The sequence below is a fragment of the Pseudomonas chlororaphis subsp. aurantiaca genome (assembly GCF_013466605.1).
Lineage (GTDB): Bacteria > Pseudomonadota > Gammaproteobacteria > Pseudomonadales > Pseudomonadaceae > Aquipseudomonas > Aquipseudomonas chlororaphis_I.
In genome coordinates, this window is record NZ_CP059162.1 from 6,096,353 (window position 1) to 6,152,283 (window position 55,931).

A 55,931-nucleotide genomic window follows, 5' to 3' on the forward strand; every position below is an offset into this window, starting at 1 on the left:
GATTGATCCCTTTCGCAGGAACCGGCGTGCCCGCGGATGGTTTTATCGCGAGCAAGTCCGCTTCTACAGTTAAACCACCGAATAACCGGAGTTGAAAACCTATGGGCCAGTGGCTCGACGGAATAACCGGCTGGCTGACGATGAATCCCCAATGGCTGGCGGCAGCCGTGTTCATCGTCGCCTGCGTCGAATGCCTGGCGATTGCCGGCCTGATCGTACCTGGCACCGTGCTGCTGTTCGCCATCGCCGTAATGGCCGGCAGCGGCGCCCTGTCCCTGGGTGAAACCCTGGCGCTGGGGTTCTTCGGCGGCTTGCTCGGGGATGTGGTGTCCTACCTGCTGGGCCGGCGTTTTCACCAGAACATTCGTCGCCTGCCGGGCCTGCGCCATCACCCGGAATGGATCAACGGCGCCGAAGCCTATTTCCAGCGTTATGGCATCGCCAGCCTGTTGGTCGGACGCTTTATCGGTCCCTTGCGCCCCATGCTGCCGATGGTCGCCGGCATGTTCGACATGTCGTTCCCGCGTTTTTTCTCTGTCAGCCTGCTGGCCGCGGCCGGCTGGACCGTCGCCTACCTGCTGCCGGGCTGGGCCACGGGCGCGGCGATCCGCCTGCCCTTGCCTGAAGGCTTCTGGCCGCAGGCGGGAATAGTCGCCGCCAGCATCGCCATACTGCTGGGCCTGAGCATCAACAGCACCGTGCGCCGGCATCGCAAGGCCAGCCCGCTGGTGGCAGGCCTCAGCCTGGCGATCCTGGCAGGGTTGTTCATCGGTTATCCCTACCTGAACCATTTCGATCAGGGCCTGATAGCACTGGTCCAGGAACACCGTAGCCCACCATTGGACGAGGTGATGGTGGTGCTCACCCAGTTCGGCGAGTTCCGCACCATGCTGTTTGCCAGCGCCCTGGTCACCCTGCTGTTGCTGGTTGCCCGGCAATGGCGGCAAGCGATTTTCGCGGGCGCCACGCTGCTGTGCACCGCGCTGGCCAACACCGGCACCAAACTCTTTTTCGCCCGCGTGCGCCCGGAAGTCCTGGCCGACCCACTGACCAGCTACAGCATGCCCAGCGGCCACAGCTCCGGTTCGTTCGCCCTGTTCCTGACCCTGGCGGTGCTCGCCGGTCGCGGCCAGCCGCCACGCATGCGCCTGACCTGGCTGCTGCTGGGCTGTCTGCCGGCGGCCGTAATTGCCGTGTCGCGGATTTACCTGGGCGCGCATTGGCCTTCCGACATCCTTGCTGGCGCCATGCTTGCCGCCTGCGTGTGCGCCGCCAGCCTGTGGGTCGCCCAGCGCCAGACCCCGCTGGAACCCATGCCGGCCAAGATCTGGTGGCTGGTATTGCCGGCGCTGATCGCGTTGTTCGGTTTCGAAGCAGTCAGGCATCTGCCGCACGCCATGCTGCGTTATGCGTATTGAGGTTTTGTAGCCACGAGGATCAGGCGAACAGTTCGCCCTGCAATTCGTCCAGCAGGGCCTGGATCGCATCCAGGCGTTGTTGCGGATCGTCCAGTTGCAGCAGGTCGATCTTGTCCAGTTCGGAGAATGGCAACAGATAAGCCAACTGGTTGGCCAGCGACTGCTGGCCGCTGGCTTCGGTGCCCATGTTCAGGGCTTCGACCATCGGGTGCTCGGCCAGCGCCTTGAGCAAGGCGATCAGGTCCCCGTCTTCCTCCTGCAGCGGCCGCTCCGGCGCCTCGCCCAGCCACTCGACTTCAGCCACCCGCAACTGATCGCGCTGCACTTCGCTGCTCAGCACCCGAAAACGCCGCCCGCCCTTGACCCGAATCCCCAGCAGACCGTTGTCCTGCTGATGGAAGTCGGTGATCAGCGCTTCGCAGCCCACCCGTGCGAAACCTTCAGGGGCGATGCCCACCTCTTCGCCTTCAAGGATGCACACCACGCCGAAGCCACAGCCCTGTTTCATGCAGCGACCGATCATGTCCAGATAGCGCGCCTCGAAAATCTGCAAATCGAGAATGCAGTCGGGGAACAGCACCGTGTTCAGCGGGAAAAGCGCCAGGCTCATACAGGTTTCCTTAAACCACCAATGACACCGCCAACGGCAGGAAGACCGCCGTGGCCACACCCATCAGACTCATCGCCAGCGCCGCGAAAGCACCGCACTCGTCACTTTCCTGCAAGGCCACCGAAGTGCCCACCGCGTGAGCCGTCATGCCCAGCGCCATGCCTCGGGCTTCCGGGCTATGCACCTGCAGGCGGTTGAGGATGGCCGGGCCGAAAATCGCCCCGATCACCCCGGTGATCAATACGAATACCGCAGCCAGCGCTGCGACCCCGCCAATCTGTTCGGCCACCAGCATGGCGATCGGCGAGGTCACCGATTTCGGCGCCATGGTCATCAGGATCATGTTCTCGGCACCGAACCACCACCCCAGCAGTACGCCCAGGCCGGTGGCGACCACCCCTCCAATCACCAGCGTAGTAAATATCGGCCAGAACAACTGCCGAATCCGCCGCAGGTTGAGGTACAGCGGTACGGCCAGCGCCACCGTGGCCGGGCCCAGGAGAATGCTGAGGATCTCCGTGCTCTTGCGGTACTCGGCATAGCTCAGGCCACAGCCCAGCAGCACACCGATCACCAGCACCATGGAGACCAGCACCGGCTGCAGAAAGATCCAGCGGGTTTTCTCGAAGGCCGCGAGCACTAGTTGATAGGCGCCCAGGGTAATGCCGATGCCGAACAAGGGATGGTGGATCACCGACGCCCAGGCGCCCTGCCAGTCGAACATCATTGGCCGCCCTCCCGATGTCCGTGGCGCTTGACCAGCCGCTGCATCAGCACGCCGACGAAGGCCATGGAGATCACCAGCGACAACACCAGGGCGCCGACTATCGCCCAGAAATCCGCGGCGATATCCACCGCGTACACCATCACCCCCACCGCGGGCGGCACCAGCAACAGGGGCAGGTAACGCAGGAGACTGGAGGCGGCCAGGTTCAGCGGCTCGCCCACCTCGCCACGCGCCACCAGGAAGATCAGCAGCAACAGCAGACCGACAATGGGCCCCGGCAGGATCGGCAGCAACAGATGATTGATCGCCGTGCCGAGCAATTGAAACAGCACCAGCCATGTCAGACCGCGTAACAACATCTCTCATCCCCCCGAAAAAACGCCGGGCATTATAAGCACGCGAACGCTATGAACCGGCATTCGCCAAAAGCATGGAAGGTTGACCGGAGCAAACCCCCATGATGATCTACAGTGGGTTGTCAGGGGGTACGCCCCCGCCCCTTTAGAACGATAAAACCGATGAACCCAAGGAGAGTCTCAATGCCGTATGTTCCTGTTGCAGAGCTCAAAGATTATGTCGGAAAGGAACTAGGACGTTCCGAATGGCTCACCATCGATCAGCAGCGTATCAACCTGTTCGCCGAAGCCACGGGTGACTTCCAGTTCATCCACGTAGACCCGATAAAAGCCGCCCAGACGCCGTTCGGCGGCACCATCGCCCACGGTTTCCTGTCGCTGTCGCTGATCCCGAAACTGATGGAAGACATCCTGATCCTGCCCGAGGGCCTGAAGATGGCGGTCAACTACGGCCTGGACAGCGTGCGCTTCATCCAGCCGGTCAAGGTCGATTCCAGGGTCCGCCTCAAGGTCGACCTGGTGGACGTCACCGAGAAGAAACCCGGCCAATGGCTGCTCAAGGCCACCGCCACACTTGAAATCGAAGGCCAGGAAAAACCAGCCTACATCGCCGAGCCATTGTCCCTCTGCTTTGTCTGAAACCTTCCTGATGCGAAACAGCTCACGCTGTTTCGCGCAGCCTCTCTATATATAAGCCTCGTTGCTGCGGCATACTCGGTCCCCTAATTATCCGGATCCCGCTATGCGCCCACTTGTACCCCTGGCTCTGACCCTGTTGCTCACCGCATGTGGAGACGGCGAATCGCTGCTGCCTCCCGATGCCCGTCTGCCGGACGGTGGTCGCTACCGCGGCGATGTGGTCAACGGGTTGCTGCAGGGCCAGGGCCGCATCGACTACCCCAACGGCAGCTGGTATGCCGGCCAGTTCGACAGCGGCCAGTGGCATGGCCAGGGCGAATGGCACGGCAGCGACGGCGAGGTCTACCGCGGACAGTTCCAGCAGGGCATGTTCCACGGCCAGGGCAGCCTGACCACCAAGGACAGCAGCTACACCGGTGGTTTCAAACTGGGCCGGCGCGACGGTGAAGGCACCCTCAAGGAACGCGGCATGACCTACCGCGGCGAATTCAAGTCCGACCTGTATTCCGGGCTCGGCCGCCTCGAGCTGGAAGACGGCAGCCAGTACCAGGGCCAGTTCTCCCGCGGCAAACCCAACGGCCAAGGCCAGCGCAGCGATGCCAGCGGTAACCAGTTCAGCGGCCAGTTCGTCGACGGCCAGTTGGAAGGCAACGGCACTTTCAGCAGCGCCGAGGGCGATCTCTACGTCGGCGGCTTCAAACAGAACCAGCTCAGCGGCAAGGGCCGCTACGAAAACGCCGACGGCGATGTCTGGATCGGCCAGTTCAAGGAAGGCGCCCTCAGTGGCAAGGGTGAACTGATCGGCGTCGACGGCAGCCATTACATCGGCCGTTTCAGCGACTGGCGCTTCAGCGGCCAGGGCCGCCTGAACCTCAGCGACGGCAGCTTCTATATCGGTGGCTTCGAAGGCGACAACTACCAGGGTCACGGCGTGCTGGTGCTGCGCGATGGCACCGTGCAAAGCGGCGACTGGATCAACGGCCTGCGGGTTCGCGATGCCGACGGCCGACTGTTGCCCGACCCGCTGGAGACCGGCCTGCTGGCCCAGGGCCGCCTGCTCGACGACGCCCTCGGCGCGGTGCCGGCATCGACGCCCGCCATCGAACTCTACAGCCTGACGCTGGCCGGCGACGGCCAGCAAAGCGTGTTTCTGCGCGAGGCCGACTATGTCAGCAACATGCTCGTCACCCGCTTCGGCGCCTACGGGCAGATCCGCCTGGTCAACCACCGCGACCGCCTCGACAGCCGCCCCATGGCCACCCGGGAAAACCTGCGGCGCGCGGTACAGGTCCTGGCCGAACGCAGTGGTCCGGAAGACCTGCTGTTCATCTACCTGACCAGCCACGGCACCAGCGAACATGAACTGGTGCTCGACCAGCCGCGCCTGGAGCTGGCCGACCTGCCGGCCGACGAGTTGGCCGCGGTGCTGGCGCCCCTGAAAAACCGCGACAAGATCATCGTGATCTCGGCCTGTTATTCCGGCGGGTTCATTCCCGCGCTCAAGGATGAGCGGACCCTGGTCATGACCGCTTCGCAAGCCGATCGCGTATCGTTCGGCTGCTCGGAAGAAGCCGACTTCACCTACTTCGGCGACGCCCTGTTCGCCCAGGCGCTGAACCAGACCGACGACCTGGAACAGGCCTTCAAGCTGGCCCGGGCGACCGTGGCCGAACGCGAACTGGCGGACAACTTCGAAGCCTCCGAACCGCAGATCTGGGCGCCCAAGGGGGTCTTGGCGCACTGGCAGCATCTGCGCAAGCAACAAGCACGAAAGGCGCTGCAAAGCGCCGCCAACGACAGCAAGGAAGCAAAGAGCAACTAAGCTGAAACAGTATCAAGGGGGAAACACTATGTACTTGACGCCTCAGCATATCTTGCTCGCCGGCGCGACCGGCCTGACTGGCGAGCACTTGCTCGACCGCCTGCTCAACGAACCCACGGTAACCCGCGTACTGGCGCCCAGCCGGCGCCCCTTGAGCGAACACCCCCGCCTGGAAAACCCGGTCGGCGACCCGGCGATACTCCTGCCGCAGCTCAGCGGTCGGGTGGACCTGGCGTTCTGCTGCCTGGGCACCACCCTCAAGAAAGCTGGCTCCGAACAGGCGTTCCGTGCCGTCGACCTGGACCTGGTGGTGGCCTTCGGCAAGCGCGCGCGGGAGATGGGTGCGCGGCACCTGGTCGTGATCAGCGCCCTGGGCGCGGACGCGAAATCCTCGATCTTCTACAACCGGGTCAAAGGCGAAATGGAACAGGCGCTAAAGGCCCAGGACTGGCCGCAACTGACCATTTGCCGGCCGTCGCTGCTGCTGGGCGAACGCCTCGAGCCGCGCCTTGCCGAACAGCTGGCCGGGCCGCTGTCCAAGCTGATTCCCGGCAAATACCACGGCATCGAAGCCTGCCATCTGGCCCGGGCCATGTGGCGCCTGGCACTGGAAGAGCAGGATGGCGTGCGGATCGTCGAGTCCGACGAGCTGCGCAAGCTGGGTAAATAACGAACATCAGAAAGCAACGCGGGCAAGCTCCGCGCCTGCAGAAGCATGTGCTTTTCTGTAGGAGCGAGTGGGCGGCGATCCGACTTGCCCGCGAAGGAATTACAACCCGCCTGTAGCCTGAAACCCAACCCCCAATACCGTCAGCACCGACAGCGGCAACAGCAGCGTGTCGAGCAAGGCGCTGGCCGGCAGATCGACACCCGGATAGCTCGGCGCTTCAGCCCCGAAGCGGTCCATCGGGCAACAGCCGCCCTGCATCACATACAGATCCAGGCGCGTCCCGGAATACACCACCGGCGCCCCCGGCTTGGCCGCGTTCAGCGTACGTGCCGTGGCGCAACCGCCCAGCTGCAGGGCGACCAGCAGGATCAGCAGCGACTTACTCATCGCTGCTCAGATGATGCTCGCCCCACCGCGGCAACATGTCCTGCGGGATGTTCAACAAGTTGAGAATCCGCGCCACGACAAAATCCACCAGGTCGTCGATGGTCTGCGGCTGGTGATAGAACCCCGGAGAGGCCGGCAGAATGGTCACGCCCATGTTCGACAGCTTGAGCATGTTCTCCAGATGGATGCTCGAGTAAGGCGCCTCGCGCGGCACCAGGATCAACTGGCGGCGCTCCTTCAGGGTGACGTCCGCCGCGCGCTCGATCAGGTTGTTGCAAGCGCCCGTGGCGATGGCCGACAAGGTGCCGGTGGAGCAAGGCACCACCACCATCGCCGCCGGCGAGCCGGAGCCCGAGGCCACCGGCGACATCCAGTCTTCCTTGCCATACACGCGGATCTGCCCGGCAGCCGCACCGGTGTACTCGGTGAGGAAGGCCTGCATGGTCTGCGGCTTGGACGGCAGGGTCACGTCGGTCTCGGTCGCCATCACCAGCTGCGCGGCCTTGGAGATCAGGAAGTGCACTTCACGGTCTTCGCGCACCAGGCAATCGAGCAGGCGCAGGCCGTACTGGGCGCCCGAGGCGCCGGTCATCGCCAGGGTGATGCGTTCCGGGCCGTTGTTCATCGCAGTGCCTCGGCCAGCTTGCCGTGCAGGCCGCCAAAGCCGCCGTTGCTCATGATCACCACGTGAGTACCCGACTTGGCCTGGCTCTTCACTCGCTCGATGATGCCTTCCAGGGAATCGCTGACAATCGATGGCACGGTGCACAGCGCGGCGGTGGCGCCCAGGTCCCAGCCAAGGTTGGCCGGCGAATACCAGACCACCTGATCGGCCTGGTTGACGCTTTCCGGCAGCCCGTCACGGTGAGCGCCGAGCTTCATGGAGTTGGAGCGCGGTTCGATGATCGCAATCAACGGCGCATCGCCGATGTGCTTGCGCAGGCCGTCCAGGGTAGTGGCGATGGCGGTCGGGTGGTGAGCGAAGTCGTCGTAGATGGTGATGCCGTGGACTTCAGCGACCTTCTCCATCCGCCGCTTGACGCTCTTGAACGCGCTCAGCGCAGCAATGCCCACCGCCGGCACTACGCCGACATGGCGCGCCGCGGCCAGGGTGGCCAGAGCGTTGGCGACGTTGTGCTGGCCGGTCAGGTCCCACTCGACCACGCCTTGAGCCTCGCCCTCGAACATTACTTCGAACTTCGAGCCGTCCTCACTGAGCAGCTTGACCTGCCATTGGCCGCCCGCGCCGGTGGTTTGCACCGGGGTCCAGCAGCCCATGTCGATCACTCGCAACAAGGCCGGCTCGGTGGTCGGGTGGATGACCAGGCCTTCGCTCGGGATGGTCCGCACCAGGTGGTGGAACTGCCGTTCGATAGCCGGCAGATCGGGGAAGATGTCTGCGTGATCGAACTCGAGATTGTTCAGGATCGCCGTGCGCGGACGGTAGTGCACGAACTTCGAGCGCTTGTCGAAGAAGGCGCTGTCGTATTCATCGGCTTCAATCACGAAGAACGGCGTGCCGCCCAGGCGGGCCGACACCGAGAAATTCTGCGGCACGCCACCGATCAGGAAGCCCGGGCTCATGCCCGCATGCTCCAGCACCCAGGCCAGCATGCTGCTGGTGGTGGTCTTGCCGTGGGTGCCGGCGACCGCCAGTACCCAGCGGCCTTGCAACACATGGTCGGCCAGCCATTGCGGGCCGGAAACATAGGGCAGGCCCTTGTTCAGCACATATTCCACCGCCGGGTTGCCGCGGGACATGGCATTGCCGATCACCACCAGGTCCGGCGCCGGGTCAAGCTGGGCCGGGTCGTAGCCCTGGGTCAACTCGATGCCCTGGGCTTCGAGTTGGGTGCTCATCGGCGGGTAGACGTTGGCATCGGAGCCGGTGACATGATGGCCCAGCTCTTTGGCCAGAACCGCCATCGAGCCCATGAAGGTGCCGCAAATACCGAGAATATGAATGTGCATAGTCGACCTCGTAAAACATCGAGGCAGGTTAGCGTAGAGGGCTGCAAATCGCACTCTTTAGCTGATGGGGGAACACACGGTTGTCACTGCCGGAGGCTATGACAAGTTCTGTGGGGCTTTTGCCGGGGAATCGCCCGAACGCGGCTGGAGCCTTGGGCCGCGATTACCAGTGTATCGGCGGCTGCGCCGCCTATCGCGAGCAAGCTTCGCTCCTACAGATACAGTGCGCACTCCTGTAGGAGCAGCCGGTCGACGCTCGATTGCTCGCGATGAACGCTGACGCGGTCTCATGTCCTAGCGAGCGATTCCATGCTTGCGCAGCTTTCTATAGAGGGTGTTGCGGCTCACCCCCAACTGCTCGGCGGTGTGGGTCATGTGCCAGCGCTGCTGTTCCAGGGCGTTGAGCAAGGCCAGGCGTTCGGCATCGTCCAGCGGGTATTCGCCCGCCTCCTCGGCAGCCGCCGGCACTGGTGCCGGGCGGCCCTGGCGAATCATCGCAGGTATATCCTCCAGGCCGATTCGCCCGTGGTCGCAGAGCGCCGCCAGGGTGCGCAACACGTTGCGCAGTTGCCGCACGTTGCCTGGCCAATGGAAGTCCAGCAGGGCCTGGCGTGCCGGGCCATCGAGCGACACCTGCTGGTCGCCGGCCTCTTGCGCCAGGAGAAAATCCAGCAGCTGGGATTTGTCGCTGCGCTCGCGCAGCGCCGGCAAACTGATTTCCAGGCCATTGAGCCGGTAATACAAATCCTCGCGGAAGCTGTCATCCCGTACCCGCTCCAGCAGGTCCCGGTGGGTGGCGCTGATGATGCGCACGTTGACCGCCTGCGGCTCGCCGCCGATAGGCACCACCATGCGGTCCTCCAGCACCCGCAGCAGGCGGGTCTGCAAGGCCAGCGGCATATCGCCGATTTCATCGAGGAACAGCGTGCCGCCATCGGCCTGCTGCAACTTGCCGCGCATGCCTTCCTTGCGCGCCCCGGTGAAACTGCCGCCGCGATAACCGAACAGCTCGCTTTCGATCAGGCTTTCGGGAATGGCCGCGCAGTTCAAGGCAACGAAGGCTTTCTCCGCCCGCTGGCTGGCCTGGTGCACCGCCTTGGCGAACGCCTCCTTGCCGGAGCCGGTCTCGCCGTTGATCAGCAGCGGCACATCGCGCTCGAACACCCGCAAGGATTTGCGGAAGTCTTCTTGCAGGGCCGCATCGCCCAGGCAGATCCCGGACAGGCGCGGACGCTCCACCGCCAGCACCCTCGGCGGCAGCGGTTTCGGCACGCTGCGCGGCTGGCCGCGCAACACCGCGAACAGATGCCGACCATCGCGGGTACGCAACGGCCAGCTGGCGCTGGCATTGATGCTGGCGCGGCCCAGCAGCTCGTCCAGCGAGCAATCGAAAAAGGCTTCCACCGGTTTGCCCAGCAAGCCACCGCGAATATGCCCCAGCAGGTTCAGGGCGCTCTGGTTCACCGCGCTGATCCGCCCTTCCCCGTCGAACGCCAGCAGGCCTTCGCTGAACAGGCCGACGGACTCGGCCTGCAGGTGAAAACGCAGCAACCATTGATTGTCGAAATAGCGCAGGAAATAGCAGCTCTCGATCATCTTCGCCGAGAGGTTGACCAGGGCCATGGTGTGGAACTGGCTCTGCCGCGACACATCCGGGCGCGCCGAGGAAACGTCGAGCACCGCCAGCAGTTCGCCGTGGGGGTCGAACACCGGGCTGGCCGAGCAGGTCAGGCCGGTGTGACGGCCACGGAAATGCTCGTCCTGGTGGATGGTCAGGGACTGGCGCTCCACCAGGCAGGTGCCGATGCCGTTGGTGCCCTCGCAGGCCTCGCTCCAGTCGGCGCCGAGCCAGAGCCCGGCGCGTTCGAAAATCTTGCGCTCGGTGGGCGCGGTGACGCAGTTGAGGATCACCCCGCGGGCGTCGGTCAGCAGCACCGCATGACCAGCGCCGGACAACTGCTGGTGCAGGCTGGTCATCTCGTTGCCGGCGATCTGCAGCACCTGCTGCAGGCGTTCGCGGCTTTCCAGCAGGCGGCCATGCTCGAGCACGGTGGGCGCCATGCTCAGGGCCGGGTCGAGGTGATAGTCCTCCAGGCAACGCAGCCAGGAACGGGCGATGGAAGGATCGCTGCCAGGCCCCTGCAGACGGGCCTTGCCTTGGGTCACGGTCAGCACTTGCTGGGCGTGCCGGGTGAGGTGATTGCTGTGCATTTCTTATTGTTCTCCTGCTGCGCTGATGGCTGCGACGGCTGCATCAAGCGATTCAGATCAACGCGAAGCCCAGCATCCTCCAGCCATGGATGCATTGCAATGCCGCTTCGACCAATGAGTCACCGGCTGTGCCACAAGCGGTACAAAGTGTCACCCGGGCTGCGCCACAACTGCCACAGGCGCCCGGAACTCAGCCGCTGGAACATTCGCAAACCCTTGATTTAGCTGGCATGCAACGCAGTGGCCCGGGCTTTGCTCTACGCTTTTACAAGCGCAACAGCGCGTCCTCCCCTATAAGCACAAAAGCCAGGAGATACCCACCATGCGTTATGCACACCCCGGTACTGAAGGCGCTATCGTTTCGTTCAAGAGCAAATACGGTAACTACATCGGCGGCGAATTCGTCGCGCCTGTCAAAGGTCAGTACTTCACCAATACCTCGCCAGTAAACGGCCAACCGATCGCCGAATTCCCGCGTTCCACCGCCGAAGACATCGAGAAAGCCCTGGACGCCGCCCATGCCGCCGCCGATGCCTGGGGTGCCACCTCGGCACAGGCCCGCTCGCTGATCCTGCTGAAAATCGCCGACCGTATCGAGCAGAACCTCGAACTGCTGGCCATCACCGAAACCTGGGACAACGGCAAGGCCGTGCGGGAAACCCTCAACGCCGACATCCCCCTGGCCGCCGACCACTTCCGTTACTTCGCTGGCTGCCTGCGGGCCCAGGAAGGCAGCGCCGCGGAAATCGACGGCAACACCGTGGCCTATCACATTCACGAACCGCTGGGCGTGGTCGGGCAGATCATCCCGTGGAACTTCCCGCTGCTGATGGCCGCCTGGAAACTCGCACCCGCCCTGGCCGCCGGCAACTGCGTGGTACTCAAGCCGGCCGAGCAGACCCCGCTGGGCATCTGCGTGCTGATGGAACTGATCGGCGACCTGCTGCCGCCGGGCGTGCTCAACGTAGTGCAAGGTTTCGGCAAGGAAGCGGGCGAGGCCCTGGCCACCAGCAAGCGCATCGCCAAGATCGCCTTCACCGGCTCGACCCCGGTGGGCTCGCATATCATGAAGTGCGCCGCCGAGAACATCATCCCGTCCACCGTGGAACTGGGCGGCAAGTCGCCGAACATCTTCTTCGCCGACATCATGCAGGCCGAACCGAGCTTCATCGAAAAAGCCGCCGAAGGCCTGGTGCTGGCGTTCTTCAACCAGGGCGAAGTCTGCACCTGCCCGTCCCGCGCCCTGGTGGAAGAGTCGATCTACGACGAGTTCATGCAAGTGGTGATGAAAAAGGTCGAGCAGATCAAGCGCGGCGACCCGCTGGACACCGACACCATGGTCGGCGCCCAGGCGTCCGAGCAGCAGTTCGACAAGATCCTGTCCTACCTGGACATCGCCAAGGGCGAAGGCGCGCAGCTGCTGACCGGCGGCAAGGTGGAAAAACTCGAGGGCAACCTGGCCAGCGGTTACTACATCCAGCCGACCCTGCTCAAGGGTAACAACAAGATGCGCGTATTCCAGGAAGAAATCTTCGGCCCGGTGGTGAGTATCACCACCTTCAAGGACGAAGCCGAAGCCCTGGCCATCGCCAACGACACCGAGTTCGGCCTCGGCGCCGGCCTCTGGACCCGCGACATCAACCGCGCCTACCGCATGGGCCGGGCGATCAAGGCCGGTCGTGTGTGGACCAACTGCTACCACCTGTACCCCGCCCACGCGGCGTTCGGCGGTTACAAGAAGTCCGGCGTCGGCCGTGAAACCCACAAGATGATGCTCGACCACTACCAGCAGACCAAAAACCTGCTGGTGAGCTACGACATCAATCCGCTGGGCTTCTTCTAAAGCCAATCAAGCCAGGGACAAGGGTGGAGTCGCCAATGCGGCTTCACCCTTGGGGGCCGGTCGCGAACAAGCTCGCGATGACGTCCTCGAGGCAAAACACACCATCGCCTTGCAACACCGATCCGGTCTGCCGACCGGGCACAACAATAAGAACAGGTGAACCCTTATGCCTAGCGAACATACCGGCGTGCAGTCGGCTGGCTCCTCCGTCGACTTTGAAAAAGTCGGCTCCGACTACTTTCAACAACGCGAACTGAAAAAAGGCGCGGCAGGCTGGGTCCTGCTGGTGGGCCTGGGCGTGGCCTACGTCATTTCCGGCGACTACGCCGGCTGGAACTTCGGCCTGGCCCAGGGCGGCTGGGGCGGCATGTTCCTCGCCACCCTGCTGATGGCCACCATGTACCTGTGCATGTGCTTTTCCCTGGCCGAGCTGTCCTCGATGATCCCCACCGCCGGCGGCGGCTACGGTTTTGCCCGCAGCGCCTTCGGCCCCTGGGGCGGCTTTCTCACCGGGACCGCGATCCTCATCGAATACGCGATCGCCCCGGCGGCGATCGCGGTGTTTATCGGCGCCTATTGCCAGTCGCTGTTCGGCATCGGCGGCTGGATGATCTACCTGGCGTTCTACATCGTGTTCATCGCCATCCACATCTTCGGGGTCGGCGAGGCGCTGAAGCTGATGTTCATCATCACCGCCGTGGCCGCCCTGGCCCTGGGCGTGTTCCTGGTGGCGATGGTGCCGCACTTCTCCGTGGCCAACCTGCTGGACATCCCGGTCACCGAGGCCGTGGGCGCCAGCAGCTTCCTGCCGTTCGGTTATGTCGGCGTGTGGGCGGCGATCCCCTACGCCATCTGGTTCTTCCTGGCGGTCGAAGGCGTGCCGCTGGCCGCGGAAGAAACCAAGAACCCCAAACGCGACCTGCCCCGCGGCCTGATCGGCGCCATGCTGGTGCTGCTGAGCTTCGCCCTGCTGATCCTGGTGATCGGCCCGGGCGGCGCGGGGGCCAATGCCCTGCTGACCTCGGGCAACCCGCTGGTGGAAGCCCTGGCCAAGGCCTACAGCGGTTCGACCTGGATGGGCAGCTTCGTCAACCTGGTGGGCCTGGCTGGCTTGATCGCCAGCTTCTTCTCGATCATCTACGCCTACTCGCGGCAGATTTTCGCCCTGTCCCGCGCCGGCTACCTGCCGCGCAAGCTGTCGGAGACCAATAAGAACAAGGCGCCGGTCCTGGCCCTGGTAATCCCCGGCATCATCGGTTTCGGCCTGTCGCTGACCGGCCAGGGCGACCTGCTGATCCTGGTGGCGGTGTTCGGCGCAACCATCTCCTACGTGCTGATGATGGCCGCGCACATCACCCTGCGCATCCGCCGCCCCAAAATGGATCGCCCGTACCGCACCCCGGGCGGCATCTTCACCTCCGGCGTGGCCCTGGTACTGGCCTGCATCGCCGTGGTGGCGGGTTTCCTGGTGGATCCGCGGGTGGTCATTGGCGCCGCGATCATCTATGGAGTATTAATTGCTTACTTTGCTTTCTACAGTCGGCATCACTTGGTAGCAGGCACGCCCGAAGAAGAATTCGCGGCCATTCAGAAAGCTGAAGAAGCCTTGCACTAACCGCCGAAAACCTCGACGCAGGGGCCGGTTCCCTGCGTCGTCACGGAGAACCTGTATGGCAAGTTTCGCCCACACCGTCGGCGCCCAGACCTACCGCTTCGACAGCCTCAAGGAGGTCATGGCCAAGGCCAGCCCGGCGCGCTCCGGGGACTTCCTGGCCGGCGTCGCCGCCCTCAACGACGGCGAGCGGGTCGCCGCGCAAATGACCCTGGCGGACATTCCGCTCAAGCACTTCCTCGAAGAAGCGCTGATCCCCTACGAAACCGATGAAGTCACCCGGTTGATCATCGACACCCACGACAAGGCCGCCTTCGCCACCGTCAGCCACCTCACGGTCGGCGGCTTTCGCGACTGGCTGCTCAGCGACACCGCCGACGAACAGAGCCTGCGCGCCCTGGCCCCCGGGCTGACTCCGGAAATGGCCGCCGCCGTGTCGAAGATCATGCGTGTCCAGGACCTGGTGCTGGTGGCGCAGAAGATCCGCGTGGTCACCCGGTTCCGCGGCACCCTGGGACTGCGCGGGCGGCTGTCGACGCGCCTGCAACCCAACCACCCGACCGACGAGCCGGCCGGCATCGCCGCGAGCATTCTCGACGGCCTGCTCTACGGCAACGGCGACGCCATGATCGGCATCAACCCGGCCACCGACAGCATCGCCTCGATCTGCGCCCTGCTGGAAATGCTCGATGCGATCATCCAGCGTTATGAAATCCCCACCCAGGCCTGCGTGCTGACCCACGTCACCACCTCCATCGAGGCGATCAACCGTGGCGTGCCGCTGGACCTGGTGTTCCAGTCGATCGCCGGCACCGAGGCGGCCAATGCCAGTTTTGGCATCAACCTCAATGTCCTGCAGGAAGGCTACGAGGCCGGCCTGAGCCTCAAACGCGGCACGCTAGGACAGAACCTGATGTATTTCGAGACCGGCCAGGGCAGTGCGCTGTCGGCCAACGCCCACTTCGGCGTCGACCAGCAGACCTGCGAAACCCGCGCCTATGCGGTGGCCCGGCACTTCAAGCCGTTCCTGGTGAACACCGTGGTCGGTTTCATCGGCCCGGAGTACCTGTACAACGGCAAGCAGATCATCCGCGCCGGCCTGGAAGATCACTTCTGCGGCAAGCTGCTGGGCGTGCCCATGGGTTGCGACATCTGCTACACCAACCACGCCGAAGCCGACCAGGACGACATGGACACCCTGCTGACCCTGCTGGGCGTGGCCGGGATCAACTTCATCATGGGCATCCCCGGCTCCGACGACATCATGCTCAACTACCAGACCACCTCCTTTCACGACGCGCTCTACGCCCGCCAGACCCTGGGCCTGAAACCGGCGCCGGAGTTCGAACAGTGGCTGGCGAAAACCGGCATCTTCACCCAGCCCGACGGCAAGGTGCAGTTCGGCCACAACCTGCCGCCGGCCTTCCGCCAGGCGCTGGCACAGCTTCAGTAAGGACAGGCTTATGGACAAACATCCGACCGACAGCCAGAACCCCTGGCTGGAGCTGCGCCGCCTGACCCCGGCGCGCATCGCCCTGGGCCGCACCGGCACCAGCCTGCCCACTGGAGCCCAGCTGGACTTCCAGTTCGCCCACGCCCAGGCCCGCGATGCGGTGCACCTGCCCTTCGACCATGCCGGACTGAGCAGCCAACTGGCCGAACGCGGCCGCGACAGCCTGCTGCTGCACAGCGCCGCCGGCGATCGCCACAGCTACCTGCAACGCCCGGACCTGGGGCGCAAGCTCAGCGACGCGTCGGCCCAGGCCCTGCGCGAGCACGCCTGCGCCAACCCGGGTGGCGTCGATCTGGCCGTAGTGGTGGCAGACGGTCTGTCGGCATTGGCGGTGCATCGCCATACCCTGCCGTTTCTCGCCCGCTTCGAAGAACAGACCGAGGCCGAAGGCTGGTCGCTGTCGCCGGTCATCCTGGTGGAACAGGGCCGGGTGGCGGTGGCCGACGAAATCGGCGAGCTGCTCGGCGCAAAAATGACCGTGATCCTGATCGGCGAACGCCCGGGCCTCAGCTCACCGGACAGCCTGGGGCTGTATTTCACCTACAACCCGAAGGTCGGGCTCACCGATGCCTATCGCAACTGCATCTCCAACGTGCGCCTGGAAGGCCTGAGCTACGGCATGGCCGCCCACCGCTTGCTGTACCTGATGCGCGAGGCCTGCAGGCGGCAGCTCTCGGGGGTCAACCTGAAAGACGAGGCCCAGGTGAACACCCTGGATAGCGACTCGCCCGACACCCTCAAGGGTAATTTCCTGCTGGGACCTGCAAAGCCGTGACTTTTCGAGACGATTGCGCTTTTTCCACGCTTTAGGCAGCATCGAAACACGGCTGCCCGAGTAATGAACCGTTTGCCGTCGTATCCATTCGAAGTTGAGGACAACTCATGCGGATTACTCAAGCGACCCTCGAACACCTGGATCTGTTGACCCCCCTGTTCGTCAAATACCGCGAGTTCTATGGCGCCCTGCCTTTTCCGGACTCGTCCCGGGCCTTCCTGGAAAAACGTCTGCGCCGCAAGGAATCGATGATCTACCTGGCCCTGCCCGACGATGACGACAAGAAACTCCTCGGTTTCTGCCAGCTCTACCCCAGCTTCTCCTCCCTGTCCCTCAAGCGCGTATGGATCCTCAACGACATCTATGTCGCCGAAGACGCTCGCCGCCAGCTGGTGGCCGACAACCTGATCCGCACCGCGAAGAAAATGGCCAAGGACACCCATGCCGTGCGCATGCGGGTTTCCACCAGCAGTGACAACGAAGTGGCGCAGAAAACCTATGAATCCATCGGTTTTCGCGAAGATACCGAGTTCAAGAACTACATATTGCCGATCAGCGACGACTAAGCCCCATCTGGAACAACCCCATCACCACCTTCGACAGCGCCAGGGAAGACGCTGCCGAAGGCCACGCTCTTTCGCCTCTGGTCCGACATCGCCGCCAAGACACTCCCCGCTACAAACTCAACGCCCATTTCACCTATCAAGTCTTATAATGCCGACCTTTTCGGGGCGTAAGATGAATCTGCGCCAGCTGTAAGTTTTTGCCCCAGTCATCGCACAGACCCGCCGAGCCGGGCCGTCACCACAGGTGCCCTAATGGATTTCAACCCGATCGACCTCATCCTCCATCTCGACGTTTACCTCGACATGTTGGTGACCAACTACGGGCCATGGATCTACGCCATCCTGTTCCTGGTGATTTTCTGCGAGACCGGCCTGGTGGTGACGCCGTTCCTGCCTGGCGACTCCCTGCTGTTCATCGCCGGCGCGGTCGCCGCCGGTGGCGCCATGGACCCGGTGCTGCTCGGCGGCCTGCTGATGCTGGCGGCGATCCTCGGCGACAGCACCAATTACATCATTGGGCGAACGGTGGGCGAACGGCTGTTCAGCAACCCGAATTCGAAGATCTTCCGCCGCGACTACCTGCAAAAGACCCACGACTTCTACGACCGCCACGGCGGCAAAACCGTGACCCTGGCGCGTTTCCTGCCGATCATCCGTACTTTCGCCCCGTTCGTCGCCGGCGTGGCCAAGATGCCTTACCCGCGTTTCTTCGCCTTCAGCGTGGCCGGCACCATCCTCTGGGTCGGCGGCCTGGTAACCCTCGGCTACTTCTTCGGCAACGTGCCGTTCATCAAGAAAAACCTGTCGCTGCTGGTGGTGGGCATCATCCTGCTGTCGCTGGTGCCGATGATCATCGGCGTGGTGCGCAGCCGCTTGGGCCGCTCGGACGCAAAGGCCGAAAGCCACTGATCGGTATGTGGCCCCTCAGTTCCTGGCGCCGCCGGCGTCGGCTGGCCAAGCACCCGGTTGCCGATGAAATGTGGCAACGGGTACGCCAGCACCTGCCCTTTCTCGATGGCCTGAGCGCTGCCGAGGACCAGTGGCTGCGGGAAACCAGCGTCCTGTTTCTCGACGACAAGCACCTGAGCGCCCTGCCCGGGGTCGAGCTGCACCAGTTCGAGCGCCTGCTGCTGGCCGCCCAGGCCCAGTTGCCGCTGCTGCACCTTGGGGATTTGAACTGGTACCAGGGCTTTCACGAAATCGTCCTCTACCCCGACGACTTCCTCAGCCCCCAGCGCCATCGCGATGCCAGCGGCGTCGAACATGAATGGGACGGCGAACACAGCGGCGAAGCCTGGCAACAGGGTCCGATCATCCTGGCCTGGCCCGGCGTGCTCGCCAGCGGCGGCTGGGAAGCCTACAACCTGGTGATCCACGAACTGGCGCACAAGCTGGACATGCTCAACGGCGATGCCAACGGCCTGCCGCCGCTGCACAGCGACATGCGCATCAGCGACTGGGCGCAGGTGATGCAAGCGGCCTACGACGACCTCAACCGCCAGCTCGACCACAACCCCGACGCCGAAACCGCCATCGATCCTTACGCCGCGGAAAACCCCGCGGAGTTCTTCGCCGTCACCAGCGAATACTTCTTCAGCGCCCCGGACCTGCTCCACGAGGCCTATCCGAAGGTCTACGAGCAACTGCAGCTGTTTTACCGGCAGAATCCCCTGGCCCGGCTCCAGCAACTGCAGGCCAGCGATCCGCACTACCAGCAACACTGAGGCGTCCTGCCGGAACGCGTCCGCTGGCAAAATAATCGCCGATCCTGACGCACGCCTCTGAACTAAATGCGCCGCAGCGACTCTTCTTTTCGCAAGCCATCGAGCGTTGCGAGCCGCTCCTGCGCAGGGTTTGCGGCGTTTGGCCCAAGGCGTCCATACGTCCTTCGGTACGTGGCATAGCCCTTGGAATATGCCTATAATCGCCGCCACTTTTTGGTCAATCCGGCCAAGACATTCTGGTCAACTAACGGGGGCATCGCCCAATGAGCTACAGCAAGATTCCGGCTGGCAAAGACCTGCCGAACGACATCTACGTCGCAATCGAGATTCCGGCCAACCACGCGCCGATCAAATACGAAATCGACAAAGACAGCGATTGCCTGTTCGTTGACCGTTTCATGGCCACCCCGATGTTCTACCCGGCCAACTACGGCTACATCCCGAACACCCTGGCCGACGACGGTGACCCCCTCGACGTGCTGGTCGTGACCCCTTACCCAGTGGCTCCAGGCTCGGTCATCCGCGCCCGTCCGGTCGGCATCCTGAACATGACCGACGACGGCGGCGGCGATGCCAAAGTCATCGCTGTTCCACACGACAAGCTGTCCCAGCTGTATGTCGACGTGAAGGAATACACCGACCTGCCAGCGCTGCTGATTCAGCAGATCGAGCACTTCTTCGCGAACTACAAGGATCTCGAAAAAGGCAAGTGGGTGAAGATCGAAGGCTGGGACGGCGCAGACGCCGCCCGCGCCGCGATCACGAAGTCGGTTGCCGCCTACAAAGGCTAAAAAGCAGCTGCAAGCTTCCAGCAACAAGCCTCAAGAAAAGGCCCCGGTCATCCGGGGCTTTTTTATGCCTGCCGAATATTGCCCCTCCCCCAGACGCCAAACACCTGGGTTTTCTGCCCGCCAATAGCTCTTCGCGCTGGGAATTCTCCTCGAATATCAGTATGCTGCGCCCCACCTTTGCGCATCGACCTGTTCAACCGGTCAGATCCGCCCGACGCGGCAGATGATTTTCTCGCCAAGTCCCACAGCCAGCCGCAAGAGCTGGGTGTACGTTTTGCAGGCTGGTGCGGTTTACCAAAAATGAACCAAGCCAGTCCCCGAGAAGCCGGCCACAAGCCGGCTTTTTAATGCCTGGAACTTGCCCTCCCCTGCGCGAACGGCCCTCGGTGCCCGGAGCGGCAGCCGCTGCGAGCCGTTAGACCGTCAATGGCTGAGCATCTGCAACGGGGCGCTGCGGGTAATCGACTCTATGCGCTGCGCGCCAAGCCCGAACTCCTTGAACCATTGCCGGCTCAGGTCCAACCATGGGCGAATGTCCGGCTGGCTGGTCTGGCCCAGGTCCGAGCTGTAGACCACCCGTGGCAGCTCGCGCAATACCTCGCCGAAATCCTCCTTGCTCTGGTAGCCCAGCAAGTAGGTCAGCGCGGTCTGCTCGATGTAGAGCGAAGGCAGGCTCTTGAGCTCAAGAAGGTCGGCCGCGCTCAGTCCGGTCAGCGGATTGGCCGGCTGGTTGAGCATCAACCGCGGCACCTGCAGTCGATCCGCCGCCTCTACCAGCAAAAGCACCTCCTCGCGATTGGCATGGCCGGTGGAGATCACCACCGGATAATCCCGGCTCATCCGCAACACATCCAGGGTGGCGCGGTTCAATCGCTGGCGGTCATCGCTGACGGTCAGCGGCTTCACGGGGCGCTGGCCAAGGATCGGGTGACTCAATTCCCGAGCCAGCCGGCTGGTATGCGAGCGCCCCGTCACGGTGGGCAAATGCACGATAAAACGCAGGTCGGCGGCGCCGTGCTGGCACAGCGAGCATTCGACCACCCGCCAGTCGATGCCGCCGGCAATCTCGTTGAGCACGATCGAACCGGACACCGGCAGCCCTTGCTGGCGGGCTTCCCAGGCCTGGGCCGCGGTACAGCCCAGGTGGTTCTTGAGCACCACCCAGCCATCCCGCGCCCGATACTCGCTACCGGCCTGCAGCGCGCTGTGGCGCCGCAGATAAGCATCAGGGCCGGCATGGTAGTGGACATCGATGAAGCGTGCCCGGGCGGGCTCGGTTACCGCAGTCGACGCGCTCATGCATGGGCCTCCAGGTCGATCCCCAGATGGCTGCGCACGCTGGCGCGCACCCGCGCGAGGTCATCCAGCAGCGGACGCATGCCCGCGCCGGGAACGCCCACCGCCAGATGCTGCGCGGACGCCTGGAAACTGACATTGGTCGCCCTGACCAGTTGCGAACTCTCGCTGGCAATACTCGTCACGCTGGTCTGGGGCCTGAACTTTCCCATCACCAAGCTGGGGCTGCGCTCGATCGATCCCTTCGTGCTGACCGCCATACGCTTCGCCCTGGCCGCCCTGCCGCTGGTGTTCTTCATCAAGCGCCCCGCCATCAGGTTCAGCTATGTCGTCGCCCATGGCCTCATCTTCGGGTTGGGTATGTGGGGCGTGATCAATTACGGCATCCAGGTCGGCGTCAGCCCGGGCATTGCCTCGCTGATCATCCAGCTCAGCGTGTTCTTCACCATGGGTTGGGGCGCGTTGCTGTTCGAGGAAAGGCTTCGCGGTGCGCAACTTCTGGGCGCCGTGCTGGCCATGATCGGGCTGGTCGGCATTATTTCAACCCAACAAGGGGACCATGCCCTCTTTGGTGTAATGCTGATTGTGTTCAGTGCCGTCGCCTGGAGCATCGGCAACGTCATCATCAAGAAATCCGCCGTCAAAGAGATCTTTTCGTTCATGGTCTGGGCCAGCCTGTTTCCGCCCATCCCACTGTTTCTGCTGGCCTGGCTGATGCATGGCGGCGCACCTTTCGAGAACCTGCAAAGCAGTCTCGACCTGACGGCGGCGCTGTCGATTCTGTTCCAGGTTTACCTGGCCACCCATTTCGCCTATTGGGGCTGGAACTCGTTGCTGAAGCGGTATCCCGTTTCGACGGTAGCGCCGCTGTCGTTGCTGATTCCGGTGTTTGGCATCGGCAGTTCGATGCTGATCCTAGGCGAACACATCTCGACCCCGAACATGATCTCTATCGTGGTGATCATTGCAGGGTTGGCGGTAGGCCTCTATCGCAAGACGCCTGCGCCCTCCGCGGCACTGTCCCCAACAGGACGGCGTGCCGCTGAACCGGCTGGCGCCAAGAAGTGACCACAACCTGCGACCTGCGGGTAGCGGACTTTTTTCGGATGGTTTTGCGCCCGGGGCCATGGACTTTCGGCACCTCGACGTAAAGCTCTTCGCTTTCTATTGAGCGACTTTTCCTAGAAACCCCAACCCGCTTGCGCCTGCCAAACCTGCTGCCTAGGCTCGGCCTGTCACTGCCAATTCAGTGATCGGGTTTAGCAGCTCGGAACATCGCATTGGGCGTATAGCGTCACCTACCGTCTGACTGAGTCAGCACGTCATGGTGGCTGTGCGCAGGGCACCTTCGGGTGCGCCGGTTTCCAATGTGATCGGCCTGCTAACCTGCGCACAGCCGCCTCCCTTTCGTTTAGCTGCGCCACTGGCAGCGCCCCCGTCAAGACGCCCCATGCACCCGCGCCGTCATATCCAGCCCCAGGGCGCGCATCACCGCCAGCAGGGTCTTCAGGGTCGGGTTGCCCTTTTCACTGAACGAGCGGTACAGCTGCTCGCGGGACAGCCCGGTTTCATGGGCCAGTTCGGTCATGCCCTTGGCCCGCGCCACCACGCCCAGGGCTTTGGCGATATAGCCGGCATCGGCCGGTCTCGAAGGCGTCCGCCATGAACAGGGCAATGGCTTGGGGGTCGCGCAAGGCCGTGGCGGGGTCATAGTCGAATAGCGGTTCGTTCATGATCGACTCCAACGACGGGCCAGGGTATTTGGCCAGTCCGATATCGCGGCTCTGGCGACTCTTGTCGCCGCCGCACAACAGGACGACGAGTTGCAGGCCACACTGCTGGAAGTAAACCCGGTAGCCCGGCCCGTAATGGCTGCGCAACTCACTGACGCCTTCACCTACCGGGGACACGTCCCCGGCAAGGCCATTGGCCAGGCGAAAAATCCGCGCAGCGATCAAAGCCCTGGCTCTGGAATCCTTGAGCCTGTTTTCCCACTCCATATAAGGTCGCGGTCTGTTTGATCTCGATCACGCCGCAACCGTAGTTTAAAGACTACGCGGTATTTGAAAGTGTATTTGTATTGCAAGGCACTGCCAGCGCACAGGCCGATAGCGATCCGGGCCACAGCGTGTTGAAATCGAGCACTCGGCCACAACCTGATGTCTCAACGGCTCAATGTCTTAACTCCTGTAAGGACGTCCCCATGAGAAAGCTGTTCCCCTTGCTGCTGCTCGCCGCGGCTTTCCATCAACCCCTCGCCCTCGCCGATTGCGCCAGCTCGCCCAAGCCGGTGGCCGAGGCCTTCTACAACTGGTACCTGCAGAGTTTCAGCAACGAAAAAGACCCGATCACCGATGACCTGCCGCACCTGCAGCAGTACGTCACCCAAGCGCTGATCGAACGGATCAAGAAACAGATGAGCAGCCCCGAAGGGCTGGAAGAGGACTACTTTCTCAAGACCCAGGATTACATGGATGAGTGGCTGACCCAGATCAAGGTCAGCGAACCGCAGGTGCAAGGCACCTCGGCGCGCGAGTCGGTGACCCTGGGCAATACGCCGGACACCACGCAGATCGTCGATCTGCTGCTGGTCAAGGACAAGGGCTGCTAGAAGATCAACGAGGTGCTGGCCACCACGGATCAGAGCGAGTGATCCGCGGCGGCCGGCCAGGCAGGGTCAGATATCGAGAATGATCTTGCCGAAGTGCTGGTTGCTTTCCTGGTAGCGGAAGGCATCGACTATCGCATCCAGAGCGAAATGCTTGTCGAGGATCGGATGCATGCCGTTGGCATCGATGGCACGGACCATGTCCTGCTGCTGCCGGCGGTTACCCACCAGCACGCCTTGCAGGCGCAGTTGCTTGACCAGCGCGGTAACGATCGGGAATTCGCCGGCCACGCCGGTCAGGATGCCGATCACCGAGATATGGCCACCGGCCCGGGCGGCGATCATCGACTGCTCCAGGGTGGCCGGACCGCCGACTTCGACCACGTGGTCGACGCCACGGCCGGCGGTGAGTTTCTGCACGGTTTCGCCCCAGGCAGGGTCCTCGCGGTAGTTGATCAAGTGATCGGCGCCGAGGGCTTTCAGCCGCTCCAGCTTGGCATCGCTGGACGAGGTGGCGATCACGGTGGCGCCGAGCATCTTGGCGAATTGCAGGGCGAAGATCGACACGCCGCCGGTGCCTTGCACCAGCACGGTATCGCCGGCGGTCACCCGGCCGTCGTCCACCAGCGCACGCCAGGCGGTGAGGCCGGCGGTGGTCAGGGTCGCGGCTTCGGCGTGGCTCCAGCCCTTGGGCGCACGGGTGAAGGAGGTGGCGCGGGCGGTAACGACTTCACGGGCGTAACCGTCCAGGCCGTCGCCCGGCACCGTGGCAAAGCCGACGACATTGGGCCGGCCGTCCAGCCACTCGGGGAAGAAGGTGCTGACCACCGAGTCGCCGACGGCGAATTCACTGACCCCCTCACCCACGGCGATCACTTCACCGGCGCCATCGGCCATCGGGATGCGCGACTCAGTCGGCCCCCACATGCCGCTGACCACCGCGAAATCGTGGTAGTTGAGGGAGCTGGCGCGCAGGCGCACGGTGATTTCGCCCGCTTGTGGCGCCGCGGCCGGAGCCTCGCCGAGCACTACTTTGTCGTAGCCACCACCGGGTTGTACGTAGATTGCTTTCATGAACAGATCCTCCTGGGTTGCCTTTCATTTCGAAAAATAACGAAATGTTCAAGTAAAAAAACTCAGAGCTCGCGTTTCAGTTGCTCGGTAAAGGCCGCAATAGCGGCTTCGTTACGGCGAAAGTAAGTCCACTTGCCAATGCGCGTGGCCTCGACCAGACCCGCCTGCTGCAGGATCGCCAGGTGGCTGGAGGTACTGGACGCCGAAAGCGCGGCCTTGTGCTGCAGATGAGTCATGCAGATGCCGATTTCTTTCGGTGCGTCATGCCCCTGGGGTGGAAAGTTGCCTTCCGGGTCCTTCAGCCATTCAAGCATCTGCATACGGATGTCGCTGGCCAGCGCTTTGATTTGATCGATGAGCATGGCGGGGATATTACGGACTTTTACGAAATGATCAAGACCTGAGCAATATCCCCGCCCCTCTTCCTATTGCTTGGGCTCGACGATCGGACCCGGCGCTTTCACCTGGGTCATCAGGTCATCGTCCCACTGCCCCTCCACCTTGATCTGGGCCAGGGCCCCCAGCTCCATGGCCTCGATCAGGTTGTGGCTGAGGTACACGTAGGTGCCCGGTTGCTTGAAGGTGTACAGCGCCGCCACCGCGGAGCCGCCAGGGATAAACCAGGTTTCCATGTTGCGTTGCGGCGGGTTGGCGAATTTGCCGGTGGTCCAGACCCAGTCGCCATGGCCGCCAATCAGGTGCGGACGGCTGTCGCGGTTGGCCTGGGAATGGATGAACAGCACGCTTTCACCGACCTTGGAGGTCAGCGCGTTGGCCCCGGTCAGGGCTCCGACCCGGCCGTTGAACACCACATGGCTCGGGGTCAGGGTGCGCATGACCGCGCGGGTGTCCTGATAGCTGGACGCCAGGTCCGGGTAGTCCTTGTAGTGGCCGTCCTTGTCCTTGGGGATATACAGGTCGGACTCGCCGATGGTGTAGACGCGGTCGTAATGCAGGGGCTTGCCCTGAGGATCACGCAGGCCGTCACGGGGCAATACCATCAGCGCGCCGTTCATGCCCGACACCACATGCCATGGCACCATGCCTTGCGGCGCACAGTGGTAGACAAAGGTGCCGCTGCGGTCGGCCTTGAAGCGCAGCACCACTTCCTGCCCCGGCACCACCTGGGTCAGGCCCGCCCCGCCCAGGGCGCCAGTGGCCGCGTGAAAGTCGACGTTATGGGGCATGCTGTTGGTCGCCGGATTGACCAGCGTCAGCTCCACATAGTCTCCCTCATGCACCACCAGGGTCGGGCCGGGCATGGAGCCGTTGAAGGTCATGGCCTGGAGCGTGGAGCCCTGGTCGTCGATGACCATTTTTTTCTCTTCGATACTCATGCGGAACTGCACCACCTTGGGCGGCCCGCTGACCACCTGCTCATGGGGATGCACCAGCGGCGGCGCGACCAGATCGACCTTCACCCGCTGCAGGCCCTCGGCCCCACCGGCCAGCGCCAGGCTGCTGGCACAGCTGCCAAGCAGCACACAGGCCCCCAAGACACTTCGAAAAACACTCATTGCAGCTTCTCCTTGCCAATCAACGATGGGGCATTGCAAGGCAAGTGCGCGCAACTTTCCTTGTCGTAAAGCAAGAAATGGCGACAGAAGGTCAACCCGCACACCGTCCCCTGACCCAGGGCAGAAAATCGCCCTGCCGACCCGTTCGGCGAGCGCCGCTCATTTGCCCCAAACCCCCATGTCTGCTAGTGTCGCGCCGGTTTAACGTCAACCGGGATAGCCGCCATGGCCCGCAAAAAAGCTGCCTTAGATTTCGAACAATCCCTCGCCGACCTGCAAACGCTGGTCGAGCGTCTGGAGAACGGCGAGCTGTCGCTGGAAGACTCGTTGACCGCCTTCGAGCAAGGCATCGGCCTGACCCGCGATTGCCAGGCGGCGCTGGCCCAGGCCGAGCAGAAGGTACAGATCCTGCTGGAACGCGATGGCGAGCTGGCCGAAGAACCCTTCGACGCGGAACAGCCAGAATGATCGCGGCCTATCAGGCCAGCAGTCAGGCCCGGGTCAATGCTGCACTGGAAACCCTGTTCCACGCGCCAAGCCCGGAGCTGGCCCGTCTTTACGAGGCCATGCGCTACAGCGTGATGAACGGCGGCAAGCGCGTACGCCCGCTGCTGGCCTACGCCGCCTGCGAAGCCCTCGGCGCCCGGCCGGAGCAGGCCAACGGCGCGGCCTGCGCGGTGGAGCTGATCCACGCCTATTCCCTGGTGCACGACGATTTGCCGGCGATGGACGACGACGATCTGCGTCGCGGCCAGCCGACCACCCACAAAGCCTTCGATGAAGCCTGCGCGATTCTCGCCGGCGACGGTTTGCAGAGCCTGGCCTTCAGCGCCCTGCTCGACCCGCGCCTGAGCGACTCGAGCGCCGAGATCCGCCTGCAGATGGTCAGCGCACTGGCGCTGGCGGCGGGCCCGGCGGGCATGGTCGGCGGCCAGGCCATCGACCTCGGTTCGGTGGGCCTCAAGCTCGACCAGAAAGCCCTGGAATACATGCACCGGCACAAGACCGGCGCGCTGATCGAGGCCAGCGTCAAGCTCGGCGCCCTGGCCAGCGGCCGGGCCGAGAAAGACGAGCTCAAGTCCCTGCAGGCCTATGCCCAGGCCATCGGCCTGGCGTTCCAGGTGCAGGACGACATTCTCGACGTGGAAAGCGATACCGCGACCCTCGGCAAACGCCAGGGTGCCGACATCGCCCGGGACAAACCGACCTACCCGGCCCTGCTCGGCCTGGAAGCGGCCAAGGCCTATGCCCTGGAGCTGCGCGATCAGGCCCTGCACGCACTGCGACCCTTTGACGCGGGCGCCGAGCCCCTGCGGGAGCTGGCGCGTTATATCGTCGAACGACGCAGTTGATCGACCCCGGCGCGGCAGACCGCATATCGGCCAAGTTCCGCGCTCTGCGTGGGCAGCTTGCGATGCATAAGGTAAACTGCCGCCTCTTTTATACCTATAACGATTCGCCTGATGCCCACGACGTTTCATGAGATTCCCCGCAAGCGCCCGACCACGCCCCTGCTCGACCGTGCCAACACGCCGGACGGCCTGCGCCGGTTAGGCGAAGCCGAGCTGGAAACCCTGGCCGATGAGTTGCGCCTGGAATTGCTCTATACGGTCGGCCAGACCGGTGGGCATTTCGGTGCCGGCCTGGGCGTCATCGAGCTGACCATCGCGCTGCATTACGTCTTCGACACGCCGGACGACCGTCTGGTGTGGGACGTGGGTCATCAGGCTTATCCGCACAAGATCCTCACCGGTCGTCGCGAGCGCATGGCCAGCCTGCGCCAGAAGGACGGCCTGGCCGCCTTCCCGCGGCGTTCCGAGAGCGAGTACGACACCTTTGGCGTCGGCCATTCCAGCACCTCGATCAGCGCGGCGCTGGGCATGGCCATTGCCGCCCGCCTGCAGAACAGCGAGCGCAAGGCGATCGCGGTGATCGGCGACGGCGCCCTGACCGCGGGCATGGCCTTCGAGGCGCTGAACCACGCGCCGGAAGTGGACGCCAACATGCTGGTGATCCTCAACGACAACGACATGTCGATCTCGCGCAACGTCGGCGGCCTGTCCAACTACCTGGCCAAGATTCTCTCCAGCCGCACCTACGCCAGCATGCGCGAAGGCAGCAAGAAGGTGCTGTCGCGCCTGCCCGGCGCCTGGGAAATCGCCCGCCGCACCGAAGAATACGCAAAAGGCATGCTGGTCCCCGGCACCCTGTTCGAAGAGCTGGGCTGGAACTACATCGGCCCGATCGATGGCCATGACCTGCCGACCCTGATCGCCACCCTGCGCAACATGCGCGACCTCAAGGGCCCGCAGTTCCTGCACGTGGTGACCAAAAAGGGCAAGGGGTTCGCCCCGGCGGAAGTCGACCCGATCGGCTACCACGCCATCACCAAGCTCGATCCCCTGGACAGCCCCGCCGCCACGCCGAAAAAGGCCGGTGGACCGAAGTACTCCGGCGTGTTCGGCGAATGGCTGTGCGACATGGCCGCCGCCGACCCGCGCCTGGTGGGCATTACCCCGGCGATGAAAGAAGGCTCGGACCTGGTGGCCTTCAGCGAACGCTTCCCACTGCGTTACTTCGACGTGGCGATTGCCGAGCAGCACGCCGTGACCCTGGCGGCCGGCATGGCCTGCGAAGGCGCCAAGCCGGTGGTGGCGATCTATTCGACCTTCCTCCAGCGCGGCTACGACCAGCTTGTGCATGACGTAGCGGTGCAGAACCTCGACGTGCTGTTCGCCATCGACCGCGCCGGCCTGGTGGGCGAAGACGGCCCGACCCACGCCGGCAGCTTCGACCTGTCGTTCCTGCGCTGCATCCCCGGCATGGTGGTGATGACCCCGAGCGACGAGAACGAGCTGCGCAAGATGCTCAGCACCGGCCACCTGTACAACGGCCCGGCCGCCGTGCGCTACCCGCGCGGAACCGGCCCGAACGCCACCATCGAGAAAGACCTGCAGCCGATCGAGATCGGCAAGGGCGTGGTGCGCCGCCAGGGCAGCAAGGTCGCCCTGCTGGTATTCGGCGTGCAACTGGCCGAGGCGCTGAAAGTCGCCGACAAGCTGGACGCCACCGTGGTCGACATGCGTTTCGTCAAGCCGCTGGATGAAGCCCTGGTGCGCGAGATCACCGCCAGCCACGAACTGCTGGTGACCATCGAAGAGAACGCCATCATGGGCGGCGCCGGCGGCGCGGTCAGCGAGTTCCTGGCGCGCGAGGCGATCCTCAAGCCGATCCTGCACCTGGGCTTGCCGGACCTCTACGTCGAACACGCCAAACCAGCGCAGATGCTGGCCGAATGCGGCCTGGACGAAGCCGGCATCGAAGTCGCCGTGCGGGAACGCCTGCGCCTGCTCGGCCTGTAAGCCTCAAAAGCGACGGCCCCATCGGGGCCGATCGCAGCCTTCGGCAGCGGCTATAAGGAGTTATCCCCGGCCCCTGCCTTGCTCGCCAAGCGCCACGGATTGTCGATGAAACCCGCCCTCCTCGCCCTGCCCCTTGCCCTGCTGCCCACCGGCCAACTGCTGGCCGACAACCTCGATCGCGAACAAGCCCTCAAGCTGCCGGACGTGCTGATCAGCGCCAACCGCCAGGTGCAAGCACGCAACGACAGCAGCGCCGCCAACACCCTGTTCACCCGCGACGATATCGACCGCCTGCAACCTTCCAGCGTCACCGACCTGCTGCAACGGGTGCCTGGCGTGCAGGTGGCGCAGAGCGGCGGCCGGGGCAGCGTGCCGGGGATCTATATCCGCGGCACTTCGTCGGCCCAGACCCTGGTGCTGGTGGACGGTCAACGCATCGGCAGTTCGAGCTCCGGCGACAGCAACCTGCAGCATCTGAACATTGAGCAGATCGAACGGGTGGAAGTGCTGCGCGGTTCGCGCTCGGTGATTTACGGCAGCGACGCCATTGGCGGGGTGATCCAGATCTTCACCCGGCGCAGCGCCGAGCAGGGCCTGCAACCGCGCCTGCACCTGGGGGTGGGCAGCCACCAGAGCTGGGAACGCAGCATCGGCCTGTCCGGCGGCGACCAGCAGACCCGCTTCAACCTGGGCGCCAGCCTCGACGATACCGCCGGGAGCAATCGCACCCATGAGTCCTATGCCAGCGATCGCGATGATGACGCCTACCGCAACCAGTCCTTCAGCCTGAGCCTGAGCCACGCCTTCAACGACGACTGGGAAGCGGGCCTGAACCTGCTGGATAACCGCGGCAAAAGCGAGTTCGACAACCCCTTCGGGCGCTTCGACAGCCGCACCTTCGAGAGCTTCCCCCAGAAGCCCTACAGCGAATTCGCGGTCAGCAGCTTCAGCAGCTATGCCGACGGCCGCATCAACGAAGCCTGGAAGTCGCGCCTGGAACTGGGCCACAGCGAGAACCGCGAGAAGACCTTCGACAAGCTCAGCGACGAACGCACGGTGTTCAACACCTACCGCGACTCGGTCAACTGGCAGAACGACCTGACACTCGACGAACGCAACAGCCTGATCGTCGGCGGCGACTGGTACCAAGACCGGGTCAACAGCAGCACCGATTTCACCGAGGACAGCCGCTGGAACCGCGCGGCCTTTGTCCAGCATCGCTTCAAGGCCGACAGCTTCTCCACCGAGCTGGGCCTGCGTCGCGACCAGAACCAGCAGTTCGGCGGCCAGAACAGCTGGAGCGGCACCCTCACCCTGCCGTTGAACGCCGACAACGATGTCCTGCTGACCTACAGCGAAGGCTTCCGCGCCCCGACCTTCAACGATCTGTACTACCCCGACTTCAGCAACCCCGACCTCAAGCCCGAGACCTCGAAAAGCTACGAGATGCAATGGCGCAGCCAGTTGAGCGAAAGCACTCGCTTGGAGACTTCGCTGTACCGCACCGACCTGGAAAACGCGATTATCTTCGGCAGCAACTCGCGCCCGCAGAACGTCGCCTCGGCACGCATCAACGGCTTCGAGGCGGCGCTGCGGCAGGAGCTGTTCGGTTGGCAGAGCAATCTGGGGCTGGCGATCATCGATCCCCGCGACCGCGACACCGGCCACACCCTGGCCCGCCGTGCCCGACGCACCCTGAGCCTGGACCTGGATCGGCAGTTCGACCGCCTGGGCCTCGGCGCCAGTTGGCAGGCGGTGAGCAGCAGCTACGACGACCTGGCCAACCAGCAACGCCTCGGCGGTTATGCCCTGCTGGGCTTGCGCAGCAGCTGGGCGCTGAATCGCGAAGTCCGGCTGGAACTGAAGGTCGACAATCTGCTCGACAAGTCCTACAGCCGAGTGCTGTACAGCCATGACGGCGCGCAGTACGGGTATCGGGAGCAAGGCCGGGCCTGGATGTTCGGGGTGACCTGGACGCCGGAGTTTTAGTCATGTGGCGCCAGTGAGGGCGCTATCGCGGGCAAGCCTCGCTCCTACAGGCTCAACGAAGCTTGCCCGCGATGTGCTAGCCGCGGCTACTCAGAATCAAGCCACTCACAGAGCTTGGCCGTCGCGGCGATCATCTGCCCGCTCGGCCGCTCCAGGCCTTTATCGCTGATCAGCAACAACCGGCCCTGGGCCACGGCCTTCAGTTGTGGCCAGGCTTTCCAGGCATCCAGCTGGGCCTGGGTGCTGGCCAGGATCACTTCAGGGTTGCGCTGCAGCACCGCCTCGACGCTGACCTGAGGCGCCGGCAGCGGCAGGTCGGCAAACACGTTGCGCGCGCCGCACACACTCAAGGCATCACTGATGATTTGCCCGCCGCCCACGGTGTACAGCGGCTGGTCCCAGACCTGATAAAACACCGCCAGGGGCGCGCTGCGGGCATAGCGCTGACGCAGGCTGGCCAACTGCTGCCGTAACGCATGGGCACGTTCCAGGCCGCGCTGTGGGCGCCCTAGCCGGGCGGCGATGGTTTCGATCTGGATAACGAGCTGGTCGAGGCTGTGGGGTTCGGCCACCAGGGTCGGAATCCCCAGACGGCCGAGCTGCTCGCGCTGGGCCGGGCCGACGCTGCCGGGCCAGAGCAGAAGCAGATCCGGCTTGAGACTGAGCAGCCGCTCCATGTCCAACTGGCCGTAGCGGCCCACCGACGGCAGGTTGCGCAATTGGGGAGGACGCTCGCCAGCATCCAGCACGCCGACCAGCAGGTCGGCGGAGTCCAGTTCGACGACGATTTCCGACAGTGAAGGCGCCAGGCTGACCACTCGCTCCACGGCCAGCGCCGGGCCACCGAGGGCCAGCAGCAGGACTGCCAGCCAGCGAGACATCAACCGAGCTGACGCGGGATGCGGTAGAGGGAGAACAGCACGGCGGTGGACAGTGCCAGCAGGATCAGCGGCACAGCTTCCAGGCCGACGAACACCGCCAGGGTACCGATCCAGGCCGGCAGCGCCGCCGCCAGGAACGCCGCACGACGACGGGCAGCCAGCTCGATCCAGGCCGACGGCTCCAAAGGGGTATCGAGGGCTTTATGGGTGGCGATCAACGCACGCTTGTAGCCGCCGAAAAAACGCAGGCTGACAAACATCGAGGCCACGCCAGCGATGAAAAACGGCATCGCCAGGATCGGCAGCAGCGGCTCGCCCTGGCCAAACACCAGGTTGAGCACGAACAGCGGTAGCAGCGCCAGCGCCAGGTATTGCCACCAGCTGACAGCCAGGCGCCGCCGGACCTGAGCGCGGGTCACGCCCGGTCTACCTCGCCCTGATGCTCGTTGCCCATCATGTGGTCGAGCTTGCTGGCCTTGGTGGCCAGGTAGAGTTTGTTGTGCGGGTTGTGGCCGGTATGCAGCGGCACGCGCTCGGCAACGACTATGCCCATCTCGGTCAGGGCCTTGACCTTGCGCGGGTTGTTGGTCATCAGGCGCAGGGATTTCACCCCCAGGTGCTCGAGCATCGGCAGGCACATGGCGTAGTCACGCTGGTCGGCGGCAAAGCCCAGGCGTTCGTTGGCTTCCACGGTGTCGGCGCCGCCGTCCTGCAACTCATAGGCGCGGATCTTGTTCAGCAAGCCGATGCCGCGGCCTTCCTGACGCAGGTACAGGAGCACGCCACGGCCTTCGCGGGCGATCGCCTGCAGGGCGGCTTCCAGTTGCGAACCGCAGTCGCAGCGCTGGCTGAACAGGGCATCGCCGGTCAGGCATTCGGAGTGCAACCGGCCGAGCACCGGAGCGCCATCGGCAATATCACCCAGGCTGAGCACGACGTGCTCGCGGCCGGTGGCTTCATCGAGAAAACCGTGCATGGTGAATTGCGCAAAAGGGGTGGGCAGCTTGGAAGCGGCAACAAAAACGACGGGCACCGTTGTGCTCCTGATCTGTATGGGACTGGAGATTCGCAGAGGCGGCATTGTAACAGCAGCTTCCGACAGACGCTTAGGCTGAATTATCGGACATAAAGATCGAGAAGTTAGATCAACGGTCTTCAGGCGGACGCCCGGTATCGAACGGATAGGGCTGCTGCCAGCGCTGGAAAATCGGGCGCAAACGGCCGTTTTTCACCAGCTCGTCCATCCGCCGATCGAACAGCGCGCACAACACCCGGCCCCGTTCATTGTCGGCAAAGCCCAGGAACAGCGGCAGTTCGGCCAGATGGGTGCGCCGGAACTGCGAGCGGTCCTCGGCCTGGGACAGGACGAAATCGACCTCGGTCAGGGCATCGATATAGAAGTCGGCGCGACCTTGCTGGAGCATCGGCAAGATACCGACCCGCCGGCGGATTTCATTGAAGCGCTGAATATTGGGCAAGTAGTCCTGGTAGCGGTAGCCGCGCACCCAGACCAGGCGGTAATTGCCGAGCGTGGCCAGGGCCGGCGGCGAGTTCGTCGCCAGGCCCAGACTGTAGATATGGTCGGTGTCGTAGTTCCAGCGCGGATACAGGGCGCCATCGGTTTCGTCCCGATAGGAGCCGACCAGGGCGTCGACCTCACGCCGCTGCACCAGCCCGACCGAGCGGGTGTAGGGCACGCTGCGCATGTCGAGCTTCACGCCCTGGGTCTCGAAGACTTCGCGCAGGATATCCCAGGCCATGCCGTGGCCATCGGCCTGGGTGTAGTTGTCCCACTCCTCGCTGGCCACCCGGATTTCCCCGGGCAGCGCCGCAGGCTCTGCGGCTCGGACCAGGCTGGCAGTCAAGACACAGAGCGTTACCAGCAGAGCGCGAGCGACCGGCATAGCTGATTCCTCAGGCAAAGCACCACACCAGCCCCTGCATCGCCAACCAGGCGAAGACACCGGCCAGCACGTCGTCGAGCATGATCCCGATACCGCCGTGCACATGCCGGTCGATCCAGCGAATCGGCCAGGGCTTGAGAATGTCGAAGAAGCGGAACATCAGGAAGCCCGCCAGCAACCACTGCCAGCCTTCCGGCACCAGCCACAGGGTGATCCACATGCCGACCATTTCGTCCCAGACGATGCCCTCGTGGTCATGCACCCGCAGGTCGTCGGCCACCTTGCCGCACAGCCAGAAGCCGAACAGCATGGTGATGCCGAGCATCAGCCAGTAGCCCCAGTCCGGCAGCATCTGCCACAGCGGAATGAACGGTAGCGCCACCAGCGACCCCCAGGTCCCCGGGGCCTTGGGCAAGGTGCCCGAACCGAAGCCGAAGGCCAGAAAATGCCAGGGATTACGCCAGACGGAAGGCGGCACGCACTCTGCCGGAACCTGTTTGGGATGATCTGTCACGGTGTCTCCCGAAAATGTTGATAGCCCCGAGTGCTCGGGGTGATGTCCCGCCCCTCGGCGTCCAGCAGCACCACGCCCTGCCCGGCCACCACCCGGCCCAGCACATGCACTGGCCAACCGGCGGCGAGCAGCGGCGCCAGCTCGGCTTCGGGCAAGGTGAAGACCAGCACGTAATCGTCGCCACCGCTGAGTGCCGCCGAGCGGGCGTCATTCTCACCGAGAAAGCTCAACAACGCCCGGGACATCGGCAGTTTTTCACTTTCGATCAGCAATCCGACAGCCGAAGCCGCAGCAATGTGCCCGCAGTCGGCCAGCAGGCCGTCGGAGATATCCATGGCCGCGCTGGCCTTGCCACGCAGCGCCTGACCCAGGGCCAGTTGCGGTTGCGGCGACCAGTAGTGGGCCAGCAAGGGTTCGGCGACCGCCGGATCGGCGCTGCGCTGCCCGAGCACCAGCGGCAAGGCCCCAGCGCCATTGCCCAGCTCGCCCCCCACACACAGCAGATCGCCCGGACGGGCACCGCTGCGGGTCAGGGCCTGGCCGGCAGGCACGCGACCGAACACGGTCATGGTCAGGGTCAACGGGCCGCGCGTGGTGTCGCCGCCTACCAGGCGCACGCCACAGCTCTGCGCCATGACGCTCAGGCCGTTGGCATAGGCTTGCAGCCAATCGGCTTCGACTGTCGGCAGGGTCAGGGCAAGGGTGAAGGCGACGGGCGCGGCACCCATGGCCGCCAGGTCGCTGACCGCCACTGCCAGCGAGCGCTGGCCGAGCAGGAAAGGGTCGCAGGGGTCTGCGAAATGCACACCGGCCACCAGGGTGTCGGTGGAAATCGCCAACTGTTCGCCGGGGGGAACAGCCAGCAAGGCGCAGTCGTCGCCAACCCCCAGTGCAACGCCCTCGCCGCCCTGCGCACAAGGCGCGGCAGCGAAGAAGTTACGGATCAGCTCAAACTCGCCCATGGCAGCTGCAAGCGCGGATCAGCGCTTGAATGCCTTCACTTCAGCTTCACGCAGACGCGGGGCCAGCTTGTCGAGTACGCCGTTGACGAACTTGTGGCCGTCGGTGGAACCGAAGACCTTGGCCAGTTCGATACCTTCGTTGATCACAACGCGGTACGGCACGTCGACGCGCTTGAGCAGTTCCCAGGTGGACAGGCGCAGGACCGCCAGCTCGACCGGATCCAGCTCTTCGATGCTGAGGTCCAGGCAAGGGGCGAGAGCGTTGTCGATCTCGTTCTTGTTGGCCGGAACGCCGTGCAGGATCTCACGGAAGTAGGCACCGTCGATGTCGGTGAAATCGTTGTCGACCCGAAACTGCGCTTCGATCTCGTTCAGCGAGTGCTTGGCCATGTGCCATTGGTACAGCGCCTGGGTCGCGAGCTGACGGGCTTCGCGACGCTTGGCGCTCTTGGATGGCTTGCCAGCGTCCGCAGGTTTCGGATCGCGCGGGTTGAAACGATCGCTTTCGTCGCTAATCACTTGGCCTCCAACTGCGCCAGCAGGCTGACCATTTCCAGAGCGGACAAGGCAGCTTCAGCACCTTTGTTGCCGGCCTTGGTGCCGGAACGTTCGATGGCTTGCTCGATCGAGTCGACGGTCAGCACGCCGAAGGCGACCGGTACGCCGAACTCCATGGACACCTGGGCCAGGCCCTTGGTGCATTCGCCCGCCACGTATTCGAAGTGCGGAGTGCCGCCACGAATGACCGCCCCCAGGGCGATGATCGCCGCGAACTCGCCCTTCTGCGCGACTTTCTGCGCAACCAGCGGAATCTCGAAGGCGCCAGGGGCACGGATCACGGTGATGTCGCTTTCGCTCACGCCGTGACGAACCAGGGCGTCAACGGCGCCGCTGACCAGGCTTTCGACGACGAAGCTGTTGAAACGGCCGACCACCAGGGCATAGCGGCCTTTGGGGGCGATGAAGGTACCTTCGATGGTCTTCAGGGTCATTCGACAAATCTCTTAAAGAGCCGGAGCGCGTTCACTACGCGCTCACTAGTGATATTTGAACCGCGAATTTCAAGCCCGCAACAACCGGCTTTTATTCGGAGGGCACGTATTCTACAACTTCCAGGTCGAAACCGGATATCGCATTAAATTTCATCGGCGCACTCATCAGGCGCATTTTGCGTACGCCCAGGTCGCGCAGGATCTGCGAACCGGCACCGACGATGCTGTAGGTGGTCGGTTTTTTCGCAGGTGCGTGCTCGGCCGTTTCGCGGATATGCGCCAGCAGCACGTCACCGTCCAGCGGGTGGCCCAGCAACAGCACCACGCCGCTGCCGGCCTCGGCCACCGTGGCCATCGCGGCCCGCAGGCTCCAGCGGCCAGGCTGCTTGACCATCAGCAGGTCGCGCAGCGGGTCCATGTTGTGCACGCGAACCAGGGTCGGTTCTTCGGCGCAGATGTTGCCCAGGGTCAGCGCCATGTGCACGTCGCCTTCCACCGAATCACGGTAGGTCACCAGGTTGAACTGGCCCAATTCGCTGTCCAGCGGCTGCTCGGCAATCCGCTGAACGGTACGTTCGTGGATCATCCGGTAGTGAATCAGGTCGGCGATGGTGCCGATCTTGATGTTGTGTTCGGCGGCGAAGGCTTCCAGCTCGGCGCGACGGGACATGGTGCCGTCATCGTTCATCACTTCGCAGATCACCCCGCTCGGCTCGAAACCGGCCATGCGCGCCAGGTCGCAGGCGGCTTCGGTGTGGCCGGCACGGGCCAGGGTGCCACCCGGCTGGGCCATCAGCGGGAAGATGTGGCCCGGGCTGACGATGTCTTCGGCCTTGGCGTCCTTGGCGGCAGCCGCCTGCACCGTGCGCGCACGATCGGCGGCGGAGATGCCGGTGGTCACGCCGGTGGTGGCCTCGATGGACACGGTGAACTTGGTGCCGAACCCGGAACCGTTGCGCGGCGCCATCAAAGGCAGCTTGAGCAGCTCGCAACGCTCGCGGCTCATCGGCATGCAGATCAGGCCGCGGGCGTGCTTGGCCATGAAGTTGATGTGCTCGGCCTTGCAGCACTCGGCGGCCATGATCAGGTCGCCTTCGTTCTCGCGGTCTTCATCATCCATGAGGATGACCATCTTGCCTTGGCGGATGTCTTCAACCAGTTCTTCGATGCTGTTGAGCGCCACGCGGCACCCCCTTGAGTCAGGATTTGAGGTAGCCGTTAGCGGCCAGAAAACTTTCGGTAATGCCGCCGCTCGAAGGCTCCGCGGCCTTGTCGCCCAGCAGCAGGCGCTCCAGGTAACGCGCCAGCAGGTCGACCTCGAGGTTGACCTGACGGCCCGGCCGGTAGTCGGCCATGATGGTTTCGGCCAGCGTGTGCGGGACGATGGTCAGCTCGAACTCGGCGCCATTGACCGCGTTGACCGTCAGGCTGGTGCCGTCGACGGTGATCGAGCCCTTGTGGGCGATGTACTTGGCCAGGTCCTTGGGCGCGCGGATGCGGAACTGGATGGCGCGGGCATTCTCCTCCCGGGCCACCACCTCGCCGACACCGTCGACGTGGCCACTGACCAGGTGACCACCGAGGCGGGTGGTCGGGGTCAGGGCCTTTTCCAGGTTGACCCGGCTGCCGGCCTTCAATTGATGGAAAGCGGTGCAATCCAGGGTCTCGCGGCTGACGTCGGCCCAGAAGCCGTCGCCCGGCAGTTCCACTGCGGTCAGGCAAACGCCGTTCACCGCGATGCTGTCGCCCAGCTTCACGTCGCCCAGGTCGAGCTTGCCGGTTTCCACATACACCCGCACATCGCCGCCTTTGGGGTTCAATGCACGGATGCTGCCGATGGATTCGATGATGCCTGTAAACATGGAGTCCTCCTCGAGAACAGGGTCGCCGCGTGGCGAAGGCCCGAAATTATACGCTCGCTGCTGGCAGAGGAATGGCAATGACTCGCCAGTCATCGCCTACGGCGCGCATTTCAATGATTTTCAGCTGCGGCGCCTCGCGCATCTGCGTCAGCGGCCAGTCGAGCAGCGGCCGCGCCGAGGAACCAAGGAACTTGCCGGCGACAAAGATCTGGTACTCGTCCACCAAGCCTTGCTGGGCAAAGGCACCCGCCAGGCGTGGGCCGGCTTCCACCAACACCTCGTTGACGCCACGGGCGGCCAGCTCGCTCAGCAGCCGACGCAGGTCCACCTGGCCATCGGCACCCGGCACGATCAGGCATTCCGGACCGTTGGCGTACTGCTCTTCCACCGCGGCGCAGGTAGCGACCAGCGCCGGCCCCGCCTTGAAGAATGGTGCATCGAGCGGTACTCGCAGGCGGCCGTCGATCAATATGCGCAAGGGTGGACGGCTCATGGCCAGGGCGGTCTGCTCCGCATCCAGCCCCAGCTCCTCGGCACGCACGGTCAGCCGGGCGTTGTCCGCCAGCACCGTGTCGGCACCGGTCAACACCACGCTGGCCTCGGCCCGCAGGCGCTGCACCGCGGAACGCGCGGCGGGGCCGGTGATCCACTGGCTTTCGCCGCTGGCCATGGCGGTGCGCCCGTCCAGGCTCATGGCCAGCTTGACCCGCACGAACGGCAAGCCGTGTTCCATACGCTTGAGGAAACCCCGGTTGAGCGCCCGGGCTTCCTGCTCCATCACCCCACTGTGGGTGGCAATGCCGGCCTGGGCCAGGCGCTGCAGGCCACGGCCGGCGACTTCCGGGTTGGGGTCCTGCATCGCCGCCACGACCCGCGCCACGCCGGCATCCACCAGGGCATCGGCGCACGGCGGCGTACGGCCGTGATGGCTGCAGGGTTCGAGGGTCACGTAAGCGGTGGCGCCGCGGGCGTTGGCACCGGCGGCACGCAGGGCATGGACTTCGGCATGGGGCTCGCCGGCCCGCACATGCCAGCCTTCGCCGACGACCTGGCCGTCACGCACGATCACACAACCGACCCGCGGATTGGGGTGAGTGCTGAAGCGGCCTTTGGCGGCCAGCTCCAGGGCTCGCGCCATGTAGTGGGCGTCGAGTACCGCCTGTTCGCCGGAGATGTTCATTCTTTGCCCGGCTCGCGGGCGAGACGGTCGATCTCTTCGCGGAATTCGTTGAGATCCTGGAAGCGCCGGTAGACCGAGGCGAAGCGGATATAGGCCACTTCATCGAGCTTTTGCAGCTCGGCCATCACCAGTTCGCCGACGACCAGGGATTTGACCTCGCGTTCGCCGGTGGCGCGCAGCTTGTGCTTGATATGCACCAACGCGGCTTCCAGGCGCTCGACGCTGACCGGACGTTTTTCCAGGGCACGCTGCATGCCAGCGCGGAGTTTTTCTTCGTCGAAGGGCTGGCGGCTGCCGTCGGTCTTGATCAGGCGCGGCAACACCAGTTCGGCGGTTTCGAAAGTGGTGAAACGTTCACCGCAGGCCAGGCATTCACGCCGGCGGCGCACCTGTTCGCCTTCGGCGACCAGACGCGAGTCGATGACCTTGGTGTCGTTGGCACCGCAGAAGGGACAGTGCATGGTGGCAGGCAACAAAAAAAGGGAGGGCCATGGTAGCGCATCCCACTGGCAAGACAAGCCATAGCCTTTACGGTATACAGACCGACTATTATGTTTTGCACATGGAATTTCGCCTTGTTGGAGCTTCGCATGCCACTACGACCGCTCGTTTTGCTCAGCCTTTTCAGCCTGCTGGTGGCTTGCAGCAGCGATGCCCCGAAACCGGCCGTCTCCACCGTGCCGCCCCAGCAGAGTGTGAAAAAAGCCCAGGAGTCCACCGACCTCGGCCCCCTGCCGGCCTACCAGCGTGAACTGAGCGGCACCCTGCAAGGCGTACCGAGCGGTGCCGAAGTGGAACTGGCGCTGCTGGTGATCGACGAGCGCGGCCGGCCGCAACGCCTGCTGGCCAGCAGCAACCTGATCGGCAACAACAAGGTCCTGCCGTTTCGCCTGCGCTTCAATCCCGATGTCTTCCCGGCGGGCGCCCGCGTCGAACTGCGCGGCCGCGCCAGCCAGTCCGGCCAGTTGATCCTGCACCTGCCGGCGCAACTCATCACCCAGCCGACCACCCAGGCCGTGGGGCAGCTGCAATTCGTCAAAGCACCATGACCCCACCGCTCGACCTGCAACGCGCCCTGAGCGACCTGCTGGGCGATGCCCAGCTGGTGGCCTGCGAACTGCCGGACACCGAGCTGAAGCTGTGGTTGATCGATGCTGACAACATGGACCGTGCCTTCACCCCGGAAGAAACCCGGCGAATTCTCCACGAACCGCCGTACTGGAGTTTCTGCTGGGCCAGCGGCCTGGCCCTGGCCCGCTACCTGGCCGAACGGCCGCAGTGGGTGCAAGGCAAGCGGGTACTGGATTTCGGCGCCGGCTCCGGCGTGGCCGGCATCGCGGCGCTGAAGGCCGGCGCACTGGAAGTGGTGGCCTGCGACCTCGACCCGCTGGCCATTGCCGCCTGCCGGGCGAATGCCGCGCTCAATGGGGTTGAGCTGGGTTACTCCACGGACTTCTTCGCGGAAGCCGATCGCTTCGACCTGATCCTGGTGGCCGACGTGCTCTACGACCGCGCCAACCTGCCACTGCTGGATGAATTCCTCAGCCGCGGACGGCAAGCGCTGGTGGCGGACTCCCGGGTCAAGGACTTCCAGCATCCGCTGTACCGACGCCTGGAAATGCTCCACGCCCTGACCCTGCCGGATCTGGCCGAGCCCTGGGAGTTCCGCGATGTGAGCCTGTATCACGCGCAGCGCGATTGATGAAGGACAGATCGCGGGCAAGCCTCGCGCCTACTAAAGTTCAGTGGCATCCGTAGGAGCGAGGCTTGCCCACGAAACAATCTGCCGGCCACCCCATGCCCCGCTTTCAGTCGCCCCCCGCCAAGCCTTATAGTTGGCCCATTCACGTTCTTCGAGATCCCCCATGAGTCAGGACACGCCGTACATTTTCGACGCCAGCACCGCCGACTTCGACCAGTCGGTGATCGAGAACTCGTTCCACAAGCCGGTACTGGTGGATTTCTGGGCCGAATGGTGCGCGCCCTGCAAGGCGCTGATGCCGATGCTGCAACAGATCGCCGAGAGCTATCAGGGCGAGTTGCTGCTGGCCAAGGTCAACTGCGATATCGAGCAGGACATCGTCGCCCGCTTCGGCATTCGCAGCCTGCCGACCGTGGTGCTGTTCAAGGACGGCCAGCCGGTGGACGGCTTTGCCGGGGCGCAACCGGAGTCCGCGGTGCGCACCATGCTCGAACCCCATGTGCAGATACCGCCGCCCAAGGCCGCCGACCCGCTGGAACAGGCTGAAACGCTGTTCGCCGAAGGCCGCATCGCCGAGGCCGAGGCCACGCTGAAAGTGCTGTTGGGCGAAGACAACAGCAACGCCAAGGCGCTGATCCTCTACGCCCGCTGCCTGGCCGAACGCGGTGAACTGGGCGAAGCCCAGACCGTGCTCGACGCGGTCACCGGTGATGAGCACAAGGCCGCGCTGGCCGGAGCCAAGGCGCAGATCACCTTCCTCAAGCAGGCCGCCGACCTGCCGGACAGCGCCGACCTGAAAAGCCGCCTGGCGCAGAACCCGCAGGATGACGAGGCGGTGTATCAGTTGGCCATCCAGCAACTGGCGCGCCAGCAGTACGACGCGGCGCTGGATGCGCTGCTCAAGCTGTTCATCCGCAACCGCGGCTACAACGAAGGCCTGCCGCACAAGACCTTGCTGCAAGTGTTCGAGCTGCTGGGCAACGATCACCCGCTGGTGACCACCTACCGCCGCAAGCTGTTCGCCGCGCTGTACTGATTCATAGCTGATAGCCGCGCCGGTTTATCGCAAGCCGGCGCAGCCTTCGCCTACTCGATCCAGCTGTAGAGCGGCGTATCACCGCCGCTCACCACCTTGACCTGTGTGCTATGACGCAGACGCACCAGCAGGCGCTTGCCCGCCGCGGCGCTGCCGGTCAGGCCTTCCAATTGCTCCAGCAGGTCCGGGCCACTCAATTGCCCGGCCTTGCGCAGCAAGTCCCTGGCGGTCTGCCACAACGCATCGTCCTGGCTCACAGGCTTGGCCACAGGCATGCCACCTTCGGTTTTGGCCGCCTGCAACGGCGCCCCCAACCGGGCACTCAACTGATCCCAGTCGGCCTCGTCCAGTTCCAGGGTCAAATCCACCGGCCATTCGCCGATGCTTCCACGAATCCGCACCATCGCTCTGCTCCCGATCTTTTCTGACGAGCATGCTCCCATGCGTCTTGCGCAACGCCAAGCAGGCGGTCAAACTCTCGCCACCATTGTTATAAGATTACATAACATTTTTTTCATGTTCGCTCCGGAGACTTGCCATGCGTCGTCTGCTACTCGCCCTGCCGTTCGCCCTGTTGCCATTGGCCATCGCTCACGCGGCCGAAAAACACGATCACGACCATGAGCACGGCAGCCTCGGCGCTCACGAGCATGGCGTGGCCCGCCTGAACGCCGCGCTGGACGGCCAGACCCTGGAGCTTGAACTGGAAAGCCCGGCGATGAACCTGGTGGGTTTCGAACACGCCGCCAGCACCGACGCGGACAAGGCCAAGATCGCCGCCGTACGGGCCCAGCTGGAAAAACCGCTGGCGCTGTTCAGCCTGCCGCCCGCCGCCGGTTGCGTAGTTGCGCAACAGGAACTGGAAAGCCCGCTGTTCGGCGACAAGCCCGAGGATCACGACGAGGACCATGACGAAGCGAAGGACGCCAACGGTCACGAGCATCACCACGAACACAGCGAGATCCATGCGCACTACCAGTTCACCTGTGCCACGCCGGGCGCGCTGAAGAGCCTGGACCTGGCCGGCGTATTCAAGACCTTCCCCGCCACCCAGAAAATTCAGGTACAACTCATCTCGCCAAGTGGCCAGCAAGGCGTGGAAGCGACCTCCAAGGCCGCCAGCCTGAAGTTCTGACCGCGACCCCTGTAGCCGGCTGCCACAGGCTGTGATCGATTGCTCTTGAGGTCCTCGGAAGGTCCTGCGGACCTTATCGCAGCCTTCGGCAGCGGCTACAAAACTCACACCATGATCGGCCCAACATGACCCAAGCACTTATCGAATTGTCCGACCTGGGCTTCAGCTGGCCCGGCCATCCGCAGTTGCTGGATATCCCGGCATTTCGCCTGGAAGCGGGTGAAACGCTGTTCCTCAAGGGCCCCAGCGGCAGCGGCAAGACCACCCTGCTCGGCCTGCTCGGCGGCGTGCAGAAACCCGGTCGCGGCAGCATCCGCTTGCTGGGCCAGGAGCTGACCGAACTTTCCGCCGGCGCCCGCGACCGCTTCCGGGTCGATCACACCGGCTACATCTTCCAGCAGTTCAACCTGCTGCCGTTTCTCTCGGTGCGCGAGAACGTCGAGCTGCCCTGCCACTTCTCCAGATTGCGCGCCGGCCGCGCCGTGCAGCGCCACGGCAGTGTCGACCAGGCGGCGGCCACCCTGCTCGCCCACCTAGGGTTGAAAGACCCCGACCTGCTCGGTCGCCGCGCCGACTCGCTGTCCATCGGCCAGCAACAACGGGTCGCCGCCGCCCGCGCACTGATCGGCCAGCCGGAACTGGTGATCGCCGACGAGCCCACCTCGGCGCTGGACTACGACGCCCGCGAAGCCTTTATCCGCCTGTTGTTCGCCGAATGCCGCGAGGCCGGGGCCAGCCTGCTGTTCGTCAGCCACGATCAGAGCCTGGCGCCGCTGTTCGATCGCAACCTGTCTCTGGCCGAACTCAATCGCGCCGCCACGCCCGCAGAGGTCTGAGATGTATCTGTTCCGTCTAGCCATGGCCAGCCTGGCTAACCGTCGCTTCACCGCGATCCTCACCGCCTTCGCCATCGCCCTGTCGGTCTGCCTGCTGCTGGCGGTCGAACGGGTGCGCACCGAAGCCCGCGCCAGTTTCGCCAGCACCATCAGCGGCACCGACCTGATCGTCGGTGCCCGCTCCGGTTCGGTGAACCTGCTGCTGTATTCGGTGTTCCGCATCGGCAACGCCACCAACAACATCCGCTGGGACAGCTTCGAGCACTTCGCGAGTAGCCCGAAGGTGAAATGGGCGATCCCGATTTCCCTCGGCGACTCCCATCGTGGCTACCGGGTGATGGGCACCACCGTGGCCTACTTCGAGCACTACCAATACGGCCACCAGCAGAACCTGCAACTGGCCAGCGGCCGCGAGTTCGCCAGCGATCCGTTCGAAGTGGTGCTCGGCGCCGAAGTCGCCGAGGCCCTGCATTACAAGCTCGGTGACAAGCTGGTGCTGGCCCACGGCGTGGCGGCCATCAGCCTGGTCAAGCACGACGACAAACCCTTCACCGTGGTCGGCATCCTCAAGCGCACCGGCACCCCGGTGGACCGCACGCTGCACATCAGCCTCGGCGGCATGGAGGCGATCCACATCGACTGGCACAACGGCGTGCCGGCCCAGGGCAACGGCCGCATCAGCGCCGACCAGGCGCGCAACATGGACCTGACGCCGCAAGCGATCACCGCCTTCATGCTCGGCCTGAACAGCAAGATCGCCACCTTCGCCGTGCAGCGCGAGATCAACGAATACCGCGGCGAACCGATGCTGGCGATCCTGCCCGGGGTCGCTCTGCAGGAGCTGTGGAGCCTGATGGGCACCGCGGAAAAGGCCTTGTTCGTGGTGTCGTTGTTCGTGGTGTTGACCGGCCTGATCGGCATGCTCACGGCGATCCTCACCAGCCTCAACGAGCGCCGCCGGGAGATGGCGATCCTGCGTTCGGTCGGCGCTCGCCCCTGGCATATCGCGACCTTGCTGGTGCTGGAAGCCTTCGCCCTGGCGCTGTTCGGCGTGCTCGCCGGGCTGGGCCTGCTGTACCTGGGCATCGCCCTGGCCCAGGGTTATGTGCAATCGACCTACGGTCTGTACCTGCCGCTGGCCTGGCCGAGCGAGTATGAGTGGACGCTGCTCGGCGGTATCCTGATCGCCGCCCTGCTGATGGGCAGCGTGCCGGCCTGGCGCGCCTACCGACAATCGCTGGCCGATGGCCTGTCCATCCGTTTATGAGGTCTCTAGTCATGAGGAGCTCCGGTATGCCCCGCGCCCTGCTTGCACTGTTGATGCTGGTCGCCCTGCCACTGTGGGCCACCGAACCCCGGGACCTGGCCTGGTCGGAAATGATCCCGCCGGACGCGCCGGCGGAAGTACCGAACATGAAACCGCTGCACGACTTGTCGCAGATGAGCGACGCCCTGGCCGCCGAGTCCGCCCCGGCGGCCAAGCAGGAGATGCCCAATGCCCCGGTGGTGCAGAGCCTGGACGGCCTGTCGGTGCGCCTGCCCGGCTACATAGTGCCGCTGGAAGTCAGTGAGGAAGGCCGCACCACGGAATTTCTGCTGGTGCCGTATTTCGGCGCCTGCATCCACGTACCGCCACCGCCGTCGAACCAGATCGTGCACGTAAAAAGCGCAGTCGGCGTGAAGCTCGACGAGTTGTATCAGCCGTACTGGATCGAAGGGCCGATGCAGGTCAAGGCGTCCACCAGCGAAATCGCCGACGCGGGTTACCAGATGGAGGCGCAGAAGATCTACGTGTACGAGTTGCAGGAGTGAAACCGCGTTTTCCGCAGTGCCATTCATGACCTTATCGCAAGCAAGCCTGCGCCCACAAAACAGCACAGTTCCCTGTCGCCGCAAGCTTGCTCGCGATCAGTTTCGCAGCGTACACAGCACCCGCGGTTCCCCTGCTTCGACGCTGATCCGGTTTTCATTGAGCTGAGTCAAAGCCTGTTCCTTGACGATCCTTACCATTGGACCTAGCCAACTCGAATCGTCCTTTGGAGCTCCCATGCACAAGTCCCTGCTCAGCGCCTCCCTGTTCGCGCTCGCGCTCGCCGCCCCGCTCGCCCACGCCCACGAAGCGGGCGACATCATCGTTCGCGCCGGTGCCATCACCGTCAATCCGAAAGCCGACAGCGGCGACGTCAAGGTCGACCGCGGTCCGTTGGCCGGTGCCAACCTCGGTGGCAAGGCGACCATGAGCAGCGACACCCAGCTGGGCCTGAACTTCGCCTACATGCTGACCAACAACGTCGGTATCGAACTGCTCGCGGCCACCCCGTTCGAGCATGACGTGAAGCTCAAGGGCACCGCACTGGACGCCGCCAACGGCAAGCTCGGTACCCTCAAGCACCTGCCGCCGACCCTGAGCGTCGTGTACTACCCGCTGGACCACAAGGCCGCTTTCCAGCCTTACGTCGGTGCCGGTATCAACTACACCTGGATCTATGACGAGCACGTCGGCAGCCGCGCCAGCGCCGCCGGTTTCGACAATTTCCGGGCGAAGAACTCCTGGGGCCTGGCCTGGCAGGTCGGTGCCGATTACATGCTGACCGACAACGTGATGATCAACGCCCAGGTGCGTTACGTGGACATCGACACCACCGCCTACGTGAACAACAACGCGGTCGCCGGCGGCACCCGAGCCAAGGTCGACGTGGACGTCGATCCATGGGTCTACATGGTCGGTCTGGGCTACAAGTTCTAAATCGACCAGACAAAAAAGGCGCCTGCAAAGGCGCCTTTTTTCATCGCTGGGGAAAGCTCAGAGGCCCAGCAAACGTGCCAGCCCGACGCTCATCGGGGTTGGCTCGGGGAACTTGAAGCGCTGCAACAGGCGCTGGTTGTTCGCCCGCGAATGGCGAATATCCCCCGAACGCGCCGGGCCGTAGCTGATCGGTGGCAACTGCCCCACCACCTCGCCCAGGGCCTCGAGCAATTGCTTGAGGGTGGTGGCCTGGTTCAGGCCGATATTCACCGCGCCGACTTCCAGCTGCGGCATCTCCAGGGACTGCACCAGCACGTCCACCAGGTCTTCGACATACATGAAATCGCGGGTCTGCTCGCCATCGCCGAACACGGTGATCGGCAGGCCTTTCTGCGCGCGCTCGCAAAAGATGCTGATGACCCCGGAGTACGGCGAGGACGGATCCTGGCGCGGCCCGAAGATGTTGAAGAAGCGGAAGATCGCCGGCTCCAGGCCATGCTGGCGGCGATAGAAATCAAGGTAGTACTCGCTGGCCAGCTTGTCCGACGCATAGGGCGTCAACGGTGCCTTGGGCGTGTCTTCGTCGATCGATTCGCCCTCGCCGTTGTTGCCATAGACCGCCGCGCTGGAAGCGAACAGCACGCGCTTGACGCCGGCCTGGCGCATGGCCTCACAGACGTTGAGGGTGCCGATGAAGTTGCTCTGGTGGGTACGCACCGGATCGTCCACCGAGGCTTGCACCGAGGCGACCGCCGCCAGGTGCGCGACCGCACGGCAGCCACTCATCGCCCGCGCCACCAGGGCCGCATCGGCGACGTCGCCTTCGATCAGTTCGACCCGCGGGTTGTCCAGCGGCAGGTTGCTGGGTTTACCAGTGGACAGATCGTCGAGGATCCGCACCGAGTAGCCCTTGGCGAGCAAAGCGTCGGTCAGGTGCGAACCGATGAAACCGGCACCGCCGGTGATCAGAATTGGGCCATCAGCCATGACGATAAAACCTATCCAGTAGAGCCGGGAGTGCCGCGCGCCAGGCGCGTGGCTTGATCCCGAAGGTGTGCAGGATTTTCTTGCAGGCCAGCACCGCGTGCTGCGGTTCTTCGGCGGCGTCCGGCCGGGCCGCGTGGGCCTGGGCGGTCGGCGCCTCGATGGCCAGCGGATGCAGGCTGCGGGCCTCGGTGAGGATCGCCTGGCCCAGCGCCAGCGGCGTGGTCGCCTCATGGCCGGCGTAGTGGTAGGTGCCCCACAGCGGCGCGGCGCAATCGAGTTGCTTGAGCACGGAAATGATCACCCGGGCAGCATCGTCCACCGGCGTCGGGTTACCCCGGCGGTCGTCGGCCAACAACAGCTCTCCGGGATGCTCGGCACGCGCCAGGAAACGCCCCAGGGTGCCTTCGGCGCTATCGTCCAGCAGCCAGCCGAAACGCAGCAGCACATGCTGCGGGCAGGTGGCGCGCACATTCTGCTCGATCCGCCACAAGGCCTGGCCACGCAGGCCCAGCGGTACCGGTTCGTCCTTTTCGCTGTAGGCAGTGGCCCGCGAACCGTCGAACACGCGGTAGCTGGAAGGCTGCAGAAGAATGATGTTGTGATGCTGGCACAGCTCGGAAAGCCGCTCGACCGCCCGTTCCTGGCTGGCCAGGCGTGCCTCGGGGACACTCTCCGCCTGGAACCAGTCGAAGTAGTACGCAAGGTTGATCAAGGCATCCGGACGGGTGTCGTCGAGCAGTTGCGTCAGGCTCGCGGCATCCCAGCCGTCTTGCGGCGGGCGGGGGGCGAGGAAACCGATGTCTTCCTCTGCCCCGAGGCGAATCAGCGCCTGCCCAAGGGCATTTCCGCCACCCAGTAACATAAGGCGCATTCGCATAGAGTCAGCAGGCCCAATCTGTTCGGAACGATGGTTTGAATCGGCCAGACCCGCGGGTTTGGCCATGAATATTGCTCAGAATCGTTGCATTTTGCGGGTTTCCGGCGCAACCGTCACTGAGAAAGTGCAGCGCCGTCGCTCATACCGTCCCCCTGTAGCCCCGCGAGGCTGCGATCGGCAACACAGTTGCCGCAAACCCTGAGTCCGCGATCTGTCTGGAAAATCGCATTGGCTGGTTTTACGACCGCTACGCGGTCGATCGCAGCCTGCGGCAGCGGCTACAGAGTACGTGGTGTCCGTGTAGCCACTGACGAGACAGCCTTGCAACTTCGCCCCGGCGGTCGCATAACGTTGTGCATGAACCTTCCCCAGATCCCCGCCGACGCCCTGCCGGGTTTCCACCCCGCGGTCAGCGCCTGGTTCAACAGCTGCTTCCCGGCGCCGACCGCCGCCCAGGCCCGGGCCTGGCCGCTGATTCGCCAGCGCCGCTCGACCCTGATCGCCGCGCCCACCGGCTCCGGCAAGACCCTGACCGCCTTCCTCGCGGTGATCGACGAGCTGGTGCATCGGGGCCTGGCAAACGGTGGCACGCTGCCGGAGCAGACCCTGGTGGTGTACGTCTCGCCGCTCAAGGCCCTGAGCAACGATATCCAGATCAACCTGCAGGACCCGCTGGCCGGGATTACCGCGCAGCTCGAACGCATGGGCCTGCCGCAGTTGCGCATAAGCACCGCGGTACGCACTGGCGACACCCCGCAAAAAGACCGCAGCGCCATGCGCAAGAGCGCACCGCATATCCTGGTGACCACCCCCGAATCGCTGTATGTGCTGCTGGGTTCGACCTCTGGCCGGCAGATGCTCGCCAGTACGCGCACGGTGATAGTCGACGAGATCCACGCCATCGCCGCCAGCAAGCGTGGCAGCCACCTGGCGCTGAGCCTGGAGCGCCTGCAAGCGCTGTGTGGCGAGCCGCTGACGCGCATCGGCCTGTCGGCCACGCAGAAGCCCATCGAAGCGGTATCGCGTTTCCTGGTCGGTCATGAACGCCCCTGCGAGATCGTCGACATCGGCCACGCCCGCCCCCGGGACCTGGCCATCGAAGTGCCGCCCGTGCCGCTGTCGGCGGTCATGGCCAACGACGTCTGGGAGCTGGTCTACGAGCGTATCGCCGAACTGGCGCGGGAACACCGCACCACCCTGGTGTTCGTCAACACCCGGCGCCTGGCCGAGCGCCTGAGCCGCCACCTGAGCGAGCGCCTGGGCAAGGACGCGGTGGCCGCCCACCATGGCAGCCTGGCCAAGGAATTTCGCCTGGACGCCGAACAACGCCTCAAGCGCGGCGATTTGCAGGTGTTGATTGCCACCGCCTCGCTGGAGCTGGGCATCGATATCGGCGATGTCGATCTGGTGTGCCAGGTCGGCTCGCCGCGCTCGATCTCGGCTTTCCTGCAAAGGGTCGGGCGCTCCGGGCACCAGGTTGGCGGTACGCCCAAGGGCCGCCTGTTCGCCCTGACCCGCAACGACCTGATCGAATGCGCCGCCCTGCTCGACTGCGTGCACCGCGGCGAACTCGATACCTTACAGATCCCCAAGGCGCCGCTGGATGTGCTGGCGCAGCAGATCGTCGCCGAAGTCAGCAACCAGGAATGGCAGGAGCAGCCGCTGCTGGAAATGATCCGCCGCGCCTCGCCCTACAGCGACCTCGACGAAGGGCATTTCCAGGCGCTGCTGCGCATGCTCGCCGAGGGCTACAACGGGCGCCAGGGCATTCGCAGCGCCTACCTGCATCGCGACGCCGTCAACCGTAGCCTGCGCGGCCGCCGAGGCAGCCAGCTGACGGCGGTGACCAGCGGCGGCACCATCCCCGACAACGCCGACTATGCCGTGCTGCTGGAACCCCAGGCGCTGAATATCGGCAGCGTCAACGAAGACTTCGCGGTGGAAAGCATCGCCGGCGATGTGTTCCAGCTGGGCAATACCTCGTACCGCATCCTGCGGGTGGAAACCGGCCGGGTGCGGGTCGAGGACGCCCACGGCCAGCCGCCGACCATCCCGTTCTGGCTCGGCGAAGCCCCCGGGCGCAGCACCGAACTGTCGTTTGCCGTGGCGCGTCTGCTGGCCCGGCTCGACGAACTGCTCGGCGCTACGCCCGGCCAGTTGCAGTCGGCCCTCGACTGGCTCGGCGACAGCCTTGGCCTGGACGCCGCCAGCGCCGAACAACTGGTCGACTACCTGGCCCGCGCACGCCAGAGCCTGGGCGCTCTGCCGTCCCAGGACACGCTGATCATGGAGCGCTTTTTCGATGAGTCCGGCGGCACCCAACTGATCATCCACACGCCGTTCGGCAGCCGGATCAACCGCGCCTGGGGCCTGGCGCTGCGCAAGCGCTTCTGCCGCACCTTCAACTTCGAACTGCAGGCCGCCGCCAGCGAAGACGCCATCGTGCTGTCGCTGTCCACCAGCCACAGTTTCGAACTCGACGAAGTCTGGCGTTACCTGCACAGCAACAGCGCCGAACACATCCTGCTCCAGGCCGTGCTGGACGCGCCGCTGTTCGGCGTGCGCTGGCGCTGGAATGCCGGGGTGGCCCTGGCGCTGCCTCGCTTTGTCGGCGGGCGCAAGGTGGCGCCGCAGATCCAGCGGATGAAAAGCGAAGACCTGATCGCCAGCGTGTTTCCCGAGCAGATCGCCTGCCTGGAAAACCTCGCCGGCGAACGGCAGATTCCCGACCATCCGCTGGTGGAGCAGACCCTGGACGACTGCCTGCACGAAGCCATGGACAGCGAGGGCTGGCTGAAGCTGTTGCGGCGCATGGAGCGCGGCGAACTGCGCCTGATCAGCCGCGACCTGCCGGCGCCCTCGCCGCTGGCCGCGGAAATCCTCAGCGCCCGGCCTTACACCTTCCTCGACGATGCGCCTTTGGAAGAGCGGCGGACCCAGGCCGTGCTCAGCCGTCGCTGGAGCGACCCCGAATCCAGCGACGACCTTGGCGCCCTGGATGCCGAGGCCATCCAGTCGGTACGCGAGGAGGCCTGGCCCGCCCCCGGCACCCCGGATGAAATGCATGAAGCGCTGATGAGCCTGGCCTGCATCGGCGAGCAGGAGGCCCATGCCAATCCACAGTGGACCGATTGGCTGCAAGCCCTGGCGGACAGCGGGCGCGCCAGCCGGTTGCAGATCGACGGCGAGCAGGCCCTGTGGCTGGCTGTCGAGCGCCTGGGCTGCCTGCGGGCGATCTATCCACAGGCGCCGTTGCAACCGGTTCTCGAGGCTCCGCCCGGCTTCGATGAACAATGGCAGCGCGATGAAGCGCTGCTGGAGGTGATTCGAACCCGGCTCAGCGGCTTCGGCCCCTTGCCGCTGGAAGCCATCGCCGCACCCCTGGGCCTGAGCGCCGGCGAGATCGCCCAGGTTCTGGCGCAACTGGAAGGTGAAGGTTATGTGCTGCGCGGCCGCTTCAGCCCCGGCGAGTCCCGGGAGGAATGGTGCGAACGGCATCTGCTGGCGCGGATTCATCGCTACACCGTCAAACGCCTGCGCCGGGAAATCGAACCGGTGTCGCTGCAGGACCTGATGCGTTTTCTGTTCGACTGGCAGCACCTGTCCAGCGCCACCCAGGGCCAGGGCAGCGCCATGCTGGCGCAGACGGTCGCCCAGTTCGAGGGCTATGCCGCCGCGGCCGGTGCCTGGGACAGCGACCTGCTGCCGGCGCGGATCAAGGATTACTCCGTCACCTGGCTGGATGAGCTGTGCCGCAACGGCAAGGTGGTCTGGAGCCGGCTCAGCGCCCCACACAAAGCCGCCGGTGCGACCCTGCGCAACACGCCGATCGTGTTGCTGCCCCGCAGCCAGGTCGCGCTGTGGAGCGGATTGGGCGCGCAGCCCGACAGCAGCGAGCTGTCGCCCAAGGCGCAGAAGGTCCATGAAGCCTTGCGCCAGCACGGCGCCTTGTTCTTCGATGAGTTACAGCACGAAGCCCATGTCCTGCGCACCGAACTGGAGATCGCCCTGCAGGAACTGGTGGCCGCCGGGCTGGTGAATGCCGACAGCTTTGCCGGCCTGCGCGCCTTGATCACCCCGGCCAGCAAGCGCCAGGCCCGCAGCAGCCGGCGCGGGCGCGGGGCGCTGGTCGGCGGCATGGACGATGCGGGGCGTTGGGCCCTGCTGCGGCGTCCGTCGCGGGTGCTGGAGGGCGTTGGCAGCCATGCGCAGGCACTCCCACCGGCCACCCTGGAACACATCGCCATGACCCTGTTGCGGCGTTATGGCGTGGTGTTCTGGCGCCTGCTGGAGCGCGAGGCCGACTGGCTGCCGAGCTGGCGCGAACTGCTGCGCACCTTCCATCGGCTGGAGGCCCGCGGCGAAATCCGTGGCGGGCGTTTTGTCAGCGGCCTGGCCGGCGAGCAGTTCGCCCTGCCCGAGGCCATCGCCCTGTTGCGCGAGGTTCGCCGACGCCCGCTGGACGGCAGCCTGATCGCGGTGTGTGGCGTCGACCCGCTGAACCTCGCCGGCACCCTGCTGCCCGGGCCGAAGGTCCCGGCCCTGGCCGGCAACCGGCTGGTGTACCGCGACGGCCTGCCCGCGGCCGCCGAGATCGCCGGCAAACAGCATTTCTGGCTGGACCTCGAGCCGCAGGCCAGCCTTGAGTTGCGGACCCGGTTGATTCGCCACTGACATTGGGCCGCGGGCTGCCTGGGGCATCGCGCCGGCCTTATCGCGAGCAAGCTTCTCGCCTACAGAAGCCTGCCGTCATTCGATATTTGCCCACTGGTCAAATATCAAATACCGAAACCGCTATTTTTCCGCACGAGTCGAATCCGGACACTGCGCTCCATTATCGAATCCACCGGAGTTGCAGCCATGCCCATTGCCTTGCTCGCGCTGACCCTGAGCGCCTTCGCCATCGGGACGACTGAGTTCGTCATCGTTGGTCTGTTACCCACCATCGGCGCCGACCTCGGCGTCAGCCTGCCGTCCGCCGGGCTGCTGGTCAGCCTGTACGCCCTGGGTGTCGCCGTCGGCGCGCCGGTGCTCACCGCGCTGACCGGCAAGGTCCCGCGCAAACTGTTGCTGCTGTCGCTGATGGTGCTGTTCACCCTCGGCAACCTGCTGGCCTGGCAAGCGCCCGGCTATGAATCCCTGGTCCTGGCGCGAATCGTCACCGGCCTGGCCCATGGCGTGTTCTTCTCCATCGGCTCGACCATCGCCACCAGCCTGGTGCCCAAGGAGAAAGCCGCCAGCGCGATTGCCATCATGTTCACCGGCCTGACCGTGGCCCTGGTCACCGGCGTGCCGCTGGGGACCTTTATCGGCCAGCATTTCGGCTGGCGCGAAACCTTCCTCGTCGTGTCCGCGCTGGGGGTGTTCGCCTTTATCGGCAGCTTGATCTACGTGCCGAAAAACATCGCCCACAGCAAACCGGCGTCCTTGCTGCAACAACTGCAAGTGCTGAAACAACCACGCCTGCTGCTGGTGTACGCCATGACCGCGGTGGGCTACGGCGGCTCGTTCATCGCCTTCACCTTCCTCGCGCCGATTCTCCAGGACATTTCCGGCTTCAGCGCCAGCACCGTCAGCCTGGTGCTGCTGGTCTACGGCATCTCGGTCGCCGTGGGCAACATCTGGGGCGGCAAGCTGGCGGACAAGCGCGGCCCGATCAGCGCCCTGAAGATCATCTTCGCCCTGCTGGCCGGCGTGCTGTTCCTGCTCACCTTCACCGCTGGCAACCCTTGGCTGGCACTGGCCACCGTGCTGGTGTGGGGCGCCGTGGCCTTCGGCAACGTACCGGGCCTGCAGGTCTACGTGGTGCGCCAGGCCGAACACCACACCCCGCAGGCGGTGGACGTGGCCTCGGGCCTGAACATCGCCGCCTTCAACCTCGGCATCGCCGGCGGCGCCTGGGGTGGCGGCCTGATCGTCGCCCACCTGGGGCTGATCCACACCGCCTGGATCGGTGGCCTGGTGGTGCTGGGCGCCCTGGCCCTGACCGCCTGGAGCGGACGCCTGGATCGCCTTGGCCCGGTATACGCCGCGCCGGCCGAGGGTTCGAGCCGGGTGGTGGTCGGGCACTGAGCCCGCCAGCAGGCCCCAAGCAGAAAAACGCAGCCCTGACCGGCTGCGTTTTTTATGCCCGATCGTAAAGGGTGGCGCCTAGCGGGGCTGGCGTTGGCGGCTGATCGACGCCCGGCGCAGGGTTTTACACAAGCGTCAGGCGGCCCATCGCCCACCAGCCCGCCGCTGCGGGCTGGAAAACGCCGTCCGTAGGAAGGTCGAAACTTTCCCGCCAGCCGGGCAGTCATCAAAAGACAGAGACGGTTCGGAGACCATCGGACGGGAGCGGACATGGCGGCAATTCATATCGGTATTTCCGGCTGGCGCTACAAGCCCTGGCGTGGAGATTTCTACCCCGAGGGGCTGACGCAGAAGCGCGAGCTGCAATTCGCCTCGCGCGCAGTCAACAGCATCGAAATCAACGGTTCGTTCTACGCGCTGCAGACCCCCGAGCGTTATGCCGACTGGTATGCCGATACCCCCAAGGACTTCGTGTTCAGTGTCAAGGCACCGCGCTACATCACCCATATCCTGCGGCTGCGGGATATGCACAAGCCGATCGCCAACTTCTTCGCCTCGGGCGTGCTGGAGCTCAAGGACAAGCTCGGGCCGATCCTCTGGCAGTTTCCGCCGAGTTTTCAGTTCGACGCCGAGCTGTTCGGCGCCTTTCTTCAGCAACTGCCCGCCGATACCGAACAGGCCGCCGCCCTCGCCCGCCAGCACGAACCACGCCTGAACGGCCACGCCAGCACCAAGGCCTACGGCAAAAAAGCCATGCGCCATGC

General features: G+C 64.5%; 56 protein-coding genes and 2 pseudogenes (2 of these 58 running past the window's edge). 30 read left to right on the top strand and 28 right to left on the bottom strand.

Features of this window, described 5'->3' with window-relative positions:
• Together H0I86_RS27885 and H0I86_RS27890 are read left to right on the top strand one after the other, a co-directional pair.
• Positions 1–6: the 3' end of a DNA-3-methyladenine glycosylase gene (locus tag H0I86_RS27885; protein WP_028683488.1), read on the top strand. 681 nt of this gene lie to the left of the window's left edge; only the last 6 of its 687 coding nucleotides appear in the window; the start codon falls outside the window, past its left edge; the stop codon is at positions 4–6.
• A gap of 95 nt (positions 7–101) precedes the next feature.
• Positions 102–1,418 (top strand): bifunctional DedA family/phosphatase PAP2 family protein, encoded by a 1,317-nt coding sequence (locus H0I86_RS27890; RefSeq protein WP_180922933.1) that lies wholly within the window; start codon positions 102–104, stop codon positions 1,416–1,418.
• 19 nt (positions 1,419–1,437) lie between these two features.
• Here H0I86_RS27890 and H0I86_RS27895 read toward each other — a convergent pair whose 3' ends face one another.
• From H0I86_RS27895 to H0I86_RS27905, 3 genes are read right to left on the bottom strand one after another with little or no spacing between them, the layout of a single operon-like run.
• Positions 1,438–2,028 carry an LON peptidase substrate-binding domain-containing protein gene (locus H0I86_RS27895; RefSeq protein WP_180922934.1) on the bottom strand — a complete coding sequence of 197 codons (591 nt, stop codon included), beginning with the start codon at positions 2,026–2,028 and terminating at the stop codon, positions 1,438–1,440.
• A gap of 10 nt (positions 2,029–2,038) precedes the next feature.
• Positions 2,039–2,755 carry an LrgB family protein gene (locus tag H0I86_RS27900; RefSeq protein WP_180922935.1) on the bottom strand — a complete coding sequence of 239 codons (717 nt, stop codon included), beginning with the start codon at positions 2,753–2,755 and terminating at the stop codon, positions 2,039–2,041.
• Positions 2,752–3,114 (bottom strand): CidA/LrgA family protein, encoded by a 363-nt coding sequence (locus tag H0I86_RS27905; RefSeq protein ID WP_180922936.1) that lies wholly within the window; start codon positions 3,112–3,114, stop codon positions 2,752–2,754. Before H0I86_RS27905 ends, H0I86_RS27900 begins: the two co-directional genes overlap by 4 nt.
• 180 nt (positions 3,115–3,294) lie before the next feature.
• Here H0I86_RS27905 and H0I86_RS27910 point away from each other — a divergent pair, with 180 nt between their 5' ends.
• From H0I86_RS27910 to H0I86_RS27920, 3 genes are all read left to right on the top strand, one after another.
• The gene (locus H0I86_RS27910) at positions 3,295–3,750 is read left to right on the top strand and encodes a MaoC family dehydratase (RefSeq protein WP_180922937.1); all 456 of its coding nucleotides are present in this window, start codon (positions 3,295–3,297) and stop codon (positions 3,748–3,750) included.
• Between the two features lie 103 nt (positions 3,751–3,853).
• A complete protein-coding gene (locus H0I86_RS27915; RefSeq protein WP_180922938.1) occupies positions 3,854–5,572 on the top strand; it encodes a C13 family peptidase in 1,719 nt (572 codons plus the stop codon).
• Positions 5,573–5,600: 28 nt separating this feature from the next.
• Positions 5,601–6,242, top strand: a complete 642-nt coding sequence (locus H0I86_RS27920) for an oxidoreductase (RefSeq protein WP_180922939.1) — start codon at positions 5,601–5,603, stop codon at positions 6,240–6,242.
• Between the two features lie 99 nt (positions 6,243–6,341).
• On the opposite strand, the gene H0I86_RS27925 is transcribed toward H0I86_RS27920, so the two are convergent.
• The 4 genes from H0I86_RS27925 to H0I86_RS27940 form a co-directional block, all read right to left on the bottom strand.
• Positions 6,342–6,629 carry a YceK/YidQ family lipoprotein gene (locus H0I86_RS27925; protein ID WP_009051050.1) on the bottom strand — a complete coding sequence of 96 codons (288 nt, stop codon included), beginning with the start codon at positions 6,627–6,629 and terminating at the stop codon, positions 6,342–6,344.
• Positions 6,622–7,254 (bottom strand): flavin prenyltransferase UbiX, encoded by a 633-nt coding sequence (ubiX, locus tag H0I86_RS27930; RefSeq protein WP_007927126.1) that lies wholly within the window; start codon positions 7,252–7,254, stop codon positions 6,622–6,624. Before ubiX ends, H0I86_RS27925 begins: the two co-directional genes overlap by 8 nt.
• Entirely contained in the window at positions 7,251–8,600 is a 1,350-nt protein-coding gene (gene mpl, locus H0I86_RS27935) for a UDP-N-acetylmuramate:L-alanyl-gamma-D-glutamyl-meso-diaminopimelate ligase (protein WP_180922940.1), read from the bottom strand. The genes ubiX and mpl overlap by 4 nt, the downstream gene beginning before the upstream one ends.
• A 294-nt stretch (positions 8,601–8,894) precedes the next feature.
• Complete coding sequence (locus H0I86_RS27940) at positions 8,895–10,811, bottom strand: sigma-54-dependent Fis family transcriptional regulator (protein WP_180922941.1); 1,917 nt, start codon at positions 10,809–10,811, stop codon at positions 8,895–8,897.
• A gap of 322 nt (positions 10,812–11,133) precedes the next feature.
• On the opposite strand from H0I86_RS27940, the gene exaC reads away from it, so the two are divergent.
• The 8 genes from exaC (at position 11,134) to ppa (ending at position 19,635) form a co-directional block, all read left to right on the top strand.
• Positions 11,134–12,654: an acetaldehyde dehydrogenase ExaC gene (gene exaC, locus H0I86_RS27945; protein WP_180922942.1), complete on the top strand. Its 1,521-nt coding sequence runs from the start codon at positions 11,134–11,136 to the stop codon at positions 12,652–12,654.
• Positions 12,655–12,820: 166 nt separating this feature from the next.
• On the top strand, positions 12,821–14,269 hold the full coding sequence (gene eat / locus H0I86_RS27950; protein WP_180922943.1) for an ethanolamine permease: 1,449 nt from the start codon (positions 12,821–12,823) through the stop codon (positions 14,267–14,269).
• Positions 14,270–14,324: 55 nt separating this feature from the next.
• A complete protein-coding gene (locus H0I86_RS27955; protein WP_180922944.1) occupies positions 14,325–15,719 on the top strand; it encodes an ethanolamine ammonia-lyase subunit EutB in 1,395 nt (464 codons plus the stop codon).
• A gap of 10 nt (positions 15,720–15,729) precedes the next feature.
• Entirely contained in the window at positions 15,730–16,554 is an 825-nt protein-coding gene (gene eutC / locus H0I86_RS27960) for an ethanolamine ammonia-lyase subunit EutC (protein WP_180922945.1), read from the top strand.
• 107 nt (positions 16,555–16,661) lie between these two features.
• Positions 16,662–17,120, top strand: a complete 459-nt coding sequence (locus H0I86_RS27965; RefSeq protein WP_180922946.1) for a GNAT family N-acetyltransferase — start codon at positions 16,662–16,664, stop codon at positions 17,118–17,120.
• Positions 17,121–17,372: 252 nt separating this feature from the next.
• Positions 17,373–18,029, top strand: a complete 657-nt coding sequence (locus H0I86_RS27970) for a DedA family protein (RefSeq protein WP_180922947.1) — start codon at positions 17,373–17,375, stop codon at positions 18,027–18,029.
• Between the two features lie 5 nt (positions 18,030–18,034).
• Positions 18,035–18,844 (top strand): M90 family metallopeptidase, encoded by an 810-nt coding sequence (locus H0I86_RS27975; RefSeq protein WP_038575472.1) that lies wholly within the window; start codon positions 18,035–18,037, stop codon positions 18,842–18,844.
• 263 nt (positions 18,845–19,107) lie between these two features.
• The gene (gene ppa / locus H0I86_RS27980) at positions 19,108–19,635 is read left to right on the top strand and encodes an inorganic diphosphatase (protein WP_007933577.1); all 528 of its coding nucleotides are present in this window, start codon (positions 19,108–19,110) and stop codon (positions 19,633–19,635) included.
• 423 nt (positions 19,636–20,058) lie between these two features.
• Here the strand turns inward: ppa and H0I86_RS27985 are convergent, their stop codons facing one another.
• Positions 20,059–20,934: a DUF6282 family protein gene (locus H0I86_RS27985; protein WP_180922948.1), complete on the bottom strand. Its 876-nt coding sequence runs from the start codon at positions 20,932–20,934 to the stop codon at positions 20,059–20,061.
• A gap of 144 nt (positions 20,935–21,078) precedes the next feature.
• On the opposite strand from H0I86_RS27985, the gene H0I86_RS27995 reads away from it, so the two are divergent.
• Entirely contained in the window at positions 21,079–21,999 is a 921-nt protein-coding gene (locus H0I86_RS27995; RefSeq protein ID WP_258019475.1) for an EamA family transporter, read from the top strand.
• Between the two features lie 370 nt (positions 22,000–22,369).
• On the opposite strand, the pseudogene H0I86_RS28000 reads toward H0I86_RS27995, so the two are convergent.
• Both H0I86_RS28000 and H0I86_RS28005 read right to left on the bottom strand, forming a co-directional pair.
• A pseudogene (locus H0I86_RS28000) lies at positions 22,370–22,664 on the bottom strand (addiction module antidote protein).
• Positions 22,661–22,962: pseudogene (locus H0I86_RS28005) on the bottom strand (type II toxin-antitoxin system RelE/ParE family toxin). Before H0I86_RS28005 ends, H0I86_RS28000 begins: the two co-directional pseudogenes overlap by 4 nt.
• A 172-nt stretch (positions 22,963–23,134) precedes the next feature.
• Here H0I86_RS28005 and H0I86_RS28010 point away from each other — a divergent pair.
• Entirely contained in the window at positions 23,135–23,542 is a 408-nt protein-coding gene (locus H0I86_RS28010; RefSeq protein WP_180922950.1) for a DUF3828 domain-containing protein, read from the top strand.
• 66 nt (positions 23,543–23,608) lie between these two features.
• Here the strand turns inward: H0I86_RS28010 and H0I86_RS28015 are convergent, their stop codons facing one another.
• The 3 genes from H0I86_RS28015 to nirK form a co-directional block, all read right to left on the bottom strand.
• A complete protein-coding gene (locus tag H0I86_RS28015; RefSeq protein ID WP_373369383.1) occupies positions 23,609–24,613 on the bottom strand; it encodes a zinc-dependent alcohol dehydrogenase family protein in 1,005 nt (334 codons plus the stop codon).
• A gap of 62 nt (positions 24,614–24,675) precedes the next feature.
• Complete coding sequence (locus tag H0I86_RS28020) at positions 24,676–24,975, bottom strand: ArsR/SmtB family transcription factor (RefSeq protein ID WP_009051080.1); 300 nt, start codon at positions 24,973–24,975, stop codon at positions 24,676–24,678.
• A 63-nt stretch (positions 24,976–25,038) separates the two neighbouring features.
• Complete coding sequence (gene nirK / locus H0I86_RS28025) at positions 25,039–26,130, bottom strand: copper-containing nitrite reductase (RefSeq protein WP_180922951.1); 1,092 nt, start codon at positions 26,128–26,130, stop codon at positions 25,039–25,041.
• A 225-nt stretch (positions 26,131–26,355) separates the two neighbouring features.
• On the opposite strand from nirK, the gene H0I86_RS28030 reads away from it, so the two are divergent.
• From H0I86_RS28030 to H0I86_RS28045, 4 genes are all read left to right on the top strand, one after another.
• The gene (locus H0I86_RS28030; RefSeq protein WP_007924102.1) at positions 26,356–26,598 is read left to right on the top strand and encodes an exodeoxyribonuclease VII small subunit; all 243 of its coding nucleotides are present in this window, start codon (positions 26,356–26,358) and stop codon (positions 26,596–26,598) included.
• Entirely contained in the window at positions 26,595–27,482 is an 888-nt protein-coding gene (gene ispA / locus H0I86_RS28035) for a (2E,6E)-farnesyl diphosphate synthase (RefSeq protein ID WP_180922952.1), read from the top strand. Before H0I86_RS28030 ends, ispA begins: the two co-directional genes overlap by 4 nt.
• Positions 27,483–27,593: 111 nt before the next feature.
• A complete protein-coding gene (gene dxs, locus H0I86_RS28040; RefSeq protein ID WP_180922953.1) occupies positions 27,594–29,492 on the top strand; it encodes a 1-deoxy-D-xylulose-5-phosphate synthase in 1,899 nt (632 codons plus the stop codon).
• 105 nt (positions 29,493–29,597) lie between these two features.
• Positions 29,598–31,481, top strand: coding sequence for a TonB-dependent receptor domain-containing protein (locus H0I86_RS28045; protein WP_180922954.1), 1,884 nt, complete (start codon positions 29,598–29,600; stop codon positions 31,479–31,481).
• Positions 31,482–31,567: 86 nt separating this feature from the next.
• Here the strand turns inward: H0I86_RS28045 and H0I86_RS28050 are convergent, their stop codons facing one another.
• The 12 genes from H0I86_RS28050 to nrdR all read right to left on the bottom strand — a co-directional run bounded on the left by H0I86_RS28050 (position 31,568) and on the right by nrdR (position 40,237).
• Positions 31,568–32,362, bottom strand: coding sequence for a cobalamin-binding protein (locus H0I86_RS28050; RefSeq protein WP_373369384.1), 795 nt, complete (start codon positions 32,360–32,362; stop codon positions 31,568–31,570).
• Positions 32,362–32,781: an MFS transporter gene (locus tag H0I86_RS28055; protein WP_180922956.1), complete on the bottom strand. Its 420-nt coding sequence runs from the start codon at positions 32,779–32,781 to the stop codon at positions 32,362–32,364. The genes H0I86_RS28050 and H0I86_RS28055 overlap by 1 nt, the downstream gene beginning before the upstream one ends.
• The gene (gene ribA, locus H0I86_RS28060) at positions 32,778–33,395 is read right to left on the bottom strand and encodes a GTP cyclohydrolase II (protein WP_007924108.1); all 618 of its coding nucleotides are present in this window, start codon (positions 33,393–33,395) and stop codon (positions 32,778–32,780) included. Before ribA ends, H0I86_RS28055 begins: the two co-directional genes overlap by 4 nt.
• Before the next feature lie 112 nt (positions 33,396–33,507).
• The gene (locus H0I86_RS28065) at positions 33,508–34,266 is read right to left on the bottom strand and encodes a substrate-binding periplasmic protein (protein ID WP_180922957.1); all 759 of its coding nucleotides are present in this window, start codon (positions 34,264–34,266) and stop codon (positions 33,508–33,510) included.
• Positions 34,267–34,276: 10 nt separating this feature from the next.
• On the bottom strand, positions 34,277–34,780 hold the full coding sequence (locus H0I86_RS28070; RefSeq protein ID WP_038575438.1) for a phosphatidylglycerophosphatase A family protein: 504 nt from the start codon (positions 34,778–34,780) through the stop codon (positions 34,277–34,279).
• Positions 34,777–35,742, bottom strand: coding sequence for a thiamine-phosphate kinase (thiL, locus tag H0I86_RS28075; protein ID WP_180922958.1), 966 nt, complete (start codon positions 35,740–35,742; stop codon positions 34,777–34,779). The genes H0I86_RS28070 and thiL overlap by 4 nt, the downstream gene beginning before the upstream one ends.
• Before the next feature lie 18 nt (positions 35,743–35,760).
• Entirely contained in the window at positions 35,761–36,261 is a 501-nt protein-coding gene (nusB, locus tag H0I86_RS28080) for a transcription antitermination factor NusB (protein WP_180922959.1), read from the bottom strand.
• Entirely contained in the window at positions 36,258–36,734 is a 477-nt protein-coding gene (ribH, locus tag H0I86_RS28085) for a 6,7-dimethyl-8-ribityllumazine synthase (protein ID WP_007924117.1), read from the bottom strand. Before ribH ends, nusB begins: the two co-directional genes overlap by 4 nt.
• A 91-nt stretch (positions 36,735–36,825) precedes the next feature.
• Positions 36,826–37,917 (bottom strand): bifunctional 3,4-dihydroxy-2-butanone-4-phosphate synthase/GTP cyclohydrolase II, encoded by a 1,092-nt coding sequence (gene ribBA, locus H0I86_RS28090; protein ID WP_016702666.1) that lies wholly within the window; start codon positions 37,915–37,917, stop codon positions 36,826–36,828.
• Between the two features lie 16 nt (positions 37,918–37,933).
• Positions 37,934–38,596 (bottom strand): riboflavin synthase, encoded by a 663-nt coding sequence (locus H0I86_RS28095; protein WP_180922960.1) that lies wholly within the window; start codon positions 38,594–38,596, stop codon positions 37,934–37,936.
• 46 nt (positions 38,597–38,642) lie between these two features.
• A complete protein-coding gene (gene ribD / locus H0I86_RS28100) occupies positions 38,643–39,776 on the bottom strand; it encodes a bifunctional diaminohydroxyphosphoribosylaminopyrimidine deaminase/5-amino-6-(5-phosphoribosylamino)uracil reductase RibD (protein ID WP_180922961.1) in 1,134 nt (377 codons plus the stop codon).
• On the bottom strand, positions 39,773–40,237 hold the full coding sequence (gene nrdR, locus H0I86_RS28105) for a transcriptional regulator NrdR (protein WP_007924133.1): 465 nt from the start codon (positions 40,235–40,237) through the stop codon (positions 39,773–39,775). Before nrdR ends, ribD begins: the two co-directional genes overlap by 4 nt.
• A gap of 129 nt (positions 40,238–40,366) precedes the next feature.
• On the opposite strand from nrdR, the gene H0I86_RS28110 reads away from it, so the two are divergent.
• From H0I86_RS28110 to trxA, 3 genes are all read left to right on the top strand, one after another.
• On the top strand, positions 40,367–40,825 hold the full coding sequence (locus tag H0I86_RS28110) for a hypothetical protein (protein ID WP_180922962.1): 459 nt from the start codon (positions 40,367–40,369) through the stop codon (positions 40,823–40,825).
• On the top strand, positions 40,822–41,478 hold the full coding sequence (locus H0I86_RS28115) for a class I SAM-dependent methyltransferase (RefSeq protein ID WP_180922963.1): 657 nt from the start codon (positions 40,822–40,824) through the stop codon (positions 41,476–41,478). Before H0I86_RS28110 ends, H0I86_RS28115 begins: the two co-directional genes overlap by 4 nt.
• Before the next feature lie 163 nt (positions 41,479–41,641).
• On the top strand, positions 41,642–42,514 hold the full coding sequence (gene trxA, locus H0I86_RS28120) for a thioredoxin (protein ID WP_180922964.1): 873 nt from the start codon (positions 41,642–41,644) through the stop codon (positions 42,512–42,514).
• Positions 42,515–42,564: 50 nt separating this feature from the next.
• Here trxA and H0I86_RS28125 read toward each other — a convergent pair whose 3' ends face one another.
• Entirely contained in the window at positions 42,565–42,918 is a 354-nt protein-coding gene (locus tag H0I86_RS28125; protein ID WP_180922965.1) for a hypothetical protein, read from the bottom strand.
• A 134-nt stretch (positions 42,919–43,052) separates the two neighbouring features.
• Here H0I86_RS28125 and H0I86_RS28130 point away from each other — a divergent pair, with 134 nt between their 5' ends.
• The 5 genes from H0I86_RS28130 (at position 43,053) to H0I86_RS28150 (ending at position 47,231) form a co-directional block, all read left to right on the top strand.
• Positions 43,053–43,649, top strand: a complete 597-nt coding sequence (locus H0I86_RS28130; RefSeq protein ID WP_180922966.1) for a DUF2796 domain-containing protein — start codon at positions 43,053–43,055, stop codon at positions 43,647–43,649.
• Positions 43,650–43,774: 125 nt separating this feature from the next.
• The gene (locus H0I86_RS28135) at positions 43,775–44,485 is read left to right on the top strand and encodes an ABC transporter ATP-binding protein (protein WP_180922967.1); all 711 of its coding nucleotides are present in this window, start codon (positions 43,775–43,777) and stop codon (positions 44,483–44,485) included.
• Position 44,486: 1 nt separating this feature from the next.
• The gene (locus H0I86_RS28140) at positions 44,487–45,752 is read left to right on the top strand and encodes an ABC transporter permease (protein WP_180922968.1); all 1,266 of its coding nucleotides are present in this window, start codon (positions 44,487–44,489) and stop codon (positions 45,750–45,752) included.
• Between the two features lie 26 nt (positions 45,753–45,778).
• Positions 45,779–46,297: a DUF3299 domain-containing protein gene (locus tag H0I86_RS28145; RefSeq protein WP_180922969.1), complete on the top strand. Its 519-nt coding sequence runs from the start codon at positions 45,779–45,781 to the stop codon at positions 46,295–46,297.
• A 235-nt stretch (positions 46,298–46,532) separates the two neighbouring features.
• The gene (locus H0I86_RS28150; RefSeq protein WP_101339242.1) at positions 46,533–47,231 is read left to right on the top strand and encodes an OmpW/AlkL family protein; all 699 of its coding nucleotides are present in this window, start codon (positions 46,533–46,535) and stop codon (positions 47,229–47,231) included.
• A 57-nt stretch (positions 47,232–47,288) separates the two neighbouring features.
• Here the strand turns inward: H0I86_RS28150 and pgnE are convergent, their stop codons facing one another.
• Entirely contained in the window at positions 47,289–48,218 is a 930-nt protein-coding gene (gene pgnE / locus H0I86_RS28155; RefSeq protein ID WP_038575419.1) for a UDP-N-acetylglucosamine epimerase PgnE, read from the bottom strand.
• Positions 48,211–49,095: a sugar nucleotide-binding protein gene (locus H0I86_RS28160; protein WP_180922970.1), complete on the bottom strand. Its 885-nt coding sequence runs from the start codon at positions 49,093–49,095 to the stop codon at positions 48,211–48,213. The genes pgnE and H0I86_RS28160 overlap by 8 nt, the downstream gene beginning before the upstream one ends.
• A gap of 357 nt (positions 49,096–49,452) precedes the next feature.
• Between H0I86_RS28160 and H0I86_RS28165 the strand changes: the two genes are divergently transcribed.
• From H0I86_RS28165 to H0I86_RS28175, 3 genes are all read left to right on the top strand, one after another.
• Positions 49,453–53,769 carry a DEAD/DEAH box helicase gene (locus H0I86_RS28165; protein WP_180922971.1) on the top strand — a complete coding sequence of 1,439 codons (4,317 nt, stop codon included), beginning with the start codon at positions 49,453–49,455 and terminating at the stop codon, positions 53,767–53,769.
• 186 nt (positions 53,770–53,955) lie between these two features.
• Positions 53,956–55,167 carry an MFS transporter gene (locus tag H0I86_RS28170; RefSeq protein ID WP_180922972.1) on the top strand — a complete coding sequence of 404 codons (1,212 nt, stop codon included), beginning with the start codon at positions 53,956–53,958 and terminating at the stop codon, positions 55,165–55,167.
• Positions 55,168–55,437: 270 nt separating this feature from the next.
• A protein-coding gene (locus H0I86_RS28175) for a DUF72 domain-containing protein (RefSeq protein ID WP_180922973.1) crosses the window boundary here: on the top strand, positions 55,438–55,931 show its 5' portion. 433 nt of this gene lie beyond the right edge of the window; 494 of the gene's 927 nt are visible here — the first part of the coding sequence; the start codon lies at positions 55,438–55,440; its stop codon lies off the right edge, out of view.

Coding starts and splice junctions, on each gene's coding strand:
- H0I86_RS27890 (WP_180922933.1), top strand. CDS start 102: ATGGGCCAGTGGCTCGACGGAATAACCGGCTGGCTGACGATGAATCCC.
- H0I86_RS27895 (WP_180922934.1), bottom strand. CDS start 2,028: ATGAGCCTGGCGCTTTTCCCGCTGAACACGGTGCTGTTCCCCGACTGC.
- H0I86_RS27900 (WP_180922935.1), bottom strand. CDS start 2,755: ATGATGTTCGACTGGCAGGGCGCCTGGGCGTCGGTGATCCACCATCCC.
- H0I86_RS27905 (WP_180922936.1), bottom strand. CDS start 3,114: ATGTTGTTACGCGGTCTGACATGGCTGGTGCTGTTTCAATTGCTCGGC.
- H0I86_RS27910 (WP_180922937.1), top strand. CDS start 3,295: ATGCCGTATGTTCCTGTTGCAGAGCTCAAAGATTATGTCGGAAAGGAA.
- H0I86_RS27915 (WP_180922938.1), top strand. CDS start 3,854: ATGCGCCCACTTGTACCCCTGGCTCTGACCCTGTTGCTCACCGCATGT.
- H0I86_RS27920 (WP_180922939.1), top strand. CDS start 5,601: ATGTACTTGACGCCTCAGCATATCTTGCTCGCCGGCGCGACCGGCCTG.
- H0I86_RS27925 (WP_009051050.1), bottom strand. CDS start 6,629: ATGAGTAAGTCGCTGCTGATCCTGCTGGTCGCCCTGCAGCTGGGCGGT.
- ubiX (WP_007927126.1), bottom strand. CDS start 7,254: ATGAACAACGGCCCGGAACGCATCACCCTGGCGATGACCGGCGCCTCG.
- mpl (WP_180922940.1), bottom strand. CDS start 8,600: ATGCACATTCATATTCTCGGTATTTGCGGCACCTTCATGGGCTCGATG.
- H0I86_RS27940 (WP_180922941.1), bottom strand. CDS start 10,811: ATGCACAGCAATCACCTCACCCGGCACGCCCAGCAAGTGCTGACCGTG.
- exaC (WP_180922942.1), top strand. CDS start 11,134: ATGCGTTATGCACACCCCGGTACTGAAGGCGCTATCGTTTCGTTCAAG.
- eat (WP_180922943.1), top strand. CDS start 12,821: ATGCCTAGCGAACATACCGGCGTGCAGTCGGCTGGCTCCTCCGTCGAC.
- H0I86_RS27955 (WP_180922944.1), top strand. CDS start 14,325: ATGGCAAGTTTCGCCCACACCGTCGGCGCCCAGACCTACCGCTTCGAC.
- eutC (WP_180922945.1), top strand. CDS start 15,730: ATGGACAAACATCCGACCGACAGCCAGAACCCCTGGCTGGAGCTGCGC.
- H0I86_RS27965 (WP_180922946.1), top strand. CDS start 16,662: ATGCGGATTACTCAAGCGACCCTCGAACACCTGGATCTGTTGACCCCC.
- H0I86_RS27970 (WP_180922947.1), top strand. CDS start 17,373: ATGGATTTCAACCCGATCGACCTCATCCTCCATCTCGACGTTTACCTC.
- H0I86_RS27975 (WP_038575472.1), top strand. CDS start 18,035: ATGTGGCCCCTCAGTTCCTGGCGCCGCCGGCGTCGGCTGGCCAAGCAC.
- ppa (WP_007933577.1), top strand. CDS start 19,108: ATGAGCTACAGCAAGATTCCGGCTGGCAAAGACCTGCCGAACGACATC.
- H0I86_RS27985 (WP_180922948.1), bottom strand. CDS start 20,934: ATGAGCGCGTCGACTGCGGTAACCGAGCCCGCCCGGGCACGCTTCATC.
- H0I86_RS28010 (WP_180922950.1), top strand. CDS start 23,135: ATGAGAAAGCTGTTCCCCTTGCTGCTGCTCGCCGCGGCTTTCCATCAA.
- H0I86_RS28015 (WP_373369383.1), bottom strand. CDS start 24,613: ATGAAAGCAATCTACGTACAACCCGGTGGTGGCTACGACAAAGTAGTG.
- H0I86_RS28020 (WP_009051080.1), bottom strand. CDS start 24,975: ATGCTCATCGATCAAATCAAAGCGCTGGCCAGCGACATCCGTATGCAG.
- nirK (WP_180922951.1), bottom strand. CDS start 26,130: ATGAGTGTTTTTCGAAGTGTCTTGGGGGCCTGTGTGCTGCTTGGCAGC.
- H0I86_RS28030 (WP_007924102.1), top strand. CDS start 26,356: ATGGCCCGCAAAAAAGCTGCCTTAGATTTCGAACAATCCCTCGCCGAC.
- ispA (WP_180922952.1), top strand. CDS start 26,595: ATGATCGCGGCCTATCAGGCCAGCAGTCAGGCCCGGGTCAATGCTGCA.
- dxs (WP_180922953.1), top strand. CDS start 27,594: ATGCCCACGACGTTTCATGAGATTCCCCGCAAGCGCCCGACCACGCCC.
- H0I86_RS28045 (WP_180922954.1), top strand. CDS start 29,598: ATGAAACCCGCCCTCCTCGCCCTGCCCCTTGCCCTGCTGCCCACCGGC.
- H0I86_RS28050 (WP_373369384.1), bottom strand. CDS start 32,362: ATGTCTCGCTGGCTGGCAGTCCTGCTGCTGGCCCTCGGTGGCCCGGCG.
- H0I86_RS28065 (WP_180922957.1), bottom strand. CDS start 34,266: ATGCCGGTCGCTCGCGCTCTGCTGGTAACGCTCTGTGTCTTGACTGCC.
- thiL (WP_180922958.1), bottom strand. CDS start 35,742: ATGGGCGAGTTTGAGCTGATCCGTAACTTCTTCGCTGCCGCGCCTTGT.
- ribH (WP_007924117.1), bottom strand. CDS start 36,734: ATGACCCTGAAGACCATCGAAGGTACCTTCATCGCCCCCAAAGGCCGC.
- H0I86_RS28095 (WP_180922960.1), bottom strand. CDS start 38,596: ATGTTTACAGGCATCATCGAATCCATCGGCAGCATCCGTGCATTGAAC.
- ribD (WP_180922961.1), bottom strand. CDS start 39,776: ATGAACATCTCCGGCGAACAGGCGGTACTCGACGCCCACTACATGGCG.
- nrdR (WP_007924133.1), bottom strand. CDS start 40,237: ATGCACTGTCCCTTCTGCGGTGCCAACGACACCAAGGTCATCGACTCG.
- H0I86_RS28110 (WP_180922962.1), top strand. CDS start 40,367: ATGCCACTACGACCGCTCGTTTTGCTCAGCCTTTTCAGCCTGCTGGTG.
- H0I86_RS28115 (WP_180922963.1), top strand. CDS start 40,822: ATGACCCCACCGCTCGACCTGCAACGCGCCCTGAGCGACCTGCTGGGC.
- trxA (WP_180922964.1), top strand. CDS start 41,642: ATGAGTCAGGACACGCCGTACATTTTCGACGCCAGCACCGCCGACTTC.
- H0I86_RS28125 (WP_180922965.1), bottom strand. CDS start 42,918: ATGGTGCGGATTCGTGGAAGCATCGGCGAATGGCCGGTGGATTTGACC.
- H0I86_RS28130 (WP_180922966.1), top strand. CDS start 43,053: ATGCGTCGTCTGCTACTCGCCCTGCCGTTCGCCCTGTTGCCATTGGCC.
- H0I86_RS28135 (WP_180922967.1), top strand. CDS start 43,775: ATGACCCAAGCACTTATCGAATTGTCCGACCTGGGCTTCAGCTGGCCC.
- H0I86_RS28140 (WP_180922968.1), top strand. CDS start 44,487: ATGTATCTGTTCCGTCTAGCCATGGCCAGCCTGGCTAACCGTCGCTTC.
- H0I86_RS28145 (WP_180922969.1), top strand. CDS start 45,779: ATGCCCCGCGCCCTGCTTGCACTGTTGATGCTGGTCGCCCTGCCACTG.
- H0I86_RS28150 (WP_101339242.1), top strand. CDS start 46,533: ATGCACAAGTCCCTGCTCAGCGCCTCCCTGTTCGCGCTCGCGCTCGCC.
- pgnE (WP_038575419.1), bottom strand. CDS start 48,218: ATGGCTGATGGCCCAATTCTGATCACCGGCGGTGCCGGTTTCATCGGT.
- H0I86_RS28160 (WP_180922970.1), bottom strand. CDS start 49,095: ATGCGAATGCGCCTTATGTTACTGGGTGGCGGAAATGCCCTTGGGCAG.
- H0I86_RS28165 (WP_180922971.1), top strand. CDS start 49,453: ATGAACCTTCCCCAGATCCCCGCCGACGCCCTGCCGGGTTTCCACCCC.
- H0I86_RS28170 (WP_180922972.1), top strand. CDS start 53,956: ATGCCCATTGCCTTGCTCGCGCTGACCCTGAGCGCCTTCGCCATCGGG.